Genomic DNA, 55950 nt, shown 5'->3' on the forward strand with positions numbered 1-55950 from the left:
CAGAGAGTTGGTCACGAGTCTCGTCCGGGATGCGCATACCACACCAACGAGCGCCAGCACGGGAAGCAACACCTTGATGATCTGCAAGCCCTTAGCCGCATCCCGGGCGGCGGCACCACCGAATTGAAGAGGGACCACGACGCCTCCTCGGAGCTCAGTCCTTCTCCCAGTTCGAGTGCAGACGGGACTTCACGTCGTCCGGGGGCAGGAACTTCGACCAGCGTTCGGGGAACTCGGAGGGCATGTCCGGGTCGTCCTCGTCGACGTCCTCCGCCTCGGCCCGGACGCGGGCGACGAGTTCTGCGGCCTGGACGGCGCGGGCGCGTTCGTTGGCCTCGCGGGCGGCGGCGGTGGCGACGGAGGGCCAGACGCGGTCGATGGCGGCGTTGACGGCGGCGCCGACGAGGACGGCGAAGGCGGAGACGCCGATCCAGAGGAGGACGGCGATGGGCGCGGCGAGGGAGCCGTAGATGGTGGGGCCCTCGACCTGGCTGGTCAGGTAGATCCGCAGCAGGAAGCTGCCGAGGGTCCACATGGCGAGCGCGACGAGGGCGCCGGGGATGTCCTCGATCCACGGCGACCGCACGGGCACGGACACGTGGTAGAGCGTGGTGAGGAAGGCGATGGAGAGGAGGATGACGGCCGGCCAGTAGAGGACGGAGACGACCTCCGTCCCCCAGGGGACGAGCTCGACGACCCGGTCGGGGCCGACGACGGCGAGCGGCAGCACGACGGCGCCGATGACCAGGGCCACGAGGTAGAGCAGGAAGGCGAGGAGCCGGGTCTTCACGATGCCGCGGTGGCCGTCGAGCCCGTACATGACGGTGATGGTGTCGATGAAGACGTTCACCGCGCGGGAGCCGGACCAGAGGGCGATGGCGAAGCCCAGGGAGATCAGGTCGGGCCGTTTGCCCCGGGTGACGTCGTCCAGGACCGGTTTGGCGATCTCCTCGACGCCCCGGTCGGAGAGGACCGTCCCGGCGGCGCGGAGGATGTTCTCCTGGATGCTGGTGACGGTGTCGGTGTTGGTCCAGTCGTCGGCGTAGCCCAGGAGGGCGATCAGGCCGAGGAGCAGGGGCGGCAGGGACAGCAGGGTGAAGAACGCCGCCTCGGCGGCGAGACCGAGGATCCGGTACTCGATGCACGAGTTGACGGTGTCCTTGAGGAGCAGCCAGACCATCTTCCGCTTCGAGACGTTGCGGTAGAGGACGCGGGCGCGGTGGAGCCTGCTCCCGGGCCGCCGCTCGGGCCGCTCGGGCCGTTCGGGTGTTTCTCTTGCTGCCTGCACCTGCTTACCGTATCCGCATGGCGCGGACCACCCACACAGTGACCAATCAGCCCCCTCCCCTGGTGGGGTACGACGTCTTCACGGGCGACCGTGCCCTGGCCGAGGCGGTCGGGCGGCACCTCGCCCCGGAGCTCCTCGACGAGGCCCGGGAGTCGCTCGCGCTGCTCGGCCGGGCGACGGGTTCGGAGCAGGTGCGGGAGTGGGGCGAGCAGGCGAACGAGAACCCGCCCCGGCTGCGGACCCACGACCGCTACGGCCACCGGGTGGACGAGGTCCGCTTCCATCCGGCCTGGCACCGGATCCTGGGCCGTTCCGTGTCGGCCGGGCTGACCGACGCGTGGGACCTGCCGGGCGGGCACGTGCGGCGGGCGGCCGGTTTCCTGGTGGCGACGCAGGCGGAGGCCGGGCACGGCTGCCCGCTGTCCATGACCCACGCGGCGGTGCCCGCGCTGCGGATCGAGCCGGAGCTCGCCGGGGTGTGGGAGCCGGCGGCCCGCTCGCGCGTGTACGAGCGGGCGCTGCTGCCCGTCGCGGAGAAGCCGGGCGCCCTGCTCGGGATGGCGATGACGGAGAAGCAGGGCGGCAGCGACGTCCGGGCGAACACGACGGAGGCGAGCCCGCTGGCGGCGGCGGGCGAGTACGTCCTGACCGGGCACAAGTGGTTCTGCTCGGCGCCGATGTCGGACGCCTTCCTGGTCCTGGCGCAGGCCCCGGCGGGCCTGACGTGCTTCCTGGTGCCCCGGGTGCTCGCGGACGGCTCGCGCAACGCCTTCGCGATCCAGCGACTGAAGGACAAGCTGGGCAACCGGTCGAACGCCTCGGCCGAGGTCGAGTTCGACGGCACGACCTGGGCGCGCCGGATCGGCGAGGAGGGGCGCGGGATCCGCTCGGTCATGGGGATGGTGGCGGCGACCCGGCTCGACTGCGTGCTCGGCTCGGCGGCGCTGATGCGGCAGGCGGTGGCGCAGGCCGTCCACCACTGCTCGTACCGGAGCGCCTTCGGCGGGCCGCTGGCCGAGAAGCCGCTGATGCGGAACGTGCTCGCGGACCTGGCCCTGGAGTCGGAGGCGGCGACGGTCCTGGGGATGCGGCTCGCGGCGGCGTACGACGCGGCCGAGGGCGGCGGGGAGGACGCCGCGCGGGAGCGGGCGCTGCTGCGGATCGCGGTGCCGGTGGCGAAGTACTGGGTGACCAAGCGGTGTACGCCGGTGGTGACCGAGGCGCTGGAGTGCCTGGGCGGCAATGGGTACGTGGAGGAGTCGGGGATGCCCCGGCTGCTGCGGGAGTCGCCGCTCAACTCGGTCTGGGAGGGCTCGGGGAACGTGCAGGCCCTGGACGTGGTGCGGGTGCTGCGGACCGAACCGCTCTCGCTCGACGCGTTCCTGCGGGAGGTCGGGGCGGCGCGGGGCGCGGACCACCGCTTCGACCGGGCGGTACGGGACCTGCTCGCCGAACTGGCGGACCTGGACGGCATCGAGGCGCGGGCGCGGCGGCTCGTGGAGCGGATGGCCCTGGTGCTCCAGGGGGCGCTGCTCGTGCGGTGGGCGCCACCGGAGGTCGCTGACGCGTTCTGCGCGGCGCGGCTCGGCGGGGACGGCGGCGCGGCCTTCGGCACGCTGCCGCACACCCTGGACCTGCGGTCGGTGGTGGAGCGGGCGCGGGTGGAGGTGTGACGGCGGAGGTCTGTGGCGCGGGCGGGCGACCGGCTCGCGGCGCGGGCACGTGGCTCGGGCGGGTGGTCGGCTTGCGGCTCGGGCGCGTGGCTCGGGCGGGTGGTCGGCTCGCGGCGCGGGCGCGTGGCTCGGGCGGGTGGTCGGCTCGCGGCGCGGGCGCGTGGCTCGGGCAGGCGGTCGGCTCGCGGCGCGGGCAGGCGGTCGGCCCATGGCTCGGGCAAGCAGTCGGCCCACGGGGCGGGTGCGCGAAGAAGCGGGGGTGGTGCTGCGCCGACACGGCACCACCCGCCGCTCGCACAAGCCTCGCCCAGGGGGGCGGGTGAGGGCGAGAGTTGCAAAGGGTTGCAGGATTACCCGAACCGGGTCTCGCCGGACGGTCCCGGGCGGCACGATGGGCAGCGACGCTCCGGACGTCCGCCCCTGTGCGCGCTCCGGTCGTCTGCCCTGTGCAGAACCGTTACAGCACCCCGGGTGGCTGGGAGGGACTAATGAAGAACACGCGGCTCGACATGGGGCGGCTGGCCGCCATGGACACCGCCCGGGCCGCCAGGCTGCTGCACCGCGTGCGCGAGGAGACCCTGGCGGGCCGGACCCCGCCCGTCGCGCCCCGTCCGGTCATCGACGCCTCCTGGCAGCGGATGGCCCGGCTCGGTCTCGACCCCGACCGGGGCACCAGCAGCGTGCTGCTCCGCCGCGACGAGCTGGAGGAACGGCGCAGGACCACGCTCCTCGCCGAGGTCATGCAGACCCTGACCCGCGGCCTCGCCGGCATCGCCGACGCCTCCCTCCAGATCATGGTCGTCACCGACGAGCACGGCCGGGTGCTGTGGCGGCAGGGGAACGCCGGGGTGCTGCGGCGGGCGAACGGCATCTGTCTGGAGGAGGGCGCGGCCTGGACCGAGCGCACGACCGGGACCAACGCGGTCGGCACGGCGCTCGCCCTCGGCCGGGCGGTGCAGGTCCACTCCGCCGAGCACTACCTCCACACCCTGCACGACTGGACCTGCGCCGCCGCGCCCGTGCGCGATCCGCGCGACCGGCGGCTCCTGGGGATCCTCGACGTGAGCGGCCCGGCGTCCACCTTCCATCCGGCGATGCTGGCCCTGGTCGACTCGGTGGCCCAGCTCGCCGAGGCCGAGATGCGCGAGCGGCACCGCCGGTCGGTCGAGCGGCTGCGGGCCGTCGCCGCGCCGGTCCTGTGCCGGGTGGGCGGCCGGGCCGTCGTGGTGGACCCGTACGGCTGGACGGCGGCGGTGACCGGGCTCGCGCCGGTGGACCGCGTCCCGCTGCCGAAGTCCTTCCGCGCCGGACGGGTCCGGCTCCCCTCGCTCGGGGCGTGCGCGGTGGAGGCGCTGCCGGGCGGATGGCTGCTGCGGGTCGAGGAGGAGGCCGGGACGCCGGACGCGGAGGCGGCGCAGCGGGTGGTGCTCGACCTGAGCCGGCCGCGCCGCTGGACGGTGTCCGTCTCGGGTCCCGCGGGCGGCTGGCAGCAGGAGCTCAGTCCCCGGCACGCCGAGCTGCTCTACCTCCTGGCGCTGCACCGGGACGGGCGGACGGCGGCGGAGCTGGCGGAGGACGTGTTCGGGGACCGGACGAGGACGGTGACCGTACGGGCCGAGATGTCCCGGGTGCGCCGGACCCTCGCGGGGGTCCTGGCCCACCGCCCGTACCGCTTCCGCGAGGAGGTGACCGTGGAGGTCCTGCGCCCGGAGTCGCCGTCGGACCTGCTGCCCCACTCGACGGCACCGGCGGTGCGGGCCGGGGCGGCGGGGTAGCCGGCGGTACGGGCCCCGCCCGCGCCCGGTGGCGCAGGAGACCCGACCGTACGGCACCCCCGTCCACCATGCGGACAACCGTCTCCCCCGGGCCTCCCCTCCCCCGGGGCCGCCCTGGGCATCGCGCGCCCCGCATGATGCGATGACCCCATGAGCATCACTCTCACCACCTGGTCCCTCGAACAGACCTCCCCGTCCGACCTGCGTCCCGCCACCCCGCCGGAGGGCGACGACGTGGTGGTCCGGCGCGCCGAGGTGCCGTCGGCGGAGTTCAGCCGCTTCCTCTACACCGCCGTCGGCGGCGACATCCGCTGGTCCGACCGCCTGTCCCTGACGTACAAGCAGTGGCAGGAGATCGTCGAGAAGCCGGGTGCCGAGATCTGGGTGGCGTACGACAGGGGGACGCCGGCCGGGTACGTGGAGCTGGAGGCCCAGGCCGACGGCGTGGTGGAGATCGTCTACTTCGGCCTGATCCCGGCCTTCCGGGGCCGCCGGATCGGCGGGCACCTCCTGTCGTACGGGACGGCCCGCGCCTGGGACCTGGCCGAGCGCTGGCCCGGACGGGAGGCCACGAAGCGCGTCTGGCTGCACACCTGCTCGCTCGACGGCCCGCACGCCATGGCCAACTACGAGCGGCGCGGCTTCCGGCTGTTCGACACCAAGGTGGAGCAGGCCGAGGAGACCGGGACGCCCGGCCCATGGCCCGGCGCGTACGCCTGAGACCAGTCGGCGAAAGGGGGCCCTCGGGTCCCCCTCCTGGGCCTCTTCCCGGGCCCCTCACCACCCCCCTTCGCGTGACCCAGAACACACCATCTCGTTCTGCGAGACGACAATGTCCATATCCTGGACGATGCTGGACTGGTTCCAAAGTCCCGTGACACGCTTCCGCCATGTCTGGAACTGGAATTGCCTTGGTGAGTCGGCGGCACGTCGACCTCGGCCGCATGTCCAGCGCCATCTGTCCGGCGCGCTGAGAGAACCAGCACCGCCGCGATCACTTTTCCACCCGACTCTGCCCCCTCCTGCTGCGCACCGCCGCGCCACCCTCTGAACCGAGCGCGCGTGTGTGCAGGTCAGAGCCGCCCTCTCGCAGTCCCGAAGGACGAAACGCCATGGCCGCCACCCCGGAAGACCCCACCCCCGCCGCCGCCCGCCGCAAGGCCGGGCGTCACCGTGGCGAGGGTCAGTGGGCCGTGGGGCACTTCACCCCCCTGAACGGCAATGAGCAGTTCAAGAAGGACGACGACGGTCTCAATGTGCGGACACGTATTGAGACGGTCTACTCGAAGCGCGGATTCCACTCCATCGACCCCAACGACCTGCGCGGACGCATGCGCTGGTGGGGCCTCTACACCCAGCGCAAGCAGGGTCTGGACGGCACCAAGACGGGCGTTCTGGAGCCGGAGGAGCTGGACGACGAGTACTTCATGCTCCGGGTCCGCATCGACGGCGGCCGGCTGACCACCGAACAACTGCGGGTCGTCGGCGAGATCTCCGAGGAGTTCGCCCGGGGCACCGCCGACATCACGGACCGGCAGAACGTCCAGTACCACTGGATCCGCATCGAGGACGTCCCCGAGATCTGGAACCGCCTGGAGGCGGTCGGCCTGTCCACCACCGAGGCCTGCGGCGACACCCCGCGCGTCATCCTCGGCTCCCCCGTCGCCGGCATCGCCGCCGACGAGATCGTCGACGGCACTCCCGCCATCGACGAGATCCACCGCCGGATCGTCGGCAACAAGGACTTCTCCAACCTGCCCCGCAAGTTCAAGTCGGCGGTCTCCGGCTCGCCGCTGCTCGACGTGGCGCACGAGATCAACGACATCGCCTTCGTCGGCGTGCGCCACCCGGAGCACGGTCCCGGCTTCGACGTGTGGGTCGGCGGCGGGCTCTCCACCAACCCCAAGCTCGGCGTCCGCCTCGGCACCTGGGTCTCGCTCGACGAGGTGCCCGACGTGTACGAGGGCGTCATCTCGATCTTCCGCGACTACGGCTACCGCCGGCTGCGCAACCGCGCCCGCCTGAAGTTCCTCGTCGCCGACTGGGGCGCGGAGAAGTTCCGCCGGGTCCTGGAGGACGAGTACCTGAAGCGGAAGCTGACGGACGGTCCGGCCCCCGAGGAGCCCGCCGGCCGCTGGCGCGACCACGTCGGCGTGCACCGGCAGAAGGACGGCCGGTTCTACGTCGGCTTCGCGCCCCGCGTCGGCCGCGTCGACGGCGCCACCCTGACGAAGATCGCCGAGGTCGCCGAGGCGCACGGCTCCGGCCGGGTCCGCACCACCGCCGAGCAGAAGATGCTCGTCCTGGACGTCGAGGAGGAGCAGGTCGACTCGCTGGTCGCCGGCCTGGAGGCACTCGACCTGCGGGTCACCCCCTCGCCCTTCCGGCGCGGCACGATGGCCTGCACCGGCATCGAGTTCTGCAAGCTGGCGATCGTCGAGACGAAGGGCCGCGGCTCCTCGCTCATCGACGAGCTGGAGCGCCGGATCCCGGAGTTCGACGAGCCGCTGACCATCAACATCAACGGCTGCCCGAACGCCTGCGCCCGCATCCAGGTCGCGGACATCGGCCTCAAGGGCCAGCTCGTCCTGGACGACGAGGGCAACCGCGTCGAGGGCTACCAGGTGCACCTGGGCGGCGCGCTCGGCCTGGAGGCCGGCTTCGGCCGCAAGGTCCGCGGCCTCAAGGTCACCGCGGCCGAGCTCCCCGACTACGTGGAGCGGGTCCTCAAGCGCTTCCAGGCGGAGCGCGAGACCGGCGAGCGCTTCGCGACCTGGGCGTCCCGCGCGTCCGAGGAGGCGCTGTCATGAGCGAGCGTGCCGCGCCCTTCTTCTGCCCCTACTGCGGCGACGAGGACCTGCGTCCCAACGAGCGGGGTCACGGCGCCTGGGAATGCGCCGCGTGCAGCCGGGCCTTCCAGTTGAAGTTCCTGGGGCTGCTCGCCCCGGGGACTTCGGACGGAACCTCTGGAGGGGACGACATATGACGATCGCTCAGGACGTCACCGAGGCCGACCTCAAGGCACTCGCCGAGCGGGCCGGCCGCGAGCTGGAGGACGCCTCCGCGACGGAGATCCTCCGGTGGGCCGTCGACACCTTCGGCGAGCGCTTCTGCGTCACCTCCTCCATGGAGGACGCGGTCGTCGCCCACCTCGCCTCCCGGGTCCGCCCCGGCGTGGACGTCGTCTTCCTCGACACGGGCTACCACTTCGAGGAGACCATCGGCACCCGCGACGCCGTGGACGCCGTCATGGACGTCCGCGTCATCACCCTGACCCCGCGTCAGTCCGTGGCCGAGCAGGACGCCGAGTACGGTCCGAAGCTGCACGACCGCGACCCCGACCGGTGCTGCGCGCTGCGCAAGGTCGCCCCCCTCGAAGAGGGGCTGACCGCGTACCGCGCGTGGGCCACCGGTCTGCGCCGCGACGAGTCCCCGACCCGGGCGAACACCCCGGTCGTCGGCTGGGACGAGAAGCGCCGCAAGGTCAAGGTCTCGCCCATCGCCCGCTGGACGCAGGACGACGTCGACGCGTACGTGACGGAGCACGGCGTCCTCACCAACCCGCTCCTCATGGACGGGTACGCCTCCGTCGGCTGCGCCCCCTGCACCCGCCGCGTCCTGGAGGGCGAGGACGCCCGCGCCGGACGCTGGGCGGGCCGCGCCAAGACCGAGTGCGGGCTGCACGGCTGATGACCATGACCCCCCACCCCCCTTCAGCGACCTCCCGGGAGAACCACGTGACCGGTGCCACCATCTGGCTCACCGGCCTGCCGAGCGCCGGCAAGACCACGATCGCGTACGAGCTGGCCGGGCGACTGCGCGACGAGGGCCACCGCGTCGAGGTCCTCGACGGCGACGAGATCCGCGAGTTCCTCTCGGCGGGCCTCGGCTTCACCCGCGAGGACCGGCACACCAACGTGCAGCGGATCGGCTTCGTCGCCGAGCTGCTCGCCTCGCACGGCGTGAAGGTCCTCGTGCCGGTCATCGCCCCGTACGCCGACAGCCGCGAGGCCGTCCGCAAGCGCCACCAGGCGGAGGGCACCGCCTTCGTCGAGGTGCACGTGGCCACCCCCGTCGAGGTCTGCTCCGTCCGTGACGTGAAGGGCCTGTACGCCAAGCAGGCGGCGGGCGAGATCAGCGGGCTCACCGGGGTCGACGACCCCTACGAGGCCCCCGAGGCGCCCGACCTGCGGATCGAGTCCCAGGACCAGACCGTGCGGGAGTCCGCGGAGCGGCTCCACGCGCTGCTCACCGAGAAGGGCCTGCTGTGACCACTGTCGCCCACGTCCACACGACCGACGGCTCGTTCGCCCTGTCGCACCTGGACTCCCTGGAGTCCGAGGCGGTGCACATCTTCCGCGAGGTGGCGGGGGAGTTCGAGCGGCCGGTGATCCTGTTCTCCGGCGGCAAGGACTCCATCGTCATGCTGCACCTGGCCCTGAAGGCGTTCGCGCCCGCGCCGGTGCCGTTCACGCTGCTCCACGTCGACACCGGGCACAACTTCCCCGAGGTCATCGAGTACCGCGACCGCACGGTCGAGCGGCACGGGCTGCGGCTGCACGTGGCCTCCGTACAGGAGTACATCGACGCCGGGAAGCTCCGCGAGCGCCCCGACGGCACCCGCAACCCGCTCCAGACCGTGCCGCTGACCGAGGCCATCCAGGAGCACCGGTTCGACGCCGTCTTCGGCGGCGGACGGCGCGACGAGGAGAAGGCCCGCGCCAAGGAGCGCGTCTTCTCCCTGCGCGACGAGTTCTCGCAGTGGGACCCGCGCCGCCAGCGCCCGGAACTGTGGCAGCTCTACAACGGCCGGCACGCCCCCGGCGAGCACGTGCGCGTCTTCCCGCTGTCCAACTGGACCGAGCTGGACGTGTGGCAGTACATCCAGCGCGAGGGGATCGAGCTGCCGGAGATCTACTTCGCGCACGAGCGCGAGGTGTTCGCCCGCAACGGCATGTGGCTGACCGCCGGCGAGTGGGGCGGCCCGAAGGAGACCGAGACGGTCGAGACCCGGCTGATCCGCTACCGCACGGTCGGGGACATGTCCTGCACCGGTGCAGTGGACTCCGACGCCACCACGCTCGACGCGGTGATCGCCGAGATCGCCGCCTCCCGGCTCACCGAGCGGGGCGCCACCCGGGCCGACGACAAGCTGTCCGAGGCCGCGATGGAAGACCGCAAGCGCGAAGGGTACTTCTAATGAGCACGTCCACCGAGCAGCCGGCCGACCTGTCGGCGGCCACCACCCTGCTGCGCTTCGCGACCGCCGGTTCCGTCGACGACGGCAAGTCCACCCTGGTGGGCCGGCTCCTGCACGACTCCAAGTCGGTCCTCGCCGACCAGTTGGAGGCCGTGGAGCACGCCTCGCGCTCCCGCGGCCAGGAGGCGCCCGACCTGGCGCTGCTCACCGACGGCCTGCGGGCCGAGCGCGAGCAGGGCATCACCATCGACGTGGCCTACCGCTACTTCGCCACGACCCGGCGCCGGTTCATCCTGGCCGACACCCCCGGGCACGTGCAGTACACCCGGAACATGGTCACCGGCGCCTCCACCGCCGAGCTGGCCGTGGTCCTGGTCGACGCGCGCAACGGCGTCGTCGAGCAGACCCGCCGGCACGCCGCCGTCGCCGCCCTGCTCCGCGTCCCGCACGTGGTCCTGGCCGTGAACAAGATGGACCTCGTCGACTACGCCGAGCCCGTCTTCGCCGCCATCGCCGAGGAGTTCACCACGTACGCCTCCGAGCTGGGCGTCCCGGAGATCACGGCGATCCCGATCTCGGCGCTCGCCGGCGACAACGTCGTGGAGCCGTCGGCGAACATGGACTGGTACGGCGGCCCGACGGTCCTGGAGCACCTGGAGACGGTCCCGGTCAGCCACGACCTGACGGCCTGCCACGCCCGGTTCCCCGTGCAGTACGTGATCCGCCCGCAGACCGCCGAGCACCCCGACTACCGGGGCTACGCCGGGCAGATCGCCGCCGGTGCCTTCCGGGTCGGCGAGGAGGTCACCGTACTGCCGTCCGGGAAGACCTCCACGATCACGGCGATCGACGCGCTCGGCGAGGCCGTCGACATCGCGTGGGCGCCGCAGTCGGTGACGATCCGGCTCGCGGACGACATCGACATCTCGCGCGGCGACCTGCTCGCCCCGACCGGTGACGCCCCGGCCACCAGCCAGGACGTCGAGGCGACCGTCTGCCACGTGGCGGACCGGCCGCTCGCGGTCGGCCAGCGGGTCCTGCTCAAGCACACCACCCGTACGGTCAAGGCGATCGTCAAGGACATCCCCTCGCGGCTGACCCTGGACGACCTCTCCCAGCACCCGGCTCCGGGGCAGTTGGTCGCCAACGACATCGGCCGGGTCGTGGTCCGCACCGCCGAGCCGCTCGCGCTCGACGCGTACGCGGACTCCCGCCGCACCGGTTCGTTCCTGCTGATCGACCCGGCGGACGGCACCACGCTCGCGGCCGGCATGGCGGGCGAGTCCTTCGCCACCGCCAAGGCCGTCGCGGCGACCGAGGACGAGGAAGGATGGGACTTCTAGACATGCTCTCCGACATCTACTCGACCTTCGCGAAGGAGGGGGGCCGCGTCGGCAGCGGCACCCTCGGCAGCGGCCAGGGAGGGGTGGCGCGATGTGCGCGATGACGTACGCGCACCGCTCGCGCGCCCACACCCCCCACGAGCCGTATCCGTCCCCGTCCCACCGCCGAAGACGTGCGTCATGAGACCACGTGCCGAGAGGAAAGCCTCGCGTGTCTGCCACCGGAAACTCCCGCACCACCCGTAAGTCGCTGCGCGGCGGCATCGCCGCAGCCGCCGCCCTGCCCCTGCTGATCGGCGCGCTCGCCTCCTGCGGCTACGGCTCCGACGCGAAGAAGGACGAGTCCTCCGACAAGAAGGCTCCGGTCGCGTCCGACGCGAAGAAGCTCTCCGCCTCCGAGGTGCGGCTCGGCTACTTCCCGAACCTGACGCACGCCACCGCGCTGATCGGCGTCCAGGACGGCCTGATCCAGAAGGAGCTGGGCGGCACCGCGCTGAAGCCCCAGACCTTCAACGCCGGCCCGTCCGAGATCGAGGCGCTCAACGGCGGCTCCCTCGACATCGGCTTCATCGGTCCCTCGCCCTCCATCAACGCCTACGTCAAGTCCAAGGGCAAGAACCTGCGGATCATCTCCGGCTCCGCCTCCGGCGGCGTGAAGCTGGTCGTGAACCCGGACAGGATCAAGACCCTGGACGACCTCAAGGGCAAGAGGATCGCCACCCCGCAGAAGGGCAACACGCAGGACGTCGCGCTCCTCAACTGGATCGCCGAGAAGGGCTGGAAGGTCGACCCCGAGTCCGGCAAGGGCGACGTCTCGGTCGTCCGCACGGACAACAAGGTCACCCCGGACGCCTTCAAGTCCGGCTCGATCGACGGCGCCTGGGTGCCCGAGCCGACCGCGTCCAAGCTGGTCTCCCAGGGCGGCTCCGTCCTCCTGGACGAGACCACCCTGTGGCCCGACAAGAAGTTCGTGATCACGAACATCATCGTGTCGCAGAAGTTCCTCACGGAGCACCCGGACGTCGTCGAGGCCGTGCTCAAGGGGACGGTGAAGACCAACGAGTGGATCAACGCCAACCCGGACAAGGCCAAGGAGTCGGCCAACGCGGCGCTGAAGAGCCTCGGCGGCAAGGCCCTGGACGCCAAGGTCATCGACCCGGCGTGGCCCAGCATCGCGATCACCGACGACCCGCTGGCCGCGACGCTGAAGACCCAGTCCGAGTGGGCGGTCAAGGCGCAGCTCATCAAGCAGCCCGACCTGGCCGGCATCTACGACCTGACGCTCCTCAACAAGGTGCTGAAGGCCGCCGGCAAGCCCGAGGTCTCCGACGCCGGTCTCGGCGTCAAGTAACCACCGGCGAACCCACGAACCCCAGGAGGTGACGACCATGGCCACGACGCTCGCCAAGGCGGCCGAGGGCACGGCGGCGGAGCGGACGCACGCCGCCCGGATCGAGCACGTCTCGAAGTCCTTCTCCGGCCCGGCCGGTACCCAGCTCGTCCTGGACGACGTCAGCCTCGACGTCGCGCCCGGCGAGTTCGTCACCATCCTGGGGGCCTCGGGGTGCGGCAAGTCCACCCTGCTCAACCTGGTCGCGGGGCTCGACCGGCCGACCCAGGGGTCCATCGCGACCCCGGGCGGCCGGCCGGCCCTGATGTTCCAGGAGCACGCCCTCTTCCCGTGGCTGACCGCGGGCAAGAACATCGAACTGGCCCTGCGGCTGCGCGGGGTGCCCCGGGCCGAGCGACGGCCGGAGGCCGAGCGGCTGCTCGAACTCGTCCGGCTCGGCGGCGCGTACGGCAAGCGGGTGCACGAGCTGTCCGGCGGCATGCGGCAGCGGGTGGCCCTCGCCCGGGCGCTGGCCCAGGACAGCCGACTGCTTCTGATGGACGAGCCGTTCGCGGCCCTCGACGCCATCACGCGTGACGTGCTGCACGGCGAGCTCACCCGCATCTGGGAAGCCGCGAACACCAGCGGCTCCGCCGCGGGGAACCTGTCCGTCCTCTTCGTCACCCACAACGTGCGCGAGGCCGTGCGCCTCGCCCAGCGCGTGGTCCTGCTCTCCTCCCGGCCCGGCCGGGTGGCCAAGGAGTGGACCGTGGACATCCCGCAGCCGCGCCGCATCGAGGACGCGAACGTGGCCGAGCTGTCCGTCGAGATCACTGAACACCTGCGTGGGGAGATCCGCCGCCATGGCCAGCACTGACACCGTCCCGAAGGCCAAGGCGGACGACCTCGCCGGTCTGGAGGCCGGGCTCGACGCCCTGGACGCGGTCGAGATCCGCCGCACCCCGGTCCGCGAGGTCCTCGTCAAGAAGGTCCTCCCGCCCACCCTCGCCGTCGCCCTGGTCCTCGTCGTCTGGCAGGTCCTCGTCTCGGCGGGGATCACCGAGGAGACCAAGCTGCCCGCGCCGTCCGCGGTGTGGGACGGCCTGGTCGACATGTGGCTCCAGGGCACCCTCCTGGAGGTCATCTGGACCAGCGTGTCCCGCGGCCTGGCCGGCTTCCTGCTGGCCCTGGCCATCGGCACCCCGCTGGGCCTGCTCGTGGCCCGGGTGAAGTTCGTGCGCGCCGCGATCGGCCCGATCCTGTCCGGTCTGCAGTCGCTGCCCTCGGTGGCGTGGGTGCCGCCGGCCGTGCTCTGGTTCGGCCTGAACGACGCGATGATGTTCACCGTCATCCTGCTCGGCGCCGTCCCGTCCATCGCCAACGGTCTGGTCTCCGGCGTGGACCAGGTCCCGCCGCTGTTCCTGCGGGCCGGCCGCACCATGGGCGCCACCGGCCTCAAGGGCACCTGGCACGTGGTCCTGCCGGCCGCGCTGCCCGGCTACCTGGCGGGCCTGAAGCAGGGCTGGGCGTTCTCCTGGCGCTCGCTGATGGCCGCGGAGATCATCGCCTCCTCGCCCGACCTGGGCCTGGGCCTGGGCCAGCTCCTGGAGAACGGCCGCAACAACATCGACCTGCCCGGCGTGTTCCTGGCGATCCTGCTGATCCTGGTCGTCGGCATCGCGATCGACCTGCTGATCTTCAGCCCGCTGGAGCGGTGGGTGCTCCGCAGCCGCGGCCTGCTCGTGAAGTGAGCTCTGAACCACCATGAACCACCCTGTCCTCCTCGTGATCGCCCACGGCAGCCGCGACCCGCGGCACGCGGCCACCGTCCAGGCGCTGGTGCGCCGGGCCGGCGCGCTGCGGCCGGGACTGCGCGTGGAGACGGCGTTCCTGGACTTCAACCTGCCGTCGGTGACGGGGGTCCTCGACCGGCTCGCCGCCGAGGGGGCACGGGACGTGGTGGCGCTGCCGCTGCTGCTGACCCGGGCCTTCCACGCGAAGGCGGACGTGCCGGCCGTCCTGCGGCAGGCCCCCGCCTCCCTGCGGATCCGGCAGGCGGAGGTCCTGGGCCCGTCGCCGCTGCTCGTCGCGGCGGTGGAACGGCGGCTGTACGAGGCCGGGCTCGCGCCCGGCGACAAGAGCGCGACCGGGGTCGTCCTGGCCTCGGCGGGCTCCACCGACCCGGAGGCGATCGCGGTGATCGCAGAAACGGCGCGGGAGCTGCGGCGCACCGGTTGGTGCTCCGTGCGGCCCGCGTTCGCCTCCGCTGTGACTGCCGGGGGCTTCCCCCGCGCGGAGGACGCCGTACGGGCGCTGCGCGCCGAACCGGGCGTCCGGCGGGTGGCGGTCGCCCCGTACGTGATCGCGCCGGGACGCCTCCCGGACCGGATCGCCGCGGGCGCGGCGGAGGCGGACGTCCTCGCGGACGTGCTCGGCCCCTCGCCCGAGCTGGCCCGACTGCTGCTCGCCCGGTACGACGGGGCGGCGCGGGCGGCGGAGCGGGTGGAGGCGGCGGCCGTCTGAGGCGGCGCGGCCGACCGGGCGGTCAGCCCTTCGGGTTCCGGCCGCTGATCGCCAGGGCGCGGTCGAGCGGCGGGGCGTCGTCGGGGACGTCGACCGGCGTGGCGAAGCCCTCGTACTGGCGGTAGACCTCGGCGTGCTCCTCGACGACGCCGAGGACGAAGGCCGCCGTCCCCTCCGGCAGCGCGAACCCCTGGCCCGTGGAGCGGGCCAGGTCCCAGCCGTGCAGGGCGAGTTCCTTGACGATCAGGGACGCGACCACGGGGGCCGGCATCGCGGTGGACCCGAGGTCGACCTCGCCCTCCCAGGCCCCGGGCCGCTCCCAGGCGGCCAGCGCCCGGTCGAGCCGGGCCGCGTACGCCCCGGCCCAGCCGGGCTCCCCGGCGAAGTCCCGCTCGGCGGTCTCCTCGGGGAGCGGGGTCCGCAGGGCGCGGTGTTCGAGGCCGTGCGCGGAGTAGGCGACCAGGTGGTTGGCGAGCTCGCGGACGGTCCAGCCGTCACAGACGGAGGGCTCCGCGAGCTGCCCGTCGGTGACGCCCCGGGCGACCCGGCTCGCCTCGGCGGCGCAGACGGTGAGGTGGGTGTGGATGTCGTTCATGCCCCGACGCTACGGAGCGGCCCGCCACCCGGTCTTGAACTTTCGCGACACCCCGGCCTTCGCGACATCCCGATTCTCGTGACACCCCGGCTTTCGCGACACCTCCGTCTCCTCCGCCGGCGCCGCATCCGCCGCCCCCCGATGGGCCGAATGCAGCACGGGGCCACGCATCGCCCCCGTTCCCGGGTAGACCCAACCGGGACCGCTTCCGAGGTGACGTGAGGGGGGTGATGGGCGCCCATGGACGTCGGCACCGAGGTGGACGCCGGTACCGGGGCGAGCGCCGGTACCGAGATGGACGCCGGTACCGAGGTGGTCGTCGTCGGGGGCGGCGCGGCCGGGCTGTCCCTCGCGTGGCGGCTGCTCGCCCCTCCGGACGGCGTCCCCGCCCCCCGCGTCACCCTCGTCGAGGCGCCGCCGGGCCCGCTGCGGCCCCCGGAGCGCACCTGGTGCTTCTGGGAGGCCGGGCCGGGGGCGTACGACTCCTTCCTGACCGCGAGCTGGGGCGGGCTCCGGGTGCGGGGGCCCGACGGTTCCGGACCCGTGCGCTCCCTCGGGAGCCTGCGGTACAAGATGCTGCGCTCCGGGGAGTTCGAGCGGGGCCTGCGGCCCCGGCTCTCCGCGCTGCGCCGGGTCGAGGCCGTCGTCGAGGAGGTCGCCGACGGGCCGGACGGCGCCGTCGTCACCTGCCGGGCGGCCGACGGGACCGTCGCGCGGCTCCGGGCCCGCTGGGTCTTCGACTCCCGGCCGCCCGCCGCCGCGCCGCCCGCCCGCACCGCCCTGCTCCAGCACTTCCGGGGCTGGTTCGTGCGCACCGAACGCCCGGTGTTCGCACCGGACGTCGTCGAGCTGATGGACTTCCGCACGCCCCAGCCGGCGCACGGCCTCTCCTTCGGCTACGTCCTTCCCACCGGCCCGTGCGAGGCGCTCGTCGAGTACACCGAGTTCGGCCGGGCCCCGCTGACGACCGCCGCCTACGACCGGGCCCTGGCCCGGTACACCGGGGACGTGCTGGGGCTCGGCCCCTTCCGGGTGCTCGGCACCGAGCAGGGGGCCATCCCGATGAGCGACGGCCGCCACCCCCGCAGGGCCGGGCGGCACGTCTTCCGGATCGGAACGGCGGGCGGGGCCGTACGGCCCTCCACCGGGTACGCCTTCGCGGCGATCCAGCGCCAGGCGCGGGCCGTCGCGGACGCCGTGCACGGGGGCCGCCGCCCGGTGCCCCCGCCCCCGTACTCCTCCCGGGCGCTCGCGATGGACTCCGTCCTGCTGCGCGGGCTCGACACGGGGCGGATCGACGGCCCGGCCTTCTTCACCCGGCTCTTCGCGCGCGTGCCCTGCGAGCGGCTGCTCCGCTTCCTGGACGGTGCCACGGGCCCGGCCGAGGAGTTCTCCATCGGGCTGCGCACGCCCGTCCCCGCCATGCTCCGCACGGCGGCCGAAGTCCCCCTACTCCCCCGGCGCCCCCGCCCGGGACCGCACCAGGAGGCCCCCGATGACCGGCCGTGAACTCCTCTCAGCTCCGGAACGGACCCCGGACCGGGCCACGGCTCCGCGCCGCGGCCGCGACCGCCGGGCGGCCGTCCTGCCCGCGCACCCCGGGCGGGCCCGGGCGGACCGGGACGGGCCGCGCTGCGCCGTCGTCGGGGGCGGGATCGCGGGTCTCGCCGCCGCCACCCTGCTCGCGGAGCGCGGGGTCCGCGTCACCCTGTACGAGCGGGAGGCGTCGCTCGGCGGCCGGCTCGCCGGATGGCCCGTGGAGCTGGCGGACGGCTCCTCCGCGACGATGAGCCGCGGTTTCCACGCCTTCTTCCGCCAGTACTACAACCTGCGCGGCCTGCTGCGGCGGGTCGACCCGGGCCTGGAGCGGCTGCGGCCGCTGCCCGACTACCCCCTGCTGCACGGCTCGGGCCTGTACGACAGCTTCGCGCGCGTCCCCCGCACACCGCCGTGGAGCGCCGTGGGCTTCGCCGCGCTCAGTCCCTCCTTCGGCGTGCGGGACCTGGCCCGGATGAACCCCCGGGCCGCGCTGCCCCTCCTGGACGTGCGCCTGCCCGGCGTCCACGAGCGGTACGACGACGTCAGCGCGCGGGAGCTGCTCGACCGGATCCGCTTCCCGGAGAAGGCCCGGCACCTCGCGTTCGAGGTCTTCTCCCGCAGCTTCTTCGCCGACCCCGGGGAGCTGTCGGCGGCCGAACTCGCCCTGATGTTCCACATCTACTTCCTGGGCTCCTCCGAGGGGCTGCTCTTCGACGTGCCCGACGAGCCGTATCCGCAGGCCCTGTGGGAGCCCCTCGCCCGCTACCTCGAAGGCCACGGCGTCGACGTCCGTACGGGTGCCCCCGTCGACCGGGTCGAGACCGCGCCGGGCGGCGGCCACCTGGTCCACGGCCCGAGCGGTACGGAGCGCGTCGACGCGCTCGTCCTCGCGCTCGACACCGCCGGGCTCCGGGCCGTCGCGGCGGCCTCGCCGACCCTGTGCGACGAGGCCTGGCGCACCCGGATCGCGGCCCTGCGCACGGCCCCGCCGTTCCTGGTCACCCGGCTCTGGCTGGACCGCCCCGTCGCCCCGGACCGGCCCGGCTTCCTCGGGACCGGGGGCTACGGCCCGCTGGACAACATCAGCGTCCTCGACCGCTGGGAGGGCGAGGCCGCCCGCTGGGCCGGGAAGACCGGCGGCTCCGTGGTAGAGCTCCACGCCTACGCGGCGGACGCGACGGCGGGCCCGGCCCCGGTGGGGCGGGAGCTGGTCGAGCAGCTCCACCGCGTGTACCCGGAGACGGCGGGCGCGCGGATCGTCGACCGGCGCGACGAGTGGCGGGACGATTGCCCGCTCTTCGCCGTCGGGAGCCACGCGGACCGGCCCTCGGTCGACACCCCCGACCCCACCGTCACCGTCGCCGGCGACCTGGTCCGCACCGACCTGCCGGTGGCGCTGATGGAACGGGCCGCCACGACGGGCTTCCTGGCGGCCAACGCGCACCTGTGGCGCTGGGGGCTGCGGGGCCAGACGCTGTGGACGGTGCCCCGGCGGGGCCGGTCGGCCCTGCTGGGGGCGGCGGCGCGGGCGTACGGAGAGTACTGAACCGGCCGCCGTACGGGGGGGCTGAACCGGCCGTCGGTGGAGCCCGGGGCCGCCCCCGTACGGGAAGTCCCGGGCCTCACCGCCGTACCTCAGCCCGGGAACAGCCCCCGTGCCCGCAGCGACCAGCGCCGCTCGGCGTACGCCAGGTCGTCGCGCCACAGGCGGCCCGCCGCCGCCCGCATCGCCGGGCGGAGGAGGGGGGCCGCCAGGCGGGCCACGGCGAACCCCCGCCGGTCCGAACCGGCGACGACGGCCTCCACGACGGCGGTGCGCGGGCGCCGGGCGCCCGCCGGGGTCAGGGGCGTCGCGTGCGTCTCGACCACCGATCCCGCCCCCTCGCCCGCCGTGATCCGCATGACGACCGTCCGGGGCCCGGGGGCGGTGAACACGGCCCGGACGGGCACCACGACCCGCCCGGCCACCTTGAACGACACCTCCACCTCCAGCGCGTCGTCCTCCTCGGTCGGGGTCCGCAGCACCTCCAGGTCGACGAAGGAGTACGGGTGGAGCCAGGCGCCGTGCCAGGGGTCGAGCCGGTTGGCGACGACGTCCTCCGGCTCGCAGGCCCCCACGCCCGTGTAGACGGCGGCGACCGCCCCGGCCGCCGGCGGGCGTTCGGGCACGGCGGGCCGTTCCGTCGGGGTCTCGCCGCCCACTCGGTCGAGCCTGACCCAGAGCAGCGTCCCGTCGTCGTGGACGGGCCACGGCGACCAGCCCGCGAAGGGGCCGCCGTCCAGGGCGAGTCCGTGCCAGTGGCAGATCAGGGTCCCGCACCGCACGACGCTGTCCTTCAGCGGCGCCCCCAGGTGCGGGCAGGCGCCCGGGCCCGCGTGGGGCGTCCCTTCGGCGTCGCGCCAGAGGACCAGTTCCGTGCCCGCCACGGTCCGTCCGAGCGGCCGGCCGTCGCGGAGGTCGCGGCTGCCGCCGACGACGAACCAGTTGCCCGAGGGGCGGGCCCCGGCGCGGTCGAGGGCCTCGGCGATCAGGGCCGGCTTGGCCTCCCGCCACGTGGGCCGCTGCCGCTCCCAGGCGACGGCGTTCCGGCGCAGCCGCAGCGGGATCTCCGGCCTCCGCATCGCGCTCACCGCTCACCGCCTCCCGTCGTGCCCGTCGTACCCGTCGTCTCCGTCACGCGTGCCGTGCGGTCGAGCTCGGCCCCGCTCCTCGCCCACGTCCTGCGCACCTCCGTGCGCGGAACCGCCGGGACGGCGGGGGTGGTGCGGGCGCGCCCCGGCAGGGTGCGGGCGGCGAGGGCGGCCACCAGGCCGCGTCCCGCCACGGCCGCCCTGCGGCGGCGGCCGACGACCGCCCGGCGGTGCACCGCCGCGTACCCGTCCCGCTCGATGGCCGTCAGGATGTCCCGGTACAGCACGAAGGCGGTGCGGACGCAGGGCGCCGATACGGGGGCGAGCCGGGCGATGCCGGGTTCGGCCTCGCGGTAGACGCCCCGGGTCAGGGCGGCGGCGGCCCGCAGCGCGGCGGTGATCCGGGCGTCCCGGCAGCCGGTCATCCTGCTCCACGTCAGCAGGTCGGGATCGACCCCGTACGCGGCGAGGAGGTCCAGGGGGAGGTAGACGCGGCCCCGGTCGAGGTCCTCGCCCACGTCCCGGAGGAAGTTGGTGAGCTGGAAGGCCCGGCCGAGCGCCGCCGCGTACGGCTCGGCCTCCTCGCGGGGGACGACGGTCCCGAGGACGGGGACCATCTGGAGCCCGATGACGGCCGCCGAGCCGTGCATGTAGGCGTGGAGGTCGGTGTAGGTCGCGTACCGCTCGACCGTCAGGTCGCTGCGCATCGAGGTCAGGAAGTCGGTGAAGTGGCGCTCCGGGATGTGGTGGCGGGCGCGGGCGTCGGCCGCCGCCATCACCACGGGTTCGCGGACCTCCCCGCCCCGGACGGCGTGCCGCCACTGGCTCTCCAGGACGTCCAGGGCGGCGGAGCGCTCCTCCGTCGTCGCGTCGGTGCCCAGGTCGTCGACGATGTCGTCGGCGCGCCGCGCGAAGCCGTACAGGGCGTGGACGGCCGAGCGCCGGTCGACCGGCAGGAGGCGGGTGGCCAGGAAGTACGTCCTGCCGTGGCGGGCGTTCAGGCGCCGGCAGGCGGTGTACGCGGCCCGCAGGCGGGGGTCGGTGATGCCCGCCGCGTCCAGTTCCCGGGCCGTCATCGCGCGGCCCCGCTCGTGCCGGGCACCCGGGTCCGGTCCGCGCCGGGCCGCGCGGGGCGGCGGCCGGGGCTGGCGGGGCCGCCGGTGATCCGGGCCGCCGCGAGCTTCCCGGAGACCAGCACCGTGGGGACGCCGACGCCGGGGGTGGTGCCGCAGCCGGCGAGGACGGCGTTGGCCGTGCCCCGGACCAGGTTCCGGGGCCGGAAGGGGCCGGTCTGGGCGAAGGTGTGGGCGGCGGAGAAGGGGGTGCCGGCGGCGTGTCCCCGGGCCGTCCAGTCCGCCGGGGTCACCAGGGCCTCCTCCTCGATCGAGTCGCCGAAGCCTTCGAGGCCCCGGCGTTCGAGTTCGCGGACGAGCGCGTCGCGGTAGCGCGGTCCGAGGTCGCCCCAGTGGGCGGCGTCCGGCCCGGTCCGGGTGTTCGGACAGGGGGCGAGGACGTAGTGCAGGTGGCGGCCGGGCGGGGCGAGGGAGGGGTCGGTGGCCGTGGGCCGGGTGACGAGCAGCGAGGGGTCGCTCATCAGGCGCCCCCGGTCGATCAGCTCGTGGAACGTGCCCTCCCACGCCGTCCCGAAGGAGAGCGTGTGGTGGGCGAGTTCGGGCCAGGTGCGGTCCGTCCCCGCGTGGATCACGACCGCGCTCGGGGAGTGCCGCAGTCGGACGGGGCGGCGCGGCTCGCGTCCGAGGAGGCCGTAGGTGACGGGCAGGTCGGGGGTGAGGACCACCGCGTCGCAGGGGATCCGGCCGTGCTCGGTGAGGACGGCGGTGACGCGCTCGCCCCGGCGTTCGAGCGCGGTGACCGGCTCGTCGCACCGGACCGTGCCGCCCGCCCGTACCACCGCGTCCGCCATGGCCGCCGGTACGGCGTGCATCCCGCCGCGCGGGAAGTAGACCCCGGCGACCGTGTCCATGTAGGAGATCACCGCGTAGGCGGCCAGGGCCCGGGAGGGCGCCACGCCCGCGTACAGGGCCTGGAAGGAGAAGACGCGCCGCAGCCGTTCGTCCGCCAGGAAGCGGGCCACCGCCCGGTCGAGCCGGCCGAAGCCGCCGAGGGCGGCGAGCCGGGCGAGGTCGGGGTGGAGGAGCTGGGCGGGGGAGTCGAAGTTGGCGTCGATGAAGCGGCGCATCTGGACCGCGTACAGCTCCTCCAGCCAGCGGCGCAGCCGGCCGTACCCCGCCGCCTCGCGGGGGCCGGCGAAGGCGGCGACCTCCGCCTCCATGGCGTCGGCGTCCGTGTGCACGTCGAGGCGCGTGCCGTCGGCGAACAGGGCCCGGTAGGCCGGGTGGAGCGGGACGAGGTCGACCCGGGCGCGCAGGGAGTCCCCGACCGCGCGGAAGGCGTCGTCGAGGAGGTCGGGCATGGTGAGGACGGTCGGCCCGGTGTCCGCCCGGTAGCCGCCGAGGTCGAGGCGGCCGGCGCGGCCGCCCGGCAGCGGTTCGCCCTCGACGACGGTCACCCGGCGCCCGGCGCCGAGCAGGTGGAGGGCGGCGGCGAGCCCGGCGAGCCCCGCGCCCACCACGACGACGTGGTCCGTCGGTCCGGCGATCCTCTTCACCGGGCCTCCCCGATCAGGACGGGCAGGGTGGGCGGTACGGATGGTGCGGGCGGTTCCGGCGGCGCGGCGGCGCGTCCCGGTTCCAGTCCGCAGGCCGCTCCGAAGAGGGCCCCGATCCGGTCCGCGGCCTCCCGCGCGAGTCCGGCGCGCGCCACCGTCTCCGCGCCCCGGGCGCACAGCTCCTCGACCCGCCGGGCGACCCGGTCCCGGGCGCCGCAGGAGACGAGCAGGTCGAGGACGCGGTCCACGTCCTCCTCGGTCGTACGGTCTCCGCCGGTGATCCGTTCCAGGAGCCCGAGCCCGGCCCGGTCCCCCAGCTCGGCGCAGCGCTCCCCGGCGACGGCCAGGAGGTAGGTCGCCTTCCCCTCCCGGATGTCCTCGCCGACCGGCTTCCCGGTGGCCGCCGGGTCGCCGAAGGCCCCGCGCACGTCGTCGTGGAGCTGGAAGGCGAGCCCGGCGGACCGTCCCGCCTCGCGGAGCGCGCGGACCGTGTCCCCGGACGCTCCCGCGAGGGTCGCGCCCAGGGCCAGGGGGTGTCCCATCGAGTAGAGGGCCGTCTTCAGGACGGCCGTGCGCACCGCCCGTTCGGCCGAGGCGTCGCCCGTGACCTGGGCGCGCAGGTCGAGGTACTGGCCCGCGACCATCTCCGTGCGCATCACCCGCCAGACCCGGGCCGCCCGGGACGCCGACGGCAGCCCCGCGACGGACTCGGCGAAGGTGTCGTCGGCCCAGGCGAGGGCCAGGTCGCCGGCGAGGACGGCGGCGGCGCCGCCGAAGGTTCCGCAGGGCAGCGCCCGCTCCCCCGTGCCGAAGCGCGCGTCCAGTTGCACGTGCACGGCGGGGCGGCCCCGGCGCAGGGGCGAGCCGTCCATCACGTCGTCGTGGATCAGCGCGCACGTCTGGACGAGTTCGAGGGCGGCCGCGACCCCCAGGGCCGCCGGCGTCTCGGGGACCCCGCCGCCGCTGCCGCGCAGCGCCCACCACAGGAACTCGGCGCGCAGCCGCCTGCCGCCGCCCAGGGCGAAGGCGGCAACGCGGTCGGCGACGTCGGACGCGAAGTCGGGGTCGGCGTCCGCCGCGTCCGCCGTCCGTTCCCGGAGGACGGCGGCGAGGTGCTCCTCGACGGCGGCCGGTACCCCCTCGTCTACCTGAAGCGGATCGCGCACGCGCATCGGTTCACCCCTCGCTCGCCGGGCGGCATCTCTTCGTCCTCACGGGTCATTCAGTACCGCCGGCGGCATCGGATGCACCGTATCTTGGGCCGCCCGGCCCAATCACCGCCCGGCGCCGCCCGCCCGCCCGCGTGTCGGGCGACACTGCGGGCGAGACCCGATGCGGGAGACCCCACGGAGGAGCGGTCCATGACCCTGCTGTACGACGCCGACCTCGCCCACGCCTTCGACCGGGCCTCGCGGACCTACGACCGGATGACCTCCGCGAGCCCCGGCTACCACCGGCACCTGCTCCGCTCCGCCCGCCGCCTCGCCCTGCCCGACGGCGGCCGGGGGTGGTCGGTGCTCGACCTCGGCTGCGGTACGGGGGCGTCGACGCGGGCGCTGCTGCGGGCCGCGCCCGGGGCGTCCGTCACGGGCGTGGACGCGTCGGCCGGGATGCTCGACCGGGCGCGGGACAAGCCGTGGCCGCCCGGGGTCTCCTTCGTGCACGCGCCCGTGGAGGGCCTGGCGGAGGCCGGGGTGCGCGGCCCGTACGACGCGGTCTTCGCCGCCTACCTCTTCCGCAACGTGGCGGATCCCGACGGGGCGCTCGCCCGGGTCCGGGAGGTCCTGCGGCCGGGCGGGCGTCTGGTCGTCCACGAGTACGCCCTCGGCGGCCGGGCGGTCCACCGGGCGGTGTGGTCGGCGGTGACGGGCGGGTTCGTCGTGCCGTGGGGACGCCGCCACGGGGACGGGGCGCTCTACCGGCACCTGCGGCGCAGCGTCCTCGACTTCGACACCGCGCCCGCCTTCGCGGACCGGCTGCGCCGCGCGGGCTTCACGGGCGTGCGGGCGCTTCCGCAGCCGGGCTGGCAGACGGGCATCACGCACACGTTCGTCGGGGTCAGGTCCTAGGGGGTGTCTTGTCGATCGGGCCGGATCAGGGAGCGGTGTCCGGTGCCGTGCGTCGCAAGGCGGAGGAGGGAGGCAGGGCGGAGCCCTGGCGAGTGACGACAACGCGGCGAGGTGCGGTGCCGGACACCGCGAGCCCGGCATGATCGGCGAGACACCCCCTAGGGGACCGCGAGGCCGATGCCGACGGCCGTGCCCGGTCTTGTCCGCGGGCCCGCCCCGTGCCAATGTGACCGGCAGGTAACTTACCCGGCGTCAGGATCGGTGGTGCGGTCATGAGGGGCGGAACGCGTTCGTGGTGGGGATGGGGGAACGTCGAGGACGCGGTGACGGGCCGGGAGCGCGAGGAACTCACCCGCCGCACCGCCGCGTTGCTGCCGGGGGCGGACCTGACCGTCCACGAGCCCCCCGCCATCGGGTCGTTCGGCGTCGGCCGGAGCAGGGTCCGGGCGCCGCGGGCCCTGGAGCCGGTCGTCTCCGAGGACGTGCGCGACCGGCTGGCGCACAGCCACGGGCAGGCGTTCCGCGACGTGGTGCGGGCCTTGCTCGGGCGGTTGCCCCACGTGCCCGACCTCGTGGTGCGCCCGACCTCGGAGGAGCAGGTCGTCGACGTGCTGGAGTGGTGCGGGGACGCGGGCGTCGCCGTCGTCCCCTTCGGCGGCGGCTCGTCCGTGGTGGGCGGCGTCGAGCCCCGCGTGGGCGACGCGTACGCCGGGGCGGTCAGCCTGGACCTGGGCGCGATGGACCGGGTCCTGGAGGTCGACCTGACCAGCCGGGCCGCGCTCGTCCAGGCCGGGGTCTTCGGCCCGCACCTGGAGGACCAGTTGCGCCCGTGGGGCCGCACGCTCCGCTTCTTCCCCCAGTCCTTCGAGTTCTCCACCCTCGGCGGCTGGCTGGCCACCCGGGCGGGGGGCCACTTCGCGACGCGCCTGACCCACATCGACGACCTCACCGAATCGCTGCGGGTCGTCACCCCCGGCGGCGTCGTGGAGTCCCGCCGGCTCCCGGGCTCGGGCGCCGGGCCCTCCCCCGACCGGATGTTCCTCGGCTCGGAGGGGTCGCTCGGCGTCATCACCCAGGCCTGGGTCCGCCTCCAGGACCGGCCCCGGTGGCGCGCGGGCGCCTCGGTGGGGTTCGCGGACCACTACGCGGGCGTACGGGCGGTGCGCGCCCTGTCCCAGTCCGGACTCGACCCGGCCGACTGCCGCCTCCTGGACCCCGTCGAGGCCTTCGTCAACGCCGGGTCCCCCACCGCCGTCCTGGTCCTCGGCTTCGAGTCCGCCGACCACCCGGTGCACGCCTGGATGGAACGCGCGCTGGAACTGTGCCGGGACCACGGCGGCACCCTGCCCGAGCCGCCGCACTACACGGACACCGCCGACGGGCCGGCGCGCACCGGCACCGCCGACCGGTCCGCGCGCGCCGGGGCGGCCGGCGCCTGGCGCGACTCCTTCCTGCGCATGCCCTACCAGCGGGACGCCCTCGCCGCCCAGGGCATGATCGTGGAGACGTTCGAGACGGCCTGCACCTGGGACCGTTTCGACGGCCTGCGCGCGGCCGTCGACGCCGCGGCCCGGGACGCCCTGCGCCAGGTCGGCGCGGAGGGCGTGGTGACCTGCCGCTTCACCCACGTCTATCCCGACGGCCCCGCGCCGTACTTCGGGATCTACGCCACGGGCCGCTGGGGCAGCACCGTGGAGCAGTGGGACGAGATCAAGCGGGCGGTCTCCGAGGCGCTCCTCGCCCACGGCGCCACCATCACCCACCACCACGCGGTGGGCCGCGACCACCGGCCCTGGTACGACCAACAGCGCCCCGAACTGTTCGCGGCCGCCCTGCGGGCCGGCAAGGCGGTCCTGGACCCGGCCGGAATCCTGAACCCGGGAGCCGTCGTCGACCCCCTGCGCCCCGGCCCCGGTTCCTGAATCGGGGCGGACGGCCCGTCAGCCCTCCCGGGTCATCTCCACCAGTTTGAGGACCGTGTTCCAGTTGCGGGCGGTGACCACGAGCCCCGGGGAGAGGGACGGCCGGGAGACGACCTCCCCCAGCCGGGACCTGCCGAGGCCCTCGGGGACGTAGAGGTAGAGGACCCGGTCGCCGAGGGCGAAGGCCTCCGGGTGGTAGGCCTCCCGGTCGATCGCGGCGAACCGCTCGGCGTCCGGGGGGCCCGAGAAGTAGAGGGCGTGGAGCTGCTTGCCCTCCAGTTCCGCGGCGGGGAACGGGCAGGCGTCGGCGACGGCGGCGAGATAGGCGCCGTCCCGGACGAGGCAGTCCACGCGGAACCCGAACCGGTCCTCGATCGCGTCTTCGAGCGCGGTCGTGAGCTCGCCCTCGGAGGCGTCCGCGTCGGTGGTGAAGACGGCGTTCCCGCTCTGGAGGTGGGTGCGGACGTTCCGGTGGCCGAGGCCTTCCAGGAGGGAACGGAGTTCCGCCATGGGGACCTTCCGGTGCCCGCTCACGTTGATGCCGCGCAGCAGGGCCGCGTACGTCTGCGTCATGGGGTCACTGTAGGGCGCGGACACGGGCGGGCCACCGCGCCTCGTGGGGGGCGGCACGGTGGCCGGTTCGAACACTGTCCGATGGAGGGGTGCGGGAGAAGGCCCTTCACCCTACTGTGACTTTTTCAACAAGGTTTCGTAATGACGGGCTCCCCGCGAACCGTTCATTTGCGCTGATAGCGGGCGAGCACCCGGTTGCCGTCCTCGACCAGGCGTCTGCGCAGTTCGGCCTCGTCGATGGCACCGCTGTAGTACTCCTGGAAGGCCGGCGTCGCCACCTTGTCCTTCCACTCCGGGTACCCCCGCACGGACTGCGCGGGCGCGGGGAGCAGCCGCCCGGCCACGGCGGCCCCGGTCGCCCAGCCGTCCTCGGCCGTGTGCAGGGAGGGGTCCGCGAGCGCCGTCGTGCCGACCGGCAGCATCCAGTCCCCGCGCGCGAGCCGCACCATGTTCTCCGGGCGCAGGAAGAAGTCGAGGAAGGCCGCCGCCTCCTTCTTGTACGGGCTGTCCTCGGCGATCGACAGGGTCTGCGGGGAGACGCCCTGGGCGAGCCCGGCGCTCCCGGCGGGGGCGGGCAGCACGGTCCACGCGAAGCCCTCGGGCGCCTGCTGGACGATCTGCTGCCGGTAGGCGAAGCCGAGCGGGACCATGGCGTACTTGCCGGCGAAGAAGCCGGGCAGGGTGTCCGAACCCCCGCTGCCCAGCGTGGTGCGCGGGGCGGTGCGGTCCTCGACGACCTGGGCCCGGACGGTGGCGGGGACGACGGCGTCGGCCTCGGTGAAGTCGACGGTCACCCGGCCGTCCGCGCCCCGGTGGAAGAGCCGGCCGCCCGCCGAGAGGCCCAGGTTGAGGCTGACGGAGACCGGCTCCTTGAGCGGCCAGGCGACGGCGTACCGGCCGCGCCCCATGCTCCGGGTGAGGTCCCGGGCGACCTGCCGGAACTCGCTCCAGGTCCAGGGCTTCTCCGGGGTGGGCATCCGGACGCCGGAGGCCTCCAGGAGCTTCCGGTTGGCGAGGATCACCCGGGGTTCCTGGAGGAACGGCACGCCGTAGACCCCCTCGCCGAAGGTGGTGGTCTCCCAGCTCCGGGCGGGTATGCCGGCGCGCAGCCTCGCGGACAGCAGGGGGCGCAGGTCGGCGAGGTGGCCGCCGTGGGCGAAGTCGGCCAGGTCGTCGGAGGCGTCGTGGACGATGTCGGGGGCCTCGCCGCCCTCGAAGGAGGTGAGGAGCTGGTCGTGGACGGAGTCCCAGCTTCCCTGCACGTACTCGACCTGGACGCCGGGATGGGTGGCGTTCCACTCCTCCACCAGCCGCCGGTTGGCGTCGACGGACTCCTTCTGCCAGGCGAGGGACTGGAAGCGGAGCCGCACGACCCCGTCGTCGGGACGGTCGTCCCCGGCGGCGCAGCCGCTCAGGAGCAGGAGGAGGACGGCGAGGAACACGGGGAGAGACCTGAGGAACATGAGGGGATGCCCGAGGAACACGGGGAGAGGCCTGAGGAGCACGGGGAGACGCCTCATGACTTCACCGCCCCGGCCAGCGTCCCGCCGGTGATCCGTCTCTGGAGGACGGCGAAGACGACGAGGGACGGCAGGGTCGCGAGGAAGGCCGCGGCGGCGAGGGGTCCCAGGTCCGCGACGCCCTCGGCGCCGAGGAAGTGGGTGAGGACCACCGGCAGGGTCTGCTTCTCGGGGGTCTTGAGCAGGACGAGCGCGAAGAAGAACTCGTTCCAGGCGGTGACGAAGGCGAAGAGGGCCGTGGCGACGACGCCGGGGGCGAGCAGCGGGGCGGTGACCGAGACGAGGGTGCGGAGCCGGCCGGCCCCGTCGACGGCCGCCGCCTCCTCCAGTTCGGCCGGGACCGCCCGGACGTATCCGATCAGCATCCAGAGGGCGAAGGGCAGCGACCAGACCACGTAGACCAGGACGAGCCCGAACACGCTGTTGATCAGGTGCAGGTTCTTGAGGATCAGGAAGAGCGGGATGATCACCAGGACGAAGGGGAAGGCCTGGCTGATCACCACCCAGCCGGTGGCGGCGCCGGAGAGCCGTCCCCGGTGGCGGGCCGTCGCATAGGCGAGCGGGGTGGCGAGGGCCACCGCGATCAGGGCGGCGGCAGCCGCGGCGACCAGGCTGTTCGCGGCGGCCCGGAGCAGCGGCTGTTCGTCGAAGGCCTGCCGGAAGTTGTCGAGGGTGGGCTCCTCCGGGATCCAGGTCGGGTGGAGCGAGGCCAGCTCGGGCGCGGGCTTGAAGGCGGTGGAGACCAGCCAGAGGAAGGGGAGGGCGAGGAAGGCCAGGTAGGCGAGGAGGGCGAGGTACTGGCCCGCCCTGGCCGCCCTGCCGGTCCGGAAGGCGCTCACCGGTCCTGGTCCCCTTTCAGTCGGCGCACGAGGGAGAGGGCGACGAGCACGGAGACGGCGGCGACCATCACGCAGCCCATCGCGGCGGCGTAGCCGAACTGGCCGTAGCGGAAGGCCTCTTCGTAGGCGAAGAGCATGGGGAGCCGGGTCCGGCCGCCCGGCCCGCCGCTGGTCAGCACGTACACCAGGGCGAAGGAGTTGAAGTTCCAGATGAGGTTGAGGGCGGTGATGGCGAGGGCCACCGGCCGCAGCGCGGGCCAGGTGACGGTGCGGAAGCGGCGCCAGGCCCCGGCGCCGTCGAGGGCGGCGGCCTCGTGGAGTTCGCGCGGGGTGTTCTGGAGTCCGGCGAGCAGGGCGACGGTGGTCTGGGGCATGCCGGCCCAGACGCCGACGACGATGACGGCCGGGAGGGCGGTGGCGAGCCCGGAGAGCCAGTCGTGGCCCTGGCCGAGCCCGAGGTCCCGGAGGGTCTCGTTGAGGATGCCGGCGTCCGGGTTGTAGACGAGCCGCCACATGATGCCGACGACGACCTCGGGCATGGCCCAGGGGACGATGGCGAGCGCCCGGGCCAGCCAGCGGAACCGGAGCTTCTGGTCGAGGAGGAGGGCGAGGCCGAGGGCGAGCAGGAACTGGGGGACGGTGACCCCGACGGCCCAGACCAGGCCGATGCGGAACGACTCCCAGAAGAGGCCGTCGTGCAGCAGGTCCTGGAAGTTGAGGGTGCCGACCCAGCGGGTGGGCTGCGTGCGGCCGGACTGGGCGTCGGTGAAGGCGAGGACGACGCCGTAGAGGAGCGGGCCGACGCTGAGGACGAGGATCGGCAGGAGCGCCGGGAGCACCAGGAACCAGGCGCCGAAGTCGGGCCCGCGCGGCCGCGCCCCGGAGGCGGCGCGCGGCGCGCGCGCTCGGTCCGGCCGCTTCGTGACAGTCGTCGACCCCATGGTCCCTCCCCCTTCCATCCGCTCTTCCCTCCATTTCCCCGGCTCGCCCGGAACCGTCCGCTCCGGTCCGTCCGTTCCAGACCGTCCGCTCCGGCTTGTCCGTTCCAGACCTGCCGCTCCGGTCCGTCGGTCTACCCCTGCCCGCTGCCGTCGCCGCGCGAACCCCGGGGGAACCCGGAGGGGACCCCGAACGAACCCCGCCGCGCCGCCGGGGCGATCTCCGGGGCGGGCCGGCCGGATGCGAGACTTCGACGCGAACGCACAGGTGAGGGAGAGGTCGATGGACGAGGCGCGGGCACGGGAGGTCCTGGACGGGGCGGGGCTGCCGGCCGGGGAGGCCGAGCTCCTCGCGCTCGGCGAGAACGCGGTCTTCGCCGCGGGCGACCTGGTGGTGAAGGTCGGCCGGGACGCCGAGCTGCTCGGGCGGGCGGAGCGCGAGCTGGCGCTCGCCGCCTGGCTCGCGGAGGCCGGTGTCCCGGCCGTGCGGGCGGCGGAGGAGGAGCCCCGGCTCGTGGCGGGCCACCCGGTCACCCTCTGGCACCGGCTGCCCGCGGCGGTCCGGCCGCCCGAGCCCCGGGACCTCGCCCCGCTGCTGCGGCGGGTCCACGCCCTGCCGGAGCCGGAGGGCTTCGCGCTCCCCCGCCGCGAGCTGCTCGGCGGCGTCGAGCGGTGGCTGCGGCTCGCGGGGGACGCGATCGACCCGGCGGACGCGGCCTTCCTGCGCGAGCGGCGCGACTCCTTCGCCCCGGCGGCGGCCGCCCTGACCCCGCGTCTGGCGCCGGGCCCGATCCACGGGGACGCCCTGCCCCGGAACGTCCACGTCGGTCCCGACGGCCCGGTCCTGGTCGACCTGGAGACCTTCTCCTCGGACCTGCGCGAGCACGACCTCGTCGTCCTGGCGCTCTCCCGCGACCGGTACGGCCTCGACCCGGCCGCGTACGACGCCTTCACCGGGGCGTACGGCTGGGACGTCCGGGAGTGGGAGGGGTGCGCGGTGCTGCGCGGGGCGCGGGAGACCGCGAGCTGCGCGTGGGTGGCCCAGCACGCGCCGACGAACCCGAAGGCCCTGGCCGAGTTCGAGCGCCGGGTGGCCTCGCTGCGGGACGGCGACCCCGAGGTGCGCTGGTACCCGTTCTGAGGCGCGCCCGTTCTCAAACATGCGCTCGGGGACACGCCCGCTCCGGGCCCCACCCGCTCCGCAGCCCACCCGCCCTGACGGCCCGTCCGCTCTGCCATCATGATCCCGTCGAACCGGTCTTCGGGAACGGGGTGTTGTGATGCGGGTGGAGCTGTCGGACGTCACGCTGGACGTCGAGGTGAGCGGTGAGGGGCCGGTCGTCCTGCTGGTGCACGGCTTCCCCGACAGCCATCACCTGTGGCGCCACCAGGTCCCGGCCCTGACCTCGGCGGGCTTCCGGTGCGTGGCCCCCACGCTGCGGGGCTTCGGCGCGTCGGACCGGCCCGAGGGCGGTCCGGAGGCGTACCACCCGGCGAAGCACGTCGGCGATCTGCTCGAACTCCTCGCCCGACTGGACGTCGACCGGTTCCACCTGGTCGGCCACGACTGGGGCTCGGGCGTGGCCCAGGGTCTCGCCCACGCGGTGACGGACCGGGTGCGGAGCCTGAGCCTGCTGTCGGTGGGCCACCTGACGGCGAACCTGGAGGCGGGCTGGGAGCAGCGGCAGCGCTCCTGGTACATGCTGCTGTTCCAGCTCGCCGGGGTGGCCGAGGACTGGCTCGCGCGGAACGACTTCGCCCAGCTCCGCGAGATGCTGGCCGAGCACCCGGACGCGGAGTCCGTGATCGAGCCGCTGCGCGCGCCGGGGGCGCTGACGGCCGCCCTGAACGTCTACCGGGCGGGGCTGCCGCCGGAGGTCCTGTTCGGCGCGGACCGGTCGGCGCCGCCGCTCCCGGAGGCCGTTCCGGTGATGGGCGTCTGGTCGACGGGCGACCGCTTCCTGACCGAGCGCTCGATGTCCCGTACGGGCGAGCACGTCGCCGGGAGCTGGCGCTACGAGCGGGTCGAGGAGGCGGGTCACTGGCTCCAGCTCGACCGGCCGGAGAAGATCAACGAGCTGCTGCTCTCCTTCCTGAAGGAGAACTGACCGCGGGGCCCCGGCCCGGAGGGGGCTGGTGCGTCGGTACGGCCGCGTCGCGCAGGGGCCACGCCGTGTCGACGACCGCCTCCGCGTTCCCCTTGCGGCGCAGGAAGGCCTGGAAGTCCTCGGCCCAGGCGCGGTACCAGTCGATCTGGCGCGCGTGGAGCTCGGCCGGGTCGAGGTCGGCCACCCGGCGGTGCCGCTCGGCTATCGCGACGGCGACCCGGACGGCGGCGAGCGCGTCGGCCGCGGCCTCGTGGGCGGATTCGAGGACGACGCCGTACTCGCCGCAGACCGCCTCCAGGGTCCGCTTGCCGCGCCGGTAGCGGTCGACGGCGCGGTCGATGGTGTACGGGTCGACGACCGGGCCGATCCCGGTCCCGCCGAGCCTCTCCTCCATCGGGGCCAGCCCGTGGCGGCGCAGCTCGGCGGCGAGGAGGGTGAGGTCGAAGGAGGCGTTGTACGCCACGACCGGGACGCCGTCCTCCCAGTACTCCGCGAGGGCCTTCGCGATCTCGTCGGCCACCTCGCGCACCGGCCGGCCCTCGGCCGTCGCGCGCTCGGTGGTGATGCCGTGGATCGCGGCGGCCTGGTCCGGGATGTCGACCCCGGGGTCGGCGAGCCAGTCGCGCCGTCGTGCGACGTCTCCCCCGCCGTCGACCTCCACGATCGAGGCCGTCACGATGCGGGCCTCCAGCGGATCGGTGCCGGTCGTCTCCAGATCGAAGCCGACCAGCGTCTCGCCGTGCCAAGCCATCGGGTCCTCCTTACGTGATCTCCCCCGTGGTACGACCACCCTCGCACGCGACACTGACAACCGCCCCGGGTCCCCCTCTCCCGGGGCTCAGGAGACGGGCCGGGAGTCGAGCCAGACCGATTCGAACTCCTCGCGGTACGTCTCGAACAGTCCGTGCTCCCCGTCGCCGGCCGGCCGGCCGTGGCGGACCACGTTCCGGCCGCCGCCGCGCAGCACCAGGACCGGGGCCTCCATGCCCCGGGCGCGGCGCAGGTAGGACTGGACGACGCCGACGCCGTCGGGGCCGTCGCCGTCCACCAGGTAGGCGGTGAAGCGGGGGGTCTCGTCGAAGACGTGGATCTGGAAGGCGCCCGGGTCGCGGAGCTTGGAGCGGACCCGGCGCATGTGCAGGATGTTCATCTCGACCGAGCGGCTCAGTTCGCCCTTCTTGAGGCCGAGTTCCCGCTCGCGCCGCTTGACGGCGCTGCTGGCGGGGTTGAGGAAGAGGAGCCGGGTCCGGCAGCCGGACTCGGCCAGGCGCACCATGCGGCGCCCGGAGAAGTTCTGCACGAGCAGGTTCAGGCCTATGCCGGTGGCGTCGAGGCGGCGGGCGCCGCCGAAGAGGTCCTCGGCGGGCAGTTGCCGCTGGAGCCGGACCCGGTCGGGGTGGACCTGCACCACGTCCGCGTACCGGTCGCCGACGAGGTCCTCGACGGCGTCCACGGGCAGCCGGTCGGCGGACGGGACCCCGGCCCCGCTGCCGAGGATCTCCAGGATGCGGGCGGAGGCGCGTTCGGACTGGGCGAGGACGGTCAGCGAGAGGGCGCGGTTGCGGGAGACCACGTTGCGCGTGACCTCCAGCTCGTCGAGGGCGAGCTCGACCTCGCGCCGGTCGTCGAAGTAGGGCTCGAAGCAGGGCCAGTGCTGCACCATCAGCTCGCGGAGCTGCGGGAGGGTGAGGAAGCTCAGCACGTTGTCGTCGGCCGGGTCGAGGAGGTAGCCCTTGCGCCGCGAGACCTCGCGCACGGCGACCGCGCGCTGCACCCACTCCTGGCCGGCCGGTCCGGCGGCGGCGACCACCCACTCCTCGCCGTGGACCGGTTCGTAGATGGGCCGCAGGACGGCGGCGACGACGGCCCGCAGGCGCTGTTCGACGAGATTCAGCCAGATGTAGGCGCGGCCGGCGCGCTGGGCCCGGGTGCGGACCTCGCTCCAGGCCTCGGCGTCCCAGTCGAGCTCGGCCCCTATCTCGACCGGCCTGGTCACGGCGACCGTACCGGGCGGCGCACCGGCCCCCGAGGGCGCGCCCGCGCCCGGCGGCACGCCGGCCCCCGGGGGTGCGGCCGCTCCGGGCGGCGCCTCGGCGGGGCCGCCCGGGCCCCCGTCCCGACCCGCGTCCCCTGGGGGCAGCTCCAGACCTCCCGAGCTCACCCGCGCACCGCCTTCTGCTCCTGGACACTCGTTTCGACCGCTCCGGCAACGATCAAGGAAGGGTACTCCGGGAGCGGGAGGCGGTGCAGCAGGATCGGCAGGCTCCTTCCTCAACTGCCCAGCCGGAAGCGCCTGTTCCGCGGGGCGAGATCGGGTGGAGTGAGCGGATTCATAGCGGTTGCGCCCCCGGGTGCCGGCGGAGGCCCGCGGGCGCCCCGGCACCGGTCGGAGGCACCCGCCCGGGGCGGTGCGGCGGAACCCGATGTTGACCCCGGAGGCGGTCCGTCCGGAGTCTCCCGGGTTGTCCGTTCCCCCGGGTGGCGGGATGTCATTTCGTACACATTTCCTCCCCGTCCCCCGCACGGTCGGGGGTCACCCGGCAGGACCGGGCGAAGTCCTGGGAACTCGCGCCTCTTTCGGGCAGGATCTGGCCGAAGACCATCCAGAGGAACCCGGACAGAAGAGGAATAGTCGTATCCATGCAGGTCTGGCCGGGACAGGCGTACCCCTTGGGCGCCACCTATGACGGTGCGGGAACCAACTTCGCGGTCTTCTCGGAGGCCGCCCACAGGATCGAGCTGTGTCTGCTCCACGACGACGGCTCGGAGACGGCGGTGGAGCTGCGCGAGACCGACGCGTTCGTGCGGCACGCCTATCTGCCGGGCGTGATGCCCGGACAGCGGTACGGGTTCCGGGTGCACGGCCCGTACGCCCCGGAGCAGGGGCTGCGCTGCAACCCGGCGAAGCTGCTGCTCGACCCCTACGCGCGCGCGATGTCGGGGCAGGTCCGATGGAGCGAGGCGGTGTACGGCTACCCGTTCGGGAAGCCGGACGCGCGCAACGACCTCGACTCGGGCCCGCACACGATGGCCTCGGTCGTGGTCAACCCGTACTTCGACTGGGGCGACGACCGGCGCCCGCGCACCGAGTACCACCACACGGTGATCTACGAGGCCCACGTGAAGGGCCTGACGATGCTGCACCCGGACCTCCCCGAGGAGCTGCGGGGGACGTACGCGGGCCTGGCGCACCCGTCGGTGATCGGGCACCTGAAGGAGCTGGGGGTGACGGCCCTCGAACTGATGCCCGTCCACCAGTTCGTGAACGACCACCGGCTCGCGGACGCGGGGCTCTCGAACTACTGGGGCTACAACACGATCGGCTTCTTCGCCCCGCACAACGCGTACGCGTCCTGGGGCGACCGGGGCCAGCAGGTCCTGGAGTTCAAGTCGGCGGTCCGGGCGCTGCACCAGGCGGGCATCGAGGTCATCCTCGACGTGGTCTACAACCACACCGCCGAGGGCAACCACCTGGGCCCGACGCTCTCCTTCAAGGGCCTGGACAACCCCTCGTACTACCGGCTCGTGGACGACGCGCCCGCGCACTACTTCGACACGACCGGCACGGGCAACTCGCTGCTCATGCGGTCCCCGCACGTGCTCCAGATGATCATGGACAGCCTGCGGTACTGGGTGACCGAGATGCACGTGGACGGCTTCCGCTTCGACCTGGCGGCCACCCTGGCCCGCCAGTTCCACGAGGTGGACCGCCTGTCGTCCTTCTTCGACCTGGTGCAGCAGGACCCGGTGGTGAGCCAGGTCAAGCTGATCGCCGAGCCGTGGGACGTGGGCGAGGGCGGCTACCAGGTGGGGAACTTCCCGCCGCTGTGGACCGAGTGGAACGGCAAGTACCGGGACTGCGTGCGGGACCTGTGGCGGGGCGAGCCGCGCACCCTCGCGGAGTTCGCCTCCCGCCTGACCGGCTCCTCCGACCTCTATCAGGACGACGGCCGGCGACCGCTCGCCTCGGTCAACTTCGTGACCTGCCACGACGGCTTCACCCTGCGCGACCTCGTCTCGTACAACGAGAAGCACAACGAGGCGAACGGCGAGGAGAACCGGGACGGCGAGGGCCACAACCGCTCGTGGAACTGCGGGGCCGAGGGCGAGACCGAGGACATCGGGATCAAGGAGCTGCGCGCCCGCCAGATGCGCAACTTCCTCGCCACCCTGATGCTGTCACAGGGCGTGCCGATGCTGAGCCACGGCGACGAGTTCGGGCGGACGCAGGGCGGCAACAACAACGCGTACTGCCAGGACAACGAGGTGTCCTGGGTGCGGTGGCCCAAGGAGAACAGCGAGGTGGAGGCGACCCTGCTCCGCTTCACCCGGGCGATGGTGCGGCTGCGCCGCGAGCACCCTGTCTTCCGGCGCCGCCGCTTCTTCCACGGACGGCCGGTCGAGGGCACCCACGACGAGCTGACCGACATCGCCTGGTTCACGCCCGAGGGCGAGGAGATGACCTCCCGGGACTGGCAGGCGGCGCACGCCAAGGCGCTGACCGTCTTCCTCAACGGGAACGCGATCTCGGAGCCGGGCACGCAGGGCGAGCGGATCGCCGACGACTCCTTCCTGCTGATGTTCAACGCCTCGTCGAAGGAGCTGGAGTTCTCGGTGCCGGACAGCCACGGCCACTCCTGGCACACGGTGGTGGACACCTCCGACCCGCAGGGCATGCCGCCGCACGAGGGGCCGGAGCTGGCGGGCGGCGAGCGGGTGACGCTCGCGCCGCTCAGCCTGACCGTGTTGCGCCGGCCCGTCTGAGCACCGCCTGAGCGCCATCTGGGCACCGTCTGAGTCCCGCGTGAGGACCACGGCCCCGCCGGGCGACCGGCGGGGCCGTTCGGCGTCATCCTTTCGGGGGAATCCGGGGCGGTGGGTACGGGCGGACGCGGCGGCGATGACAGAGAAGCCCTCCAGCCGGGTACGTACGTTCGCATGACCTCCTTTCCGGCCCGTTCCCCGCTCTCGCGCCTCACCGCCCTGCCGACCGCCACCTATCGGCTCCAGCTCCAGCCGGACTTCCCGTTCGCGGCCGCCGAGCGCGCCGTGCCGCACCTGGCCGGTCTCGGGGTCTCCCACCTGCACCTCTCCCCCGTCCTGGAGGCGGTGCCCGGCTCGGCCCACGGCTACGACGTCACCGACCACCGGTCCGTACGGGCCGAGCTGGGGGGCGAGGAGGGGCTGCGGGCCCTGGCCGCGACCGCGCGGGCGCACGGGCTCGGCCTGGTCGTGGACCTGGTGCCCAACCACATGGCGGCCTCGCCCGTGCACAACCACGCGCTGCGCGCCGTGCTCCGCGACGGCCCCGACTCGCCGTACGCCCGCTGGTTCGACGTGGACCGGCACGCCGGGGACGGCCGACTGCTGCTCCCGGTGCTGCCCGCGCGGCTCCCGGAGGTACGGGACCGGTTCCGGGTCTCCGGCGGGACGCTGCGCCTGGACGGGCAGGAGTTCCCGCTGCGCCCCGGCACGGAGGAGCTGCCGCTGGACGAGCTGCTCGACGCCCAGTGGTACCGGCTCGGCTGGTGGCGGCTCGCCCGCACCGAGCTGAACTACCGGCGCTTCTTCACCGTCTCCGACCTCATCGGGGTGCGGGTGGAGGAGCCCGAGGTGTTCGAGGCCACCCACGCGAAGATCGTGGAGCTGGTCGCGGACGGGGTGGTCGAGGGGCTGCGCATCGACCACCCGGACGGCCTCGCGGACCCGCAGGGCTATCTGGAGGACCTGGCGGAGGCGACCGGCGGGCGCTGCTGGACGGTGGTGGAGAAGATCCTCACCGGTACGGAGGACCTGCCGGCCGCCTGGCCGGTGGCGGGCACCACGGGGTACGACGCGCTGCGGCGGCTCGACGGGGTGTTCACCGACCCCGTGGGCGCCGACACGCTCGCCGAGCTGTACCGGGGGTACGTCGGCAAGGCCGCCGACCGGGGCGGCCGCTGGGAGGCGACCGAGCGGCGCGCCGCGTACGAGGTGGTCGGGCACGACCTGGCCGCCGAGACGGCCGCGCTGACCCGGATCGCGGAGCGGATCTGCGCCGCCGACCCCGGCCTGCGGGACCACGCGCCCTGGGCGCTGCGCACCGCGGTCCGGGAGCTGCTCGTCCGGGTGCCGGTCTACCGGACCTACCGGACCGGCGGCGAGGAGGTGCTGACCCCGGAGGCGGCGCGCGGCGCGAAGGCCGCGTTCGCGGTGGAGGAGGAGGCGACGGCGGTCGACCTCGTGCGGGAGCTGGCGCTCGGCCTGCGGGGCGACGGGCCCGAGCACCGGGCGTTCCGGGCGCGGTTCGCGCAGACCTCCTCGGCGCTGCGGGCCAAGTCCGTGGAGGACAGGGCCTTCTACCGGTACACGCCGCTGCTCTCGGCGAACGAGGTGGGCGGCGACGCGGGGCGCCCGGCGGTATCGGTGGAGGAGTTCCACGCGTACTGCCTGCGGATCGCCCGGGACTGGCCGGGCACGGGCACGGTCCTGTCCACCCACGACACCAAGCGGAGCGCGGACGTGCGGGCCGCGATCGCGGTCCTCGCCCAGTGCCCGGAGGTGTGGACGGAGCTGCTCGGGGAGGTGGCGGGGGTGCCCGCGCCCGACCAGCACCTGGCGTGGACGGCCTGGCAGACGGCCTTCGGCCTCGGCACGCCGGACGCGGACCGGCTCGTGCCCGCGCTCCTCAAGTCCGTGCGGGAGGCGGGGCTCAGGACCAGTTGGACCGAGCCGGACGAGGAGTACGAGCGGGCGGTGGCCGAGTTCACGGCGGCCGGGCCCGGCCGGATCCCGCTCCGGGCGGCCTCGGAGGCGGCCTTCGCCCTGGAGCCGCACATCCGGGCGCACGCGCTGGGCGCGCTGCTCGCGCAGCTCACGATGCCGGGGGTGCCGGAGCTGTACCAGAACACGGAGCGGGAGTACCGGGCGCTCGTCGACCCGGACAACCGGGCCCCGTTCTCGGCCGGTCCGGACGACGACCGGACGGCCCTGGTCCGGGCGGCGCTGCGGTTGCGGCGCGAGCGCCCGGGAGCCTTCGGGCCCGGCGGGGCGTACGCGCCGCTGGCGGCCGAGGGGCCGGCCGCCGGCCACTGCCTGGCCTTCGCCCGCGGGGGCGAGGTGGTGACGGCGGTGACCCGGCTCTCGCTGCGGCTCGCGGAGATGGGCGGCTGGCAGGACACGGAGCTGGTGTTGCCGGAGGGCCGCTGGGCCGACGTCCTGGACGGGGTGCGGGAGTTCACCGGCGGCCCGGCGACGGAGCTGAAGCTGGCGGAGCTCTTCGAGGAGCGGCCGGTGGCGCTGCTCGCGCGGATCCCGGACGGGGAGGGATGACGAGGGGGTGAGGACCGGGGAGGGGCGCGGTCCTCGTCCCTCCCCCGTCCTCCTGTGCGGGTCAGGAGCGGCTCGCCCGCGTGACCTCGCACTTGGTGTACTCGGAGCCGTCGCCGGTGCCGGGGTACGCGGTGGACAGGTCGACGCTCTTGGAGGCGCCCGCCGCGACCGCGATGTCGTTCGTGGTCGCGGTCGCCGGGACCGCGGAGGTGCCCTTGAACTTCAGCGTGACGTCGTAGTCGTAGTCGAGCACGCCGTCGTTCTTGATGGTGATGCGCGCGGTGAGGTTCTTGGTCGTCGCGTCGTAGGCGCACGTGGCGATGGTGATGTCGCGTATCGCCTTGTCGGCGCCGCTCGAACCGCCGGAGACGGAACCGCCGGAGGTGCCGTTGTCGTCGTCGTTGTCGTGGTGGCTGCCGCCGCTGCTGGAGCCGGAGCCGCTGTGGCTGCCGCAGCCGCCACCGCCCGAGCCGCGGGCGCCGGTCAGGGCGACGAGGGCGATGCCGAAGACGGCGAGTGCGCGGACATGACGCTTCTTCATGTTTCAAACCCCGTTGAAAGTGGTAGTAACCACGGCTCGGTTGACGAGCGCACGTCACCCTAGCAGCGGCGGTGGGGTCGCGCCTCAGCCTCCCGGACGGACGATCAGGGTGCGCGGGGCACGGGTGATGAGCCCCGCCGGGGTGGGCCGGAAGCCGTCGGCGAGGCGCAGCCGGGGCATCTCGGCGAAGAGGGCCCGCAGGGCGTACTCGGCCTCGATGCCGGCGAGGAGGACGGCCGGGCAGAAGCCGGATCCGTAGGTGAGCTGGCCCGGGTCGTCGCGGAGCGGGTCGAAGCGGTCGGGCTCCCGGAAGCGCTCCGGGTCCCGGCCGGCCGAGCCGACGAGCAGCGCGACGGACGCGCCCGCCGGGACGGTGCCGCCGCTCACCGGCACCTCGGCGGCGGTGCGGCGCACCGCGATCTGCACGGGCGGGTCGCGGCGCAGCGACTCGGTCCAGGCGCGGGACACGAGCGCGGCGGGCGCGTCGCGGAGGGCGGCGACCTGGTCGGGGTCGGAGAGGACGTTGCCGAGGAAGGAGGCGAGCGCCTTCTCCCGTACGGCGATCTGGGCGCCGCACTCCCCCGCGAGGGCCCCGGCCGCCCGGCCCCGTACGAGCCGCATCATGTCCCGGTAGGGGACGCCGACGGCGGCGGCGACGGTTCCGGCGGGCAGCCAGTGGCAGAAGTCGGCGACCAGGTCGGCCTGGGGCCGTTCGGCGATCCGGCGGGCGAGGACGTACGCGGTGCGTTCGGTGACGGACCGCAGCGCGGCCGTGTCCACGTCGACGTGGGCGCGGGCGCACGGCGGGTCGCCGGGGCGGTGCCCGTGGGTGAAGCGGCCGTCGGTGAGGGCGGCGGCCACGTCCGCGTACCGGCTGAGGACCCAGGCCCGCAGCAGCGGGTCGTAGGTCAGCGGGAACTCCTCGCGGAGCCTGCGGTGGATGCCGTGCGGGTCCTGCGAGGCGCCGGGGTCGAGGGGGCTCGGCGCGACGGTCCGCCCGCCGGTCCCGCCCGTCCCGCCGGTGGCCGGGACGGGCGCGGTGCGCACGCGGCCGGGGAGGGGCGCGGCGCCCCGTCCGGTCCGCGCGGCGGAGGCGCTCCGGCCCGGCCCCGTCTCCGCGGGGGTGGCGGCCGAGGGGGCGGCCGGGTTCATGGCCGGCAGCCGGGTCCAGGCCCCGCCGGACCTTTCCGGCCGGTCGTCGTACGCGCCCCGGCCTTCCGGGAGGTGATCGCGGCCGCCCCGGCCTTCCGGGAGGCCGTCACGGACGTCCCGGCCTTCCGGGAGGTGATCGCGGTCGCCTCGACTTTCCGGTCGGCCGTCACGAAGGCCCCGGTCTTCCGGAAGGCCGTCACGAAGGCCCCGGCCTTCCGGCCGGTCGTCGCGGATGCCTCGGGTCGGTTCGGCGGTCATCACGCCCCCTGCTCGGTCGGCGGTGGGTGCCGCGGGCCGGAGAACGTGGCGCGCGTCCGGACCAAGCCCACCATCCGGGGGACCGCGGCGCCCACTCACGTACCGCCGAACAGGTGAACCTTCCGGGCGCTCAGCGGTATGCGGTGGCGCTCACTGGTGGGAGAGGCGGAACGCCATCTGCCCGAAGCCGACCACGTCCCCGGGCCGCACCACCACCGCGCCGGCGACCCGGCGCCCGTTGACGGTGGTGCCGTTCGTCGAGCCGAGGTCGCGCAGCACCCACGTCCCGCCCTGGAGCGAGAGTTCGGCGTGCAGCCGGGAGGCCGTCTCGTGGCTGAGCCGCAGCCCGTTGACCGGGTCGCGGCCTATCCGCAGCGGATGCGGCCCGGGGTGCGGGAGCAGCAGCTTCGGCAGCCGCTCCGCGTGCCAGGCGCGGCCGAGCTTCGCCGTGAAGGCGGACATCCGCTCCACCGCGCCCACCACGCGCCGGGTCCAGGTCCCCTCGGTCCTCAGGTCGGCGACGAGCAGGTCGAGTTCGTCCGGCCGGCGGGCCTGGAGCGCGCGCTCCATCCGGAAGAGGAAGGTGTCGTGGGAGAGGCGGCCCTGAGCGGCTCCCTCACGGAGCAGCACCAGCGCACGGTCCCGCTCGGCGTCGGTCAGCCGGGGGGAGTTCGCCGGGAGCTCGAAAGGGGTCGTCACACCCGAGATTGTCGGTCCGACGGGCCCGAAGTGTCCAGAAGGGCCCCGGAAACGGGCCCGGGGCCCCGCGAAGGCCCCACCAGGACCCCCGCCCGGCTCCGGCGCCCCGCCGAGAACTCCGTACCCCCTTTCCGGGATCACTGCTACGGTCGCCCGGCCTCACCACCGAACTCCCCGGGAGAACACCGCACGTGATCGCGATACGCCCGCTCGCGGGACCGCAGGAGCTGGACCTCTTCCTCCGTCTCGCCTACTCGCTCGACCACGAGCTCGCCGACGACCTCGCCACCGGCCGCCGCCTCCCGGAGTGGATGTGGGTGGCCCTGGACGGCGACCGGCTCCTCGGCCGGATCGCCTGGTGGACCCACGCGGCGGGCGCCGGACCGCAGGCGCTCGACTTCTTCGACCTGGACCCGGAGCTGTCCGACGGGGACCGCGCCGACGTCGGCCTGCGGCTCCTGGAGACGGCGACGGCTGCGGTCGTCCCGGCGGGGGCGCGGCGCCCCGAGTACGGGCGGTTCCTCCCCGCCGACTGGCGCGAGGTCCCCGAGACCCGGGCGCACCTGGAGTCGCTCTTCGCCGTCCTGGAGCGCTCCGGCGCCCGTCCCCTCGTGGAGCGGCTGCGCCTGGAGTGGCGGCCCGGCACCCCCGTACCGGAGCCGAAGGGGCGCCTGGGGTTCCGTCCGGTGCGGGACCGCGAGGACCTCGTCTCCCTGATGGTGCCGGTGCTCGACGGCACCCTCGACGCGCACGGGCGGGCCGACCTGGCGTCCGGGCTCCCGGCGCGGGAGGTGGCGGAGCGGCACTACGACGAGGAGTTCGCCCACTACTCCTCGCCCCGGGAGTGGTGGCGGGTGGCGACGCTGCCGGAGACCGGCGAGCCGGTCGGCTTCGTCGTGCCCGCCCGGAACAACTACCACCACACGATCGCGTACGTCGGTGTGCTGCCCGCCCACCGGGGGCACGGGTACATCGACGACGTCCTGGCGGAGGGGACCCGGATCCTGGCCGCCGCCGACGTGCCCCGGATCCGGGCGGCCACGGACCTGGGGAACGTGCCGATGGCGGCCTCCTTCGCCCGTACGGGCTACGACACGTTCGAGCGCGCGATCAACTACGTGTGGGACGCGCCGGGCACGCCGGGGTCCTGACTGCCAGGATGGTCGCGGTGACCGGCCGTGACCACCGCACGGCCGACTGGTTCCGACGACGAGGGGATTCCCGTGCTCTTCGAGGTGTGGGCGCCGAACGCCCGTGACCGGGTGACGCTGGAGCTGAACGGCACCGGCCACCCCCTGGAGCGGGACGCCGAGCGGGACGGCTGGTGGACGGGCGTGGCGCCCGCCGGGGACGGCGACCGGTACGGCTTCGCCCTGGACGACGGGCCCGTGCTGCCCGACCCCCGCTCCCGCAGGCTGCCCGACGGGCCCGACGGCCGGAGCGCGGTCGTCGACCACTCCGCGTACGCCTGGCGGAACGGGTCCCCGACGCTGCGGCTGCGCGGCGGCGTCCTGTACGAGCTGCACGTGGGCACCTTCACCCCCGAGGGCACGCTCGACGCGGCGGCCGGGCGCCTCGGGGAGCTGGCGGGCCTCGGCATCACCCATGTGGAGCTGATGCCGCTGTGCCCGTTCCCCGGGACGTGGGGCTGGGGGTACGACGGGGTGGCGCCGTGGGCGGTGCACGAGCCGTACGGCGGTCCCGGGGCGCTGAAGCGGTTCGTGGACGCGGCCCACGGGCTCGGGATGGGCGTGGTCCTGGACGTGGTCCACAACCACCTGGGGCCCTCGGGCAACTACCTGCCCGCCTTCGGGCCGTACTTCACGGACACCCACCACACCCCGTGGGGCTCGGCGGTGAACCTGGACGCGGCCGGTTCGGACGAGGTGCGGGCGTACTTCCTGGGGAGCGCGCTCGCCTGGCTGCGGGACTACCGGATCGACGGGCTGCGGCTCGACGCGGTGCACGCGCTCGCGGACACGCGGGCGCTGACGTTCCTGGAGGAGCTGTCGGCGGCCGTGGACGAGCTGGCGCGGGAGCAGGGCCGCCAGCACTTCCTGATCGCCGAGTCCGACATGGGCGACCCGCGCACGACCACCCCCCGCGCGCTGGGCGGGGTCGGGCTCCACGCCCAGTGGAACGACGACTTCCACCATGCCCTGCACACCGCCCTGACCGGCGAGTCGCAGGGCTACTACGCCGACTTCGCGCGGGCGCCGATCGCCGCGCTGGCCAAGACGCTGACGCACGTCTTCTTCCACGACGGCACGTACTCCAGCTTCCGGGGCCGCCACCACGGGCGGCCGGTGGACCGGGAGCGGACCCCCGCCCACCGCTTCCTCGGATACGCGCAGACGCACGACCAGATCGGCAACCGGGCCCTCGGGGACCGCCTCTCGGCCTCGGTCTCCCCCGGGCTGCTCGCCTGCGCGGCGGCCCTGGTCCTGACCGGGCCGTCGGTGCCGATGCTGTTCATGGGCGAGGAGTGGGGGGCGACGACGCCCTGGCAGTACTTCACCGACCACACCGACCCGGAGCTCGCGGAGGCCGTGCGGCGGGGGCGGCGGCGGGAGTTCGCGGAGCACGGCTGGGACGAGAACGAGGTGCCCGACCCGCAGGACCGGGCCACCCGGGACCGCTCGGTCCTGGACCGGAGCGAGCGCGAGGAGGACCCGCACAAGCGGCTGCTCGCCTGGCACCGGGAGCTGATCGCGCTGCGCCGCACGCTGCCGGACCTGACGGACCCGGACCTGGGGGGCGTGAAGGTCGCCTACGACGAGGAGGACCGCTGGCTGGTCTTCCGGCGCGGGGACCTGCGGGTGGCGGTGAACCTGGGCAAGGAGCCGGCGGTGATCCCGCTGGGCTCCAACGGCCGGGACCGGGTCCTGGCGTCCTGGGAGCCGGTCGACCCGCCGGCGGCGGACGGGGTCCTGCGGGTGCCGGCGGAGTCGGCGGTGGTCCTGTCGGACGGCTGACGGGGGCGGGGGCGTCGTCGGGGCCGCTCGGCACGGGGGCTCCTTCTCGGACCGCTGCGATCCGCGGTGTGCTGCGATCCGCGGTGTGCTGCCGCGGCCCGTTGCGACCCGCCGCGGCCCGGACGTACGGCATCCCGCCCGGCGAGGGCCTGCGCCGCGCCCCCTCAGCGGCGGTCGGGCCCCTGGGCGATGAGCCGTTCCAGAAGCTCCTGGAAGTCGTCGCCGACGACGATCCGCAGGTCGCCGCGCTCCTCGTCGCGCTCGCTGAGCTGGGTGAGGGTGCCGTCGCGCCACCAGAAGACGTACGGGCTGATGGCGCCCGGGGTGTCCTCGTACCCGGTGGCGGCGAAGGAGGCCATGGCGCCGAGGGCGGGGATGACGGTGGTGTCCCGGATGGGGTGGAAGGCGAGCTGGTGCCGGAAGGGCAGGGCGACCAGGGCTCCGTGCTCGCCGAGCGGGAGGCCGGTGACGCGCCGGGCGACCCCGTCGAGGTCGAGGACGCGGCTCGCGGTGTAGAAGGAGTCGCCGAGGACGACCTCGAAGCACATGCCGTCGGCGTCGCGGACGGTCTCGTGCCCCTCGACGGGAAGGCCGCGCAGGTTGCGCAGGGCCCGGTCGCGCAGGTGGGCGTGGTCCCCGAGCCGGGCGAGGGCGTCGTCGGTGAGCATCATGACGCTCTCGGGCAGGTCGAGGGCGAGGACCTCGTACAGGCCGGGGGCGACGGTCCTGGCGTACCCGAAGGAAGCGGCGTCGATGCCGTCGCCGCTGACGACCCGGGGGTAGAGCTGGGAGCGGATCTGCTCGGGCGGGAGGGTGTCGAGCGCGGAGGGGCCGTCCATGGCCCGGACGACCAGCTCGATGTGCCGGCGGACCAGTCCGGGCCAGACGCGGGGGCCGCGCCGGTCCTGGTGGCAGACGGCGGCGAGGTTGGTGAGCCCGAAGCGGCGTCCCCGGTCGTCGACGACGTGGTCGGCGTAGACGGTGACCTCCAGGCCGAGCTCGGCGAAGGTCGCCCGGACCCGGCCCCGGAAGAGCGCGGCCTCGTTCCGGGAGAAGTACGCGAACTCGGGATCCCTCGGCGCGTCGTCGCCGTCCCGCCTGGGTCCCCGCCGCAGCCAGCCCACGCCCGCCCGCCTTCCGTCGCCGTCGGTCCCAGGGTAGCGACTGCGGATGTCGGCTCCCTTTCGGTCGGGTCAACTCGTCCGCGGGCCGGTCGGGTTCGCCGTGCTCGCGCTCAGGAGCCGTCGGGGGCGGTGAGGAGGGCGCGGGCGTAGTGGGCGAGGGAGCGGTTGTAGCGGGGCAGCAGGGGGGCGAGGGCGCCCAGGGCCAGGGAGGCGGCCTCGCGGTCGCGGCCGGTGTCGGCCAGGGCGAGCGCGAGGAAGGCGTCGACGGCCCCGGCGAGGGCCTTCTCGTCGGCGTCGAGCCGGTCGGCGGGCAGGTCCCGTTCGGCGGTGAGGAGCTCCACGGCGAGGTCGGGCCGGCCGAGGTTGCGCAGGCTGCTGGCGAGCTGGATCACGGCCCGGCGGCGGCGCAGCCCGGTGAGTCCGTGGTCGAGGGCGCGCCGGTAGAGCGCGACGGCCTCCTCCGGCAGGCCGGTGGAGTCGTGGGCGGCGCCCTGCTCGAAGAGCGCGGCGGCGTCGTCGTCGGGCCGCTCGGCGGCCAGTCCGGCCACGCGGGCACGGAAGTCGGCGGGCTCGTGGTCGTCGATGCGCTCCCAGAGCGCGGCGATCCGGCGCTCCCAGTCCTGGTCGTCGGTCATGGCGGCACCCTAGAGGACGGCGCGGCTCCGCCGGAGGGCGGGCGGGGAGGGCTGGGGCGGGCGCGGCCGGGCGACGGGTGACGGGCAGCCGCACCGCTAACCCATCGGTACGACGAGGTGGGCGCGGTCCCGGCTCCGGGCGACGAGTCGGGCGTTGAGCTCGTCGGAGGTGTGGACCCAGTGTTCGGCGCGGGTGCGGTCCTTGCCGAAGCGGACGTGGCGGTCGATCAGGCGGGGGACGCGGAGCCGGGCGTCCAGGTCGAGGTACCAGGCCTCGTCGAGGAGGGGCAGGACCCCGGCCCAGGCGCCCTCGTCGTGCAGGAGGTAGTTGCCCTCGGTGACGACGAGCGGGACGTCGGGGCCGACGGGGACCGACCCGGCGACCGGCTCCTCCAGGGAGCGGTCGAAGGCGGGAGCGTAGACGGTGGTGCCGGGCTCGGGGGCGCGCAGCCGGGCGAGGAGCGCGGCGTACCCGGCGGCGTCGAAGGTGTCGGGGGCGCCCTTCCTGTCCGCCCGGCCGAGGCGTACCAGCTCGGCCTGGGCGAGGTGGAAGCCGTCCATGGGGACGAGGACCGCGAGGCCGCCGAGGCGGTCGACGAGCCGGGCGGCGAGCGTGGACTTTCCGGCGCCCGGCGGTCCGGCGAGCCCCAGGATCCGGCGCCGCGCCCCTGCGGGTCCGGGCTCCGCCAGGGTCCGCGCGCGGGCCGCGAGGTGCTCGAATTGTTGCGTGTCCATGTCGGACATGGTCGCAGTGGGCGTGGCGATTGACGCGGGTAGATCCATACGTATTACTTTTGGCTCCATGCCGTCCATCGCACTCGTCACCCTCGTCGTCCGTGACTACGACGAGGCCGTCGCCTTCTACACCGACGCCCTCGGCTTCGACCTCGTCGAGGACACCGACCGGGGCGACGGCACCCGCTGGGTCGTCGTCCGGCCGCGCGGCGCGGCCGGGGTCGGCGGCCTCGGGAACGCGGGCCTGCTCCTCGCCCGTGCCAAGAACGAGGCCGAGGAGGCCGCGATCGGCAACCAGACCGGCGGCCGGGTCGGCTTCTTCCTCCACACCGGGGACTTCGCCCGCGACCACGCCCGCATGACGGCGGCCGGCGTGAAGTTCCTGGAGGAGCCGCGCCACGAGCCGTACGGCTCCGTCGCCGTCTTCGAGGACCTGTACGGCAACCGCTGGGACCTGCTCCAGCCGGCGGACGCGGGCGCGTAGGCCTCCTGGGGGAGTCGACCGGGTACGGAACGCGCGACGGCCGTCGATCCGGACGCGGCCAGGACCGGCGGCGAGGAGCCGGGCAACTCCTGCCAAGGGGTCGCCCGTTGCTCTCCGGGGCGCGCCCGCGCCCCGGAGCGGAAAACCGCTGTCGCGCCGCGCGCCCGGCTCCCTACACTCACGTCCCGGCGCACCGTTCGGTGCCGCCGACAGACGTCCGCGCATCCGTCCGCGCGTCCGATCGAGGGGAGAAGACCGTGCGCAGCCACGCCGCCGTCGCCGTGTCCCCCTCCCGCGCCCGGTACGACGTGATCCTCGCCTCCTCGGCCGAGCGGTGGCGGCTGCGCGCCCGCCATCGCCGCCCGTGACGACCCCGTACGCCTTCCGTACCTGAGCGTCGCCCGGGAATCGCGCTGCCCGTTCCACCACCGCAGCAGCGAAAGGCACGAGAACCGTGCGTACCCCTGACACCACCGCCGGCATCACCACCGTCCGCAACCTCGGCATCCTGGCCCACGTCGACGCCGGCAAGACCACCGTCACCGAGCGGGTCCTGTACCTGACCGGGGCCGTCCACAAGCGGGGCGAGGTCCACGACGGCACCACCGTCACCGACTTCGACCCGCAGGAGCGGGACCGGGGCATCACGATCTTCGCGGCGGCCGTGAGCTGCGACTGGGCCGGTCACCGGATCAACCTGATCGACACGCCCGGCCACGTCGACTTCTCCGACGAGGTCGAGCGCTCGCTGCGCGTCCTCGACGGCGCGGTGGCCGTCTTCGACGCCGTCGCGGGCGTCGAGCCGCAGAGCGAGACGGTGTGGCGGCAGGCCGACCGGCACGGCGTCCCGCGCCTCGCGTTCGTCAACAAGCTGGACCGGGCGGGCGCGGACCTCGACGCCGCCGTGGAGTCGATCCGCGACCGGCTCGGGGCCGTACCGCTCCCCGTTCAGCTCCCCGTCGGGAGCGAGGACGGCTTCACCGGCGTCGTGGACCTGCTCCGGATGCGGGCGTACGTGTGGGTCGACGGCGCCGACGCGTACACCGAACAGGGCGTTCCCGAGGGCCTGTTGGACGAGGCCCGACAGCGTCGGCGCCGCCTGGAGGAGGCCGTGGCGGAGCTGCACACGGGCGCCTTCGAGGAGTTCCTCGCCCATGAGCGGCTCGCCGAGGAGACCCTGCGGGGCGCGCTCCGCGACCTCACCCTCGCCGGGGAGGCCGTGGTCGTGCTGTGCGGCTCGGCCTACCGCAACCGGGGCATCGAGCCCCTGCTCGACGCCGTCGTCGCCTACCTCCCGGCCCCGTCGGACATGCCGCCCGTGCGCGGCGAGGTCCCGGCGGACCCGGAGGCTCCGTTCACCGCGCTCGCCTTCAAGGTGAACGCCACGGCCACCGGCCGCATGACGTACGTCCGCGTCTACGCGGGCACGATCGGGAAGGGGGACACCGTGCTGGACGCCGTCGGCGGACGCACCGAGCGGATCGCCCGCATCCTGCGCGTGCAGGCGGACCGGGCGACGGAGGTCGAGGCGGCGCGTGCCGGTGACATCGTCGCCGTCGTCGGCCCGAAGGCCGTCCGCGCCGGGGCGACCCTGTGCGATCCGGCCGCGCCGGTCGTCCTCGAACCGCCGACGACCGCCGACCCGGTCGTGTCGGTCGCCGTCGAGGCCCGCCGCAGCACCGACACCGGCCGCCTGGCGACGGCCCTCGCCCGCCTGTCGGAGGAGGACCCGTCGCTCGTCGTCCGGTCCGACCCGGAGACGGGCCAGACCGTCCTGTCCGGCCTGGGCGAACTGCACCTGGAGGTCGCGGTGGAGAAGCTGCGCCGCGACCGGGGCCTGGAGGTCACGGTCGGGCGCCCCCAGGTGGCGTACCGCGAGACGGTGGCGAAGGGCGTCACCGGCCTGCTGTACCGCCACGTCAAACAGGACGGCGGTGCGGGCCAGTTCGCCCACGTCGTCATCGACCTCGAACCCCTGGAAGGAGACGAGGAGTTCGTCTTCACCTCCACCGTCACGGGCGGTCGCGTCCCGCAGGAGTACGTCCGCGCGGTCGAGGCCGGCTGCCGGGACGCCCTCCTGGAGGGCCCCCTCGGCGGCCACCCGGTGACCGGCGTCCGGGTCACGCTCACGGACGGCGCCACGCATCCGAAGGACTCCTCGGAGATGGCGTTCCGCACGGCGGGGCGCTTCGCCCTGCGCGAGGCGCTCCGGGCGAGCGCGATGACCCTCCTGGAGCCGGTGGCCGAGGTGACCGTCACCGTCCCGGCGGAGTCGGTCGGCGCCGTCCTCGGCGACCTCGCGGCCCGCCGGGGCCGGGTGAACGACCGGACGGCCCGGGGCGGTACGGCGGTGGTGGCGGCGACGGTGCCGCTGGCCGAGCTGTTCGGCTACGCGTCCCGCCTGCGCGGCCGCACGCAGGGCCGGGGCACCTTCACGACCCGCCCGGCGGGGTACGAGCCGGCCCGGGGCTGAGGTCGAGCTCGGCCCGTACGGTCTTCCCGACCGGTACGCGGTCGAGCACGGCCCACCGCGAGGCCAGCGCCCCGACCAGGAGCAGCCCGCGCCCGCCCTCGTCGAGCGACCCCCGCTCGCCGGGGGCGGGCCGCCGCTCGCCCCGGGTGTCGGAGACGTCGATCCGGAGCACCTGTCCGGGCGCGTACGAGAGCGTCAGCTCGCAGTCGCGTCCGGGCACCCGGCCGTGGGTGACGGCGTTCGCGGCGAGTTCCGCGACGAGCAGCGCGGCGGTCTCGGAGGTCTCGGAGTCGTACGGGACGCCCCAGCGGTCGAGCTGGAGCACGGCGAGCCGCCGGGCGAGCCGGGCGCCGCGCGGGGTCGAGCTGAAGCGCTGCGCGAACACACGTACGGTGACGGGCACTTCGCGGGTCACGGGGGAGGTCATGGGGTCAATGTGGCGTCGCGCGGGGAGGGTTGCCAGCTCAGAAACCCGTACGCTGCGACAGCGTACGGGTTCACCCTCTGGACCGTACCGGTCACCATCCGTGACGATTGACCCGTTCCAGACGAGCGCACGGGTGCGGGAGGTGGCCGGGGTGACGGACGAGGTTCCGGAGGACGTGGCGGAGGGGTCCCAGGGGCGGGGCGAACCGGAGACGTCGGACAGCCTGAAGACGTTCGGGGCGGTGGTCAAGGCCTTCCGCAAACGGGCGGGCCTCACGCAGGAGGCGTTCGCGCCGAGGGTCGGGTACTCGCTGCCGACGATCGCCTCCATCGAACAGGGACGCCGCTTCCCGCCTCCCGGCTTCGTGGAGCAGGCGGAGGTGGTGCTCGACGGATTCGGGGCGCTCAAGGACGCGTCGAGACACCTGAGCCGCAAGCCGGGCCTCGCGAGCTGGTTCCGGCCGTGGGCCAGGTTGGAGGCGGAGGCCGTGTCCCTGTACACGTACGAGAACCGGCTGGTGCCGGGGCTGCTCCAGTCACCGGCGTACGCGAACATCCTGTTCCACGAACAGATCCCGGCGCTGGGCGACGACCAGATCAAGGCGCAGATGGCGGCCAGGATCGAGCGGAAGAAGTTACTGACGGACCGCCCGGACACGACATACAGCTTCATCGTGGAGGAGCACGTCCTGCGGCGCAGGACGGGCGGGGCGGAGGTCATGCGCGAGCAGATCGACCACATCCTCGACCTCTGCGAGCGCCGCAACGTCGAGTTCCAGATCATGCCGCAGGCACAGGAGCACCACGCGGGACTCGGTGGACCCATGCAACTCCTGGAAACCCCTGAGAACAGGTGGTATGCGTACTGCGAAGGACAGCGCATCGCCCAGCTCATCGCCGACCGCAAAGAGGTCAGCATCCTGCACAAGCGGTATGCCAGGATGCGGTCACAGGCTCTGTCCTTCGAGGAGTCCGTGAGCCTGCTGCGGGAGATCCGAGGAGCACTATGAGCACCACAGACCTTGCCTGGTTCAAGAGCAGCTACAGCAGCAGCGGTGACGGCGACTGCGTAGAGGTCGCCCTCTCCTGGCACAAGTCCAGCTACAGCAGCGGAAGCGACGGCGACTGCGTCGAGGTCGCCTCCTGCCCCTCCACCGTCCACGTCCGCGACTCCAAGAACGTCACCGGTCCGCAGCTCGCGCTCTCCTCCGCCGCCTGGACCTCGTTCCTGACCCGGCTGAGCTGAAGGACGTCACCATGAGCACGACCCCGGCCGACTACCTCTCCGGCCTCTTCTCGCTCGACGGGCGCACCGCCCTCGTCACGGGAGGCAGTTCCGGTATCGGCCGGGCCATCGCCGGGGCCCTGGCGCGGGCCGGAGCGAAGGTGGTCGTGCTCGCGCGCAAGGAGGCGGACCTCGTCGCGACCGTGGACGAGCTGACGGCCGCCGGCTGCCGGGTGGCCTGGGTGAGCGCGGACCTGAGCACCCGGGAGGGGATCAGGGCCGGGGCCGAGGAGGTGGCGGCCGTGTTCGGCGAGCCGGACGTCCTGGTGAACTCGGCGGGGATCAACCTCCGCCCGCCGCTGGGCGAACTGGGCGAGGACGTCTGGGACGCGACGATGACCGTGAACCTGGAGGCGCCGTTCCTGCTGGGTCAGCGGTTCGGACCCGGGATGGCCGGGCGCGGCTTCGGGCGGATCATTCACGTCACCTCGCAGCAGGCGCACCGCGCGTTCGTGCAGAGCGGGGCGTACGGGGTGTCGAAGGGCGGGCTGGAGTCGCTGGCCCGTTCGCAGGCGGAGGCGTGGTCGGCGTACGGGGTCACGGCCAACACGCTCGTACCCGGTTTCGTGATGACCCCGCTCAACGAGCGGCTCTCCTCCGACCCGGAGAAGGTCGCCGCGCTCGCCGCCCGCACGATGGTCGGCCGCAACGGGCTCGCGGAGGACTTCGCGGGCGCGGCCGTCTTCCTGGCGAGCGCGGCCTCCGCGTACGTCACCGGTCACTCCCTCTTCGTGGACGGCGGCCTCTCGGTCCACTGAGCCTCCCTCACCCTCGACAGCGGCAGGCCGGGCGGGTACGGACGGCATCCTTGCGAGGCGCCCGCAAGCGTCCATGACTCGTCGGCGGCCTGAACCCGGGGGCTGTGGGCGTAGGGTCTCGAGGATGCGGATAGGCGAGCTTGCCCGGCGCACGGGCGTGAGTCCGCGCTCACTGCGGTACTACGAAGACCAGGGACTGCTGACCAGCTCGCGCTCCGGCGCGGGGCAGCGTCACTATTCCGAGGGCGCGGTCCAGCGCGTGTCGCTCATCCGGCAGTTGTTCGACGCGGGGATGTCCAGCCGGGTGATCGCGACCGTGCTGCCGTGTGTGGACGTCCCGGGTGACCTGGACGTCGCCGAGGAGACGTTCACGGCGATGATGCGCGAGCGCGACCGGATCGACGCCGACATCGCGCACCTGATCGATACCCGGAACGCACTCGACGTGCTGATCGGGGCCAACAGTCGGCACCGTGCGGAGCTGTCCACGGCCCCGGAACCGGTGGCACGGTCGACCTGATGCCGTGATCCGCGTCTCAGCCGGTTGCCCCTGACACCAATGGCAGAGGTGAGGATGGCGACGGCGCCCGGAAGCACCGGGCCGGCCATACGAGAGGCGGCGGAAGATGGGGCAGGCATGGGGTTTCCACGAGTACGGCGGGCCCGAGGTGCAGGAGCTCTTCGATCGTCCCGATCCCGTACCCGGTCGCGATGAGGTACTGATCCGGGTCGAGGTCGCCGGCGTGAATCCCCTCGACCACCTTCTGCGCTCGGGTCCGGTCGACGGGCTGGACGGCGGGCGTCCGTTTCCCCGCGTGCTGGGCATGGAGGCGGCCGGAACCGTTCTCGCCCGGGGCGAGGACGTCACCGGGTTCGAGGTGGGCGACGCGGTCTTCGGCTTCGCGCTGACCGGCGGCGGCACCTATGCCGAGACCACGGTGCTGTCCGCGCCGAACACCGCGCGCATCCCGGCGGGCCTGTCCGCGGCCGTGGCGGCGACGCTGCCGGTGGCCGGGACGACCGCGGTGGACGTGCTCGACCAGCTCGGACTGCCGGCCGGTGCCACGGTCCTGGTCAACGGGGTCGGGGGCGGGGTCGGCCTCGCCGTCGCCCGGCTGGCCACCGGGCGCGGGCTGCGCGTGATCGGCACCGGGAGCACCGCCAAACGCGAGCACGCCGAGGACATCGGGGTGCGGTTCGTCGACTACACCGCCGAGGACGTCGCCATCGCGGCACGCGAGCTGGTTCCGGGCGGCTTCGACGGGATCGTCGACCTGGTCGGAGGCGCCTCGCTGCGGACGGTCGCTCCGCTGGCCCGGGATCCCCGCGACGTCATCGCCGTGGGTGATGCGTCCGTGTCCGGTCTCGGCGGGCGTTTCGTCGAGCGCCGTGTCGACCGCGAGAACCTGGAGCGGTCGGCCCGGCTGGCCCTCGACGGAGTCCTCGCCCCCGTCATCACCGCGGTCCATCCGCTCTCCGAGGCCCCGGCCGCCCTCGCCGCCGTCGAGAACGGTCACGCCTCGGGCAAGGTCGTCATCGAGGTGGCATGAGAAACGCCCGGCCGCCCGACGCCGCCGCCCGCCCCTTACGGGGACCGGCGAGAACCCGTGGTCGGCGCGTCATCCGGGCATGCCTCGTCCCCCGGCCGGTTCCCCGCCCCGCAGGTCCCGGTGTCGGGCATGATCTGCGGGAGGAGAGGGCGCGGGGGCGCCCTTCCGGAACACCGGGCGGGGGACGGGGACGCGGTATGGAGTGGGGAACGCTGGTCGCCACGCTGGGCGGCGGTCTGATCGCGATAGCGGGCACGGTCCTGGCCGACCGCCTGCGCACCCGCCAGGAGCACCGGCGGGGGCTTCAGGAGCGCCGCCGGGAGGTCTACACCGAGTTCATCGCGGCGGCGGGCGCGGCCCACACCGAGCTGCGGCGACTCGCGCAGAGCGGTGGTGGGGACGGCCTGGAAGAGGCGAGCCGCTCGGCGCTGACGGACGCGCGGGTCTACGAGGTGCGCGAGCGCCTCTTCCTCGACGGCAGCGCCGGGATCGCGGGGGCGGGCCAGACCATGTTCGAACGCCTCCGTGACCTCCGGAGGGCGGTCGCCGGGGGCGCCGGGGTCGCGGACCCCGCCTTCCACGACGTCTACCACCCCTACCTGGACGCCGTCTGGGCCTACCGCGAGGCCGTCCGCGACGAGTTGGAGGGCCGCGCCCTCGCCCCGGCCGACTTCGGCTGGTCCGCGTGGGACGGCCGCGAGCGCTGCCCGCACTGCGCGGGGCGCACGGCTTAGGCCGGGTGCCTGACGCTCTCGAATCAGGCCGGGCGCCTGACGCTCTCGAAGATACGGGCGAAACCCTCCGCCCCGTGGCCCGCTTCGATCTGTCGCCGGATCAGTTCCTGGACCATGGCGACCGGCTCGGTGCCGACGCCCTGGGCGGAACCGGCGGCCAGGATGTCGCCGAGGTCGGAGAAGTCCAGGCTCTGCTGTCCTGCCACGGTGTAGTCCCCGCCGTCGATCACCTCGGCGAACCCCTGGAAGGAGCCGGTCATCGCGGTCAGCCAGGGCGCGGCCCTGGCGGCGAACTCGCGCGCCGACACCCCGGCC

Annotated in this window: 52 protein-coding genes (1 of these 52 only partly in view); 32 read left to right on the forward strand and 20 right to left on the reverse strand. The window is 74.2% G+C overall.

Going from position 1 to position 55950, the window contains the following annotated elements; translation table 11 throughout:
- Positions 1-154: 154 nt before the first annotated feature.
- The gene (locus ACFYNX_RS28790; protein WP_125668022.1) at positions 155-1288 is read right to left on the reverse strand and encodes a YihY/virulence factor BrkB family protein; all 1134 of its coding nucleotides are present in this window, start codon (positions 1286-1288) and stop codon (positions 155-157) included.
- A 17-nt stretch (positions 1289-1305) separates the two neighbouring features.
- Here ACFYNX_RS28790 and ACFYNX_RS28795 point away from each other — a divergent pair, with 17 nt between their 5' ends.
- The 14 genes from ACFYNX_RS28795 (at position 1306) to ACFYNX_RS28860 (ending at position 15132) form a co-directional block, all read left to right on the forward strand.
- Entirely contained in the window at positions 1306-2961 is a 1656-nt protein-coding gene (locus ACFYNX_RS28795; protein ID WP_388665500.1) for an acyl-CoA dehydrogenase family protein, read from the forward strand.
- A 488-nt stretch (positions 2962-3449) separates the two neighbouring features.
- Positions 3450-4736, forward strand: coding sequence for a GAF domain-containing protein (locus ACFYNX_RS28800; protein ID WP_388665502.1), 1287 nt, complete (start codon positions 3450-3452; stop codon positions 4734-4736).
- 150 nt (positions 4737-4886) lie between these two features.
- Complete coding sequence (locus ACFYNX_RS28805) at positions 4887-5456, forward strand: GNAT family N-acetyltransferase (RefSeq protein ID WP_388665504.1); 570 nt, start codon at positions 4887-4889, stop codon at positions 5454-5456.
- Positions 5457-5626: 170 nt separating this feature from the next.
- Positions 5627-5710 (forward strand): putative leader peptide, encoded by an 84-nt coding sequence (locus ACFYNX_RS28810; RefSeq protein WP_310591794.1) that lies wholly within the window; start codon positions 5627-5629, stop codon positions 5708-5710.
- Between the two features lie 138 nt (positions 5711-5848).
- Positions 5849-7546 (forward strand): nitrite/sulfite reductase, encoded by a 1698-nt coding sequence (locus tag ACFYNX_RS28815; protein ID WP_388665506.1) that lies wholly within the window; start codon positions 5849-5851, stop codon positions 7544-7546.
- Positions 7543-7722, forward strand: coding sequence for a hypothetical protein (locus ACFYNX_RS28820; protein WP_388665508.1), 180 nt, complete (start codon positions 7543-7545; stop codon positions 7720-7722). The genes ACFYNX_RS28815 and ACFYNX_RS28820 overlap by 4 nt, the downstream gene beginning before the upstream one ends.
- Positions 7719-8426, forward strand: coding sequence for a phosphoadenylyl-sulfate reductase (locus ACFYNX_RS28825; protein WP_388665510.1), 708 nt, complete (start codon positions 7719-7721; stop codon positions 8424-8426). Before ACFYNX_RS28820 ends, ACFYNX_RS28825 begins: the two co-directional genes overlap by 4 nt.
- Positions 8426-9007 carry an adenylyl-sulfate kinase gene (cysC, locus tag ACFYNX_RS28830; RefSeq protein ID WP_388665512.1) on the forward strand — a complete coding sequence of 194 codons (582 nt, stop codon included), beginning with the start codon at positions 8426-8428 and terminating at the stop codon, positions 9005-9007. Before ACFYNX_RS28825 ends, cysC begins: the two co-directional genes overlap by 1 nt.
- Positions 9004-9936 (forward strand): sulfate adenylyltransferase subunit CysD, encoded by a 933-nt coding sequence (gene cysD / locus ACFYNX_RS28835; RefSeq protein ID WP_125664242.1) that lies wholly within the window; start codon positions 9004-9006, stop codon positions 9934-9936. The genes cysC and cysD overlap by 4 nt, the downstream gene beginning before the upstream one ends.
- Complete coding sequence (locus ACFYNX_RS28840; RefSeq protein ID WP_388665514.1) at positions 9936-11279, forward strand: sulfate adenylyltransferase subunit 1; 1344 nt, start codon at positions 9936-9938, stop codon at positions 11277-11279. The genes cysD and ACFYNX_RS28840 overlap by 1 nt, the downstream gene beginning before the upstream one ends.
- A 211-nt stretch (positions 11280-11490) precedes the next feature.
- Positions 11491-12630 (forward strand): aliphatic sulfonate ABC transporter substrate-binding protein, encoded by a 1140-nt coding sequence (locus tag ACFYNX_RS28845; RefSeq protein WP_388665516.1) that lies wholly within the window; start codon positions 11491-11493, stop codon positions 12628-12630.
- 37 nt (positions 12631-12667) lie between these two features.
- The gene (locus ACFYNX_RS28850) at positions 12668-13486 is read left to right on the forward strand and encodes an ABC transporter ATP-binding protein (protein WP_365541600.1); all 819 of its coding nucleotides are present in this window, start codon (positions 12668-12670) and stop codon (positions 13484-13486) included.
- Positions 13473-14360, forward strand: a complete 888-nt coding sequence (locus ACFYNX_RS28855) for an ABC transporter permease (protein WP_388665519.1) — start codon at positions 13473-13475, stop codon at positions 14358-14360. The genes ACFYNX_RS28850 and ACFYNX_RS28855 overlap by 14 nt, the downstream gene beginning before the upstream one ends.
- 13 nt (positions 14361-14373) lie before the next feature.
- Entirely contained in the window at positions 14374-15132 is a 759-nt protein-coding gene (locus ACFYNX_RS28860; RefSeq protein ID WP_388665521.1) for a sirohydrochlorin chelatase, read from the forward strand.
- A gap of 22 nt (positions 15133-15154) precedes the next feature.
- On the opposite strand, the gene ACFYNX_RS28865 is transcribed toward ACFYNX_RS28860, so the two are convergent.
- A complete protein-coding gene (locus tag ACFYNX_RS28865) occupies positions 15155-15727 on the reverse strand; it encodes a TIGR03086 family metal-binding protein (RefSeq protein ID WP_388665523.1) in 573 nt (190 codons plus the stop codon).
- Between the two features lie 294 nt (positions 15728-16021).
- On the opposite strand from ACFYNX_RS28865, the gene ACFYNX_RS28870 reads away from it, so the two are divergent.
- Positions 16022-17236 carry a lycopene cyclase family protein gene (locus ACFYNX_RS28870; protein WP_388665834.1) on the forward strand — a complete coding sequence of 405 codons (1215 nt, stop codon included), beginning with the start codon at positions 16022-16024 and terminating at the stop codon, positions 17234-17236.
- Positions 17223-18812: an FAD-dependent oxidoreductase gene (locus ACFYNX_RS28875; protein ID WP_388665525.1), complete on the forward strand. Its 1590-nt coding sequence runs from the start codon at positions 17223-17225 to the stop codon at positions 18810-18812. Before ACFYNX_RS28870 ends, ACFYNX_RS28875 begins: the two co-directional genes overlap by 14 nt.
- An 89-nt stretch (positions 18813-18901) precedes the next feature.
- Here ACFYNX_RS28875 and ACFYNX_RS28880 read toward each other — a convergent pair whose 3' ends face one another.
- Genes ACFYNX_RS28880 through ACFYNX_RS28895 form a run of 4 tightly spaced genes read right to left on the reverse strand, consistent with a single transcriptional unit; the run spans position 18902 to position 23698 of the window.
- Positions 18902-19888: a DUF5914 domain-containing protein gene (locus ACFYNX_RS28880; protein ID WP_388665836.1), complete on the reverse strand. Its 987-nt coding sequence runs from the start codon at positions 19886-19888 to the stop codon at positions 18902-18904.
- A gap of 5 nt (positions 19889-19893) precedes the next feature.
- Positions 19894-20973 carry a phytoene/squalene synthase family protein gene (locus ACFYNX_RS28885; protein WP_388665527.1) on the reverse strand — a complete coding sequence of 360 codons (1080 nt, stop codon included), beginning with the start codon at positions 20971-20973 and terminating at the stop codon, positions 19894-19896.
- Positions 20970-22526, reverse strand: coding sequence for a phytoene desaturase family protein (crtI, locus tag ACFYNX_RS28890; protein WP_388665529.1), 1557 nt, complete (start codon positions 22524-22526; stop codon positions 20970-20972). The genes ACFYNX_RS28885 and crtI overlap by 4 nt, the downstream gene beginning before the upstream one ends.
- Entirely contained in the window at positions 22523-23698 is a 1176-nt protein-coding gene (locus tag ACFYNX_RS28895; RefSeq protein WP_388665531.1) for a polyprenyl synthetase family protein, read from the reverse strand. Before ACFYNX_RS28895 ends, crtI begins: the two co-directional genes overlap by 4 nt.
- Positions 23699-23887: 189 nt before the next feature.
- Here ACFYNX_RS28895 and ACFYNX_RS28900 point away from each other — a divergent pair, with 189 nt between their 5' ends.
- On the forward strand, positions 23888-24595 hold the full coding sequence (locus tag ACFYNX_RS28900) for a methyltransferase domain-containing protein (protein ID WP_365541612.1): 708 nt from the start codon (positions 23888-23890) through the stop codon (positions 24593-24595).
- A gap of 272 nt (positions 24596-24867) precedes the next feature.
- Positions 24868-26517 (forward strand): FAD-binding oxidoreductase, encoded by a 1650-nt coding sequence (locus ACFYNX_RS28905; protein ID WP_388665533.1) that lies wholly within the window; start codon positions 24868-24870, stop codon positions 26515-26517.
- A gap of 18 nt (positions 26518-26535) precedes the next feature.
- On the opposite strand, the gene ACFYNX_RS28910 is transcribed toward ACFYNX_RS28905, so the two are convergent.
- The 4 genes from ACFYNX_RS28910 to ACFYNX_RS28925 all read right to left on the reverse strand — a co-directional run bounded on the left by ACFYNX_RS28910 (position 26536) and on the right by ACFYNX_RS28925 (position 30390).
- Positions 26536-27090 (reverse strand): DUF1697 domain-containing protein, encoded by a 555-nt coding sequence (locus ACFYNX_RS28910; RefSeq protein WP_365541616.1) that lies wholly within the window; start codon positions 27088-27090, stop codon positions 26536-26538.
- A gap of 164 nt (positions 27091-27254) precedes the next feature.
- Complete coding sequence (locus ACFYNX_RS28915; RefSeq protein WP_388665536.1) at positions 27255-28553, reverse strand: ABC transporter substrate-binding protein; 1299 nt, start codon at positions 28551-28553, stop codon at positions 27255-27257.
- A 53-nt stretch (positions 28554-28606) separates the two neighbouring features.
- On the reverse strand, positions 28607-29449 hold the full coding sequence (locus ACFYNX_RS28920) for a carbohydrate ABC transporter permease (RefSeq protein WP_365541620.1): 843 nt from the start codon (positions 29447-29449) through the stop codon (positions 28607-28609).
- Positions 29446-30390 (reverse strand): carbohydrate ABC transporter permease, encoded by a 945-nt coding sequence (locus ACFYNX_RS28925; protein WP_388665539.1) that lies wholly within the window; start codon positions 30388-30390, stop codon positions 29446-29448. The genes ACFYNX_RS28920 and ACFYNX_RS28925 overlap by 4 nt, the downstream gene beginning before the upstream one ends.
- Before the next feature lie 280 nt (positions 30391-30670).
- Between ACFYNX_RS28925 and ACFYNX_RS28930 the strand changes: the two genes are divergently transcribed.
- Both ACFYNX_RS28930 and ACFYNX_RS28935 read left to right on the forward strand, forming a co-directional pair.
- The gene (locus ACFYNX_RS28930; RefSeq protein WP_388665541.1) at positions 30671-31528 is read left to right on the forward strand and encodes a phosphotransferase; all 858 of its coding nucleotides are present in this window, start codon (positions 30671-30673) and stop codon (positions 31526-31528) included.
- Between the two features lie 139 nt (positions 31529-31667).
- A complete protein-coding gene (locus ACFYNX_RS28935; RefSeq protein WP_365541626.1) occupies positions 31668-32495 on the forward strand; it encodes an alpha/beta fold hydrolase in 828 nt (275 codons plus the stop codon).
- Here the strand turns inward: ACFYNX_RS28935 and ACFYNX_RS28940 are convergent.
- Together ACFYNX_RS28940 and ACFYNX_RS28945 are read right to left on the reverse strand one after the other, a co-directional pair.
- Complete coding sequence (locus ACFYNX_RS28940) at positions 32458-33246, reverse strand: 3'-5' exonuclease (RefSeq protein WP_388665543.1); 789 nt, start codon at positions 33244-33246, stop codon at positions 32458-32460. The genes ACFYNX_RS28935 and ACFYNX_RS28940 overlap by 38 nt on opposite strands.
- Positions 33247-33333: 87 nt before the next feature.
- The gene (locus ACFYNX_RS28945; RefSeq protein WP_388665838.1) at positions 33334-34548 is read right to left on the reverse strand and encodes an SAV2148 family HEPN domain-containing protein; all 1215 of its coding nucleotides are present in this window, start codon (positions 34546-34548) and stop codon (positions 33334-33336) included.
- A 587-nt stretch (positions 34549-35135) separates the two neighbouring features.
- On the opposite strand from ACFYNX_RS28945, the gene glgX reads away from it, so the two are divergent.
- Both glgX and treY read left to right on the forward strand, forming a co-directional pair.
- Positions 35136-37259: a glycogen debranching protein GlgX gene (gene glgX, locus ACFYNX_RS28950; RefSeq protein ID WP_365541632.1), complete on the forward strand. Its 2124-nt coding sequence runs from the start codon at positions 35136-35138 to the stop codon at positions 37257-37259.
- A 174-nt stretch (positions 37260-37433) separates the two neighbouring features.
- Positions 37434-39806, forward strand: a complete 2373-nt coding sequence (gene treY, locus ACFYNX_RS28955) for a malto-oligosyltrehalose synthase (RefSeq protein WP_388665546.1) — start codon at positions 37434-37436, stop codon at positions 39804-39806.
- Between the two features lie 61 nt (positions 39807-39867).
- Here treY and ACFYNX_RS28960 read toward each other — a convergent pair whose 3' ends face one another.
- The 3 genes from ACFYNX_RS28960 to ACFYNX_RS28970 all read right to left on the reverse strand — a co-directional run bounded on the left by ACFYNX_RS28960 (position 39868) and on the right by ACFYNX_RS28970 (position 42456).
- Entirely contained in the window at positions 39868-40347 is a 480-nt protein-coding gene (locus ACFYNX_RS28960; RefSeq protein ID WP_388665548.1) for a hypothetical protein, read from the reverse strand.
- Positions 40348-40431: 84 nt separating this feature from the next.
- Complete coding sequence (locus tag ACFYNX_RS28965; RefSeq protein ID WP_388665550.1) at positions 40432-41499, reverse strand: cytochrome P450; 1068 nt, start codon at positions 41497-41499, stop codon at positions 40432-40434.
- 408 nt (positions 41500-41907) lie between these two features.
- On the reverse strand, positions 41908-42456 hold the full coding sequence (locus ACFYNX_RS28970) for a DUF1707 and FHA domain-containing protein (protein ID WP_365541639.1): 549 nt from the start codon (positions 42454-42456) through the stop codon (positions 41908-41910).
- A 194-nt stretch (positions 42457-42650) separates the two neighbouring features.
- On the opposite strand from ACFYNX_RS28970, the gene ACFYNX_RS28975 reads away from it, so the two are divergent.
- On the forward strand, positions 42651-43607 hold the full coding sequence (locus ACFYNX_RS28975; RefSeq protein ID WP_388665840.1) for a GNAT family N-acetyltransferase: 957 nt from the start codon (positions 42651-42653) through the stop codon (positions 43605-43607).
- 72 nt (positions 43608-43679) lie between these two features.
- Positions 43680-45431, forward strand: a complete 1752-nt coding sequence (gene treZ / locus ACFYNX_RS28980) for a malto-oligosyltrehalose trehalohydrolase (RefSeq protein WP_388665842.1) — start codon at positions 43680-43682, stop codon at positions 45429-45431.
- A 164-nt stretch (positions 45432-45595) separates the two neighbouring features.
- On the opposite strand, the gene ACFYNX_RS28985 is transcribed toward treZ, so the two are convergent.
- From ACFYNX_RS28985 to ACFYNX_RS28995, 3 genes are all read right to left on the reverse strand, one after another.
- Entirely contained in the window at positions 45596-46555 is a 960-nt protein-coding gene (locus tag ACFYNX_RS28985; protein WP_388665552.1) for a hypothetical protein, read from the reverse strand.
- Positions 46556-46665: 110 nt separating this feature from the next.
- On the reverse strand, positions 46666-47190 hold the full coding sequence (locus ACFYNX_RS28990) for a tetratricopeptide repeat protein (protein WP_365541916.1): 525 nt from the start codon (positions 47188-47190) through the stop codon (positions 46666-46668).
- 96 nt (positions 47191-47286) lie between these two features.
- Positions 47287-47934 (reverse strand): nucleoside/nucleotide kinase family protein, encoded by a 648-nt coding sequence (locus tag ACFYNX_RS28995; RefSeq protein ID WP_388665554.1) that lies wholly within the window; start codon positions 47932-47934, stop codon positions 47287-47289.
- Positions 47935-47992: 58 nt separating this feature from the next.
- Between ACFYNX_RS28995 and ACFYNX_RS29000 the strand changes: the two genes are divergently transcribed.
- A complete protein-coding gene (locus tag ACFYNX_RS29000) occupies positions 47993-48409 on the forward strand; it encodes a VOC family protein (RefSeq protein ID WP_388665556.1) in 417 nt (138 codons plus the stop codon).
- Positions 48410-48863: 454 nt separating this feature from the next.
- Positions 48864-50882 (forward strand): elongation factor G, encoded by a 2019-nt coding sequence (gene fusA, locus ACFYNX_RS29005; protein WP_388665558.1) that lies wholly within the window; start codon positions 48864-48866, stop codon positions 50880-50882.
- On the opposite strand, the gene ACFYNX_RS29010 is transcribed toward fusA, so the two are convergent.
- Positions 50842-51309, reverse strand: coding sequence for an ATP-binding protein (locus ACFYNX_RS29010; protein WP_388665560.1), 468 nt, complete (start codon positions 51307-51309; stop codon positions 50842-50844). The two genes, fusA and ACFYNX_RS29010, sit on opposite strands and share 41 nt — an antisense overlap.
- Before the next feature lie 151 nt (positions 51310-51460).
- Here ACFYNX_RS29010 and ACFYNX_RS29015 point away from each other — a divergent pair, with 151 nt between their 5' ends.
- The 6 genes from ACFYNX_RS29015 to ACFYNX_RS29040 all read left to right on the forward strand — a co-directional run bounded on the left by ACFYNX_RS29015 (position 51461) and on the right by ACFYNX_RS29040 (position 55635).
- The gene (locus ACFYNX_RS29015) at positions 51461-52318 is read left to right on the forward strand and encodes a helix-turn-helix domain-containing protein (protein ID WP_388665844.1); all 858 of its coding nucleotides are present in this window, start codon (positions 51461-51463) and stop codon (positions 52316-52318) included.
- On the forward strand, positions 52315-52554 hold the full coding sequence (locus ACFYNX_RS29020; RefSeq protein ID WP_388665562.1) for a DUF397 domain-containing protein: 240 nt from the start codon (positions 52315-52317) through the stop codon (positions 52552-52554). Before ACFYNX_RS29015 ends, ACFYNX_RS29020 begins: the two co-directional genes overlap by 4 nt.
- Positions 52555-52565: 11 nt before the next feature.
- A complete protein-coding gene (locus ACFYNX_RS29025) occupies positions 52566-53351 on the forward strand; it encodes an SDR family NAD(P)-dependent oxidoreductase (RefSeq protein WP_388665564.1) in 786 nt (261 codons plus the stop codon).
- Between the two features lie 124 nt (positions 53352-53475).
- Complete coding sequence (locus tag ACFYNX_RS29030) at positions 53476-53871, forward strand: MerR family transcriptional regulator (protein WP_388665566.1); 396 nt, start codon at positions 53476-53478, stop codon at positions 53869-53871.
- Between the two features lie 106 nt (positions 53872-53977).
- On the forward strand, positions 53978-54901 hold the full coding sequence (locus ACFYNX_RS29035) for an NADP-dependent oxidoreductase (RefSeq protein WP_388665568.1): 924 nt from the start codon (positions 53978-53980) through the stop codon (positions 54899-54901).
- 197 nt (positions 54902-55098) lie between these two features.
- Positions 55099-55635, forward strand: coding sequence for a CchlQ (locus ACFYNX_RS29040; RefSeq protein WP_388665570.1), 537 nt, complete (start codon positions 55099-55101; stop codon positions 55633-55635).
- A 23-nt stretch (positions 55636-55658) separates the two neighbouring features.
- On the opposite strand, the gene ACFYNX_RS29045 is transcribed toward ACFYNX_RS29040, so the two are convergent.
- Positions 55659-55950 carry the 3' portion of an NAD(P)-dependent oxidoreductase gene (locus tag ACFYNX_RS29045; protein ID WP_388665571.1) on the reverse strand. The gene runs 620 nt beyond the window's last position, so only the last 292 of its 912 coding nucleotides appear in the window; the start codon falls outside the window, past its right edge; its stop codon occupies positions 55659-55661.

Origin of the sequence: Streptomyces sp. NPDC007872 (assembly GCF_042868165.1) — a bacterium.
In the GTDB taxonomy this organism is placed as follows: domain Bacteria; phylum Actinomycetota; class Actinomycetes; order Streptomycetales; family Streptomycetaceae; genus Streptomyces.

What these genes read in the sequence shown, in the direction of transcription:
- ACFYNX_RS28795 (WP_388665500.1), top strand. Translation starts at nt 1,306, where the DNA reads ATGGCGCGGACCACCCACACAGTGACCAATCAGCCCCCTCCCCTGGTG.
- ACFYNX_RS28800 (WP_388665502.1), top strand. Translation starts at nt 3,450, where the DNA reads ATGAAGAACACGCGGCTCGACATGGGGCGGCTGGCCGCCATGGACACC.
- ACFYNX_RS28805 (WP_388665504.1), top strand. Translation starts at nt 4,887, where the DNA reads ATGAGCATCACTCTCACCACCTGGTCCCTCGAACAGACCTCCCCGTCC.
- ACFYNX_RS28810 (WP_310591794.1), top strand. Translation starts at nt 5,627, where the DNA reads ATGTCTGGAACTGGAATTGCCTTGGTGAGTCGGCGGCACGTCGACCTC.
- ACFYNX_RS28815 (WP_388665506.1), top strand. Translation starts at nt 5,849, where the DNA reads ATGGCCGCCACCCCGGAAGACCCCACCCCCGCCGCCGCCCGCCGCAAG.
- ACFYNX_RS28820 (WP_388665508.1), top strand. Translation starts at nt 7,543, where the DNA reads ATGAGCGAGCGTGCCGCGCCCTTCTTCTGCCCCTACTGCGGCGACGAG.
- ACFYNX_RS28825 (WP_388665510.1), top strand. Translation starts at nt 7,719, where the DNA reads ATGACGATCGCTCAGGACGTCACCGAGGCCGACCTCAAGGCACTCGCC.
- cysC (WP_388665512.1), top strand. Translation starts at nt 8,426, where the DNA reads ATGACCATGACCCCCCACCCCCCTTCAGCGACCTCCCGGGAGAACCAC.
- ACFYNX_RS28840 (WP_388665514.1), top strand. Translation starts at nt 9,936, where the DNA reads ATGAGCACGTCCACCGAGCAGCCGGCCGACCTGTCGGCGGCCACCACC.
- ACFYNX_RS28850 (WP_365541600.1), top strand. Translation starts at nt 12,668, where the DNA reads ATGGCCACGACGCTCGCCAAGGCGGCCGAGGGCACGGCGGCGGAGCGG.
- ACFYNX_RS28855 (WP_388665519.1), top strand. Translation starts at nt 13,473, where the DNA reads ATGGCCAGCACTGACACCGTCCCGAAGGCCAAGGCGGACGACCTCGCC.
- ACFYNX_RS28860 (WP_388665521.1), top strand. Translation starts at nt 14,374, where the DNA reads ATGAACCACCCTGTCCTCCTCGTGATCGCCCACGGCAGCCGCGACCCG.
- ACFYNX_RS28865 (WP_388665523.1), bottom strand. Translation starts at nt 15,727, where the DNA reads ATGAACGACATCCACACCCACCTCACCGTCTGCGCCGCCGAGGCGAGC.
- ACFYNX_RS28870 (WP_388665834.1), top strand. Translation starts at nt 16,022, where the DNA reads ATGGACGCCGGTACCGAGGTGGTCGTCGTCGGGGGCGGCGCGGCCGGG.
- ACFYNX_RS28875 (WP_388665525.1), top strand. Translation starts at nt 17,223, where the DNA reads ATGACCGGCCGTGAACTCCTCTCAGCTCCGGAACGGACCCCGGACCGG.
- ACFYNX_RS28880 (WP_388665836.1), bottom strand. Translation starts at nt 19,888, where the DNA reads ATGCGGAGGCCGGAGATCCCGCTGCGGCTGCGCCGGAACGCCGTCGCC.
- ACFYNX_RS28885 (WP_388665527.1), bottom strand. Translation starts at nt 20,973, where the DNA reads ATGACGGCCCGGGAACTGGACGCGGCGGGCATCACCGACCCCCGCCTG.
- ACFYNX_RS28895 (WP_388665531.1), bottom strand. Translation starts at nt 23,698, where the DNA reads ATGCGCGTGCGCGATCCGCTTCAGGTAGACGAGGGGGTACCGGCCGCC.
- ACFYNX_RS28900 (WP_365541612.1), top strand. Translation starts at nt 23,888, where the DNA reads ATGACCCTGCTGTACGACGCCGACCTCGCCCACGCCTTCGACCGGGCC.
- ACFYNX_RS28905 (WP_388665533.1), top strand. Translation starts at nt 24,868, where the DNA reads ATGAGGGGCGGAACGCGTTCGTGGTGGGGATGGGGGAACGTCGAGGAC.
- ACFYNX_RS28910 (WP_365541616.1), bottom strand. Translation starts at nt 27,090, where the DNA reads ATGACGCAGACGTACGCGGCCCTGCTGCGCGGCATCAACGTGAGCGGG.
- ACFYNX_RS28915 (WP_388665536.1), bottom strand. Translation starts at nt 28,553, where the DNA reads ATGTTCCTCAGGTCTCTCCCCGTGTTCCTCGCCGTCCTCCTCCTGCTC.
- ACFYNX_RS28925 (WP_388665539.1), bottom strand. Translation starts at nt 30,390, where the DNA reads ATGGGGTCGACGACTGTCACGAAGCGGCCGGACCGAGCGCGCGCGCCG.
- ACFYNX_RS28930 (WP_388665541.1), top strand. Translation starts at nt 30,671, where the DNA reads ATGGACGAGGCGCGGGCACGGGAGGTCCTGGACGGGGCGGGGCTGCCG.
- ACFYNX_RS28935 (WP_365541626.1), top strand. Translation starts at nt 31,668, where the DNA reads ATGCGGGTGGAGCTGTCGGACGTCACGCTGGACGTCGAGGTGAGCGGT.
- ACFYNX_RS28940 (WP_388665543.1), bottom strand. Translation starts at nt 33,246, where the DNA reads ATGGCTTGGCACGGCGAGACGCTGGTCGGCTTCGATCTGGAGACGACC.
- glgX (WP_365541632.1), top strand. Translation starts at nt 35,136, where the DNA reads ATGCAGGTCTGGCCGGGACAGGCGTACCCCTTGGGCGCCACCTATGAC.
- treY (WP_388665546.1), top strand. Translation starts at nt 37,434, where the DNA reads ATGACCTCCTTTCCGGCCCGTTCCCCGCTCTCGCGCCTCACCGCCCTG.
- ACFYNX_RS28960 (WP_388665548.1), bottom strand. Translation starts at nt 40,347, where the DNA reads ATGAAGAAGCGTCATGTCCGCGCACTCGCCGTCTTCGGCATCGCCCTC.
- ACFYNX_RS28965 (WP_388665550.1), bottom strand. Translation starts at nt 41,499, where the DNA reads ATGAACCCGGCCGCCCCCTCGGCCGCCACCCCCGCGGAGACGGGGCCG.
- ACFYNX_RS28990 (WP_365541916.1), bottom strand. Translation starts at nt 47,190, where the DNA reads ATGACCGACGACCAGGACTGGGAGCGCCGGATCGCCGCGCTCTGGGAG.
- ACFYNX_RS28995 (WP_388665554.1), bottom strand. Translation starts at nt 47,934, where the DNA reads ATGTCCGACATGGACACGCAACAATTCGAGCACCTCGCGGCCCGCGCG.
- ACFYNX_RS29000 (WP_388665556.1), top strand. Translation starts at nt 47,993, where the DNA reads ATGCCGTCCATCGCACTCGTCACCCTCGTCGTCCGTGACTACGACGAG.
- ACFYNX_RS29010 (WP_388665560.1), bottom strand. Translation starts at nt 51,309, where the DNA reads ATGACCTCCCCCGTGACCCGCGAAGTGCCCGTCACCGTACGTGTGTTC.
- ACFYNX_RS29020 (WP_388665562.1), top strand. Translation starts at nt 52,315, where the DNA reads ATGAGCACCACAGACCTTGCCTGGTTCAAGAGCAGCTACAGCAGCAGC.
- ACFYNX_RS29025 (WP_388665564.1), top strand. Translation starts at nt 52,566, where the DNA reads ATGAGCACGACCCCGGCCGACTACCTCTCCGGCCTCTTCTCGCTCGAC.
- ACFYNX_RS29030 (WP_388665566.1), top strand. Translation starts at nt 53,476, where the DNA reads ATGCGGATAGGCGAGCTTGCCCGGCGCACGGGCGTGAGTCCGCGCTCA.
- ACFYNX_RS29035 (WP_388665568.1), top strand. Translation starts at nt 53,978, where the DNA reads ATGGGGCAGGCATGGGGTTTCCACGAGTACGGCGGGCCCGAGGTGCAG.
- ACFYNX_RS29040 (WP_388665570.1), top strand. Translation starts at nt 55,099, where the DNA reads ATGGAGTGGGGAACGCTGGTCGCCACGCTGGGCGGCGGTCTGATCGCG.